At 65.3% G+C, this 55,992-nt stretch carries 57 protein-coding genes and 1 pseudogene (2 of these 58 cut by a window edge); 45 read left to right on the top strand and 13 right to left on the bottom strand.

What is annotated here, in order from left to right; all coding sequences use genetic code 11:
- The 6 genes from CO669_RS07505 to CO669_RS07480 all read right to left on the bottom strand — a co-directional run.
- Positions 1–1,007: the 5' portion of a MotA/TolQ/ExbB proton channel family protein gene (locus CO669_RS07505; protein WP_143278633.1), read on the bottom strand. It extends 160 nt beyond the left edge of the window; the window shows 1,007 of its 1,167 coding nt (coding positions 1–1,007); its start codon is at positions 1,005–1,007; its stop codon lies beyond the left edge, outside the window.
- On the bottom strand, positions 1,004–3,130 hold the full coding sequence (sctV, locus tag CO669_RS07500; RefSeq protein WP_097659145.1) for a type III secretion system export apparatus subunit SctV: 2,127 nt from the start codon (positions 3,128–3,130) through the stop codon (positions 1,004–1,006). The genes CO669_RS07505 and sctV overlap by 4 nt, the downstream gene beginning before the upstream one ends.
- Positions 3,131–3,188: 58 nt before the next feature.
- Positions 3,189–4,631, bottom strand: a complete 1,443-nt coding sequence (locus tag CO669_RS07495) for a coiled-coil domain-containing protein (protein ID WP_097659144.1) — start codon at positions 4,629–4,631, stop codon at positions 3,189–3,191.
- 68 nt (positions 4,632–4,699) lie between these two features.
- The gene (locus CO669_RS07490) at positions 4,700–5,710 is read right to left on the bottom strand and encodes a hypothetical protein (protein WP_097659143.1); all 1,011 of its coding nucleotides are present in this window, start codon (positions 5,708–5,710) and stop codon (positions 4,700–4,702) included.
- A complete protein-coding gene (locus CO669_RS07485) occupies positions 5,707–6,315 on the bottom strand; it encodes a hypothetical protein (protein WP_097659142.1) in 609 nt (202 codons plus the stop codon). Before CO669_RS07485 ends, CO669_RS07490 begins: the two co-directional genes overlap by 4 nt.
- 5 nt (positions 6,316–6,320) lie before the next feature.
- Positions 6,321–6,827: a pathogenicity island protein gene (locus CO669_RS07480; RefSeq protein ID WP_097659141.1), complete on the bottom strand. Its 507-nt coding sequence runs from the start codon at positions 6,825–6,827 to the stop codon at positions 6,321–6,323.
- A 340-nt stretch (positions 6,828–7,167) separates the two neighbouring features.
- On the opposite strand from CO669_RS07480, the gene CO669_RS07475 reads away from it, so the two are divergent.
- From CO669_RS07475 to CO669_RS07465, 3 genes are all read left to right on the top strand, one after another.
- The gene (locus tag CO669_RS07475) at positions 7,168–7,554 is read left to right on the top strand and encodes a tetratricopeptide repeat protein (RefSeq protein WP_143278632.1); all 387 of its coding nucleotides are present in this window, start codon (positions 7,168–7,170) and stop codon (positions 7,552–7,554) included.
- A gap of 125 nt (positions 7,555–7,679) precedes the next feature.
- A complete protein-coding gene (locus CO669_RS07470; RefSeq protein ID WP_143278631.1) occupies positions 7,680–8,420 on the top strand; it encodes a hypothetical protein in 741 nt (246 codons plus the stop codon).
- A 161-nt stretch (positions 8,421–8,581) separates the two neighbouring features.
- Positions 8,582–9,373: a hypothetical protein gene (locus tag CO669_RS07465; protein ID WP_097659138.1), complete on the top strand. Its 792-nt coding sequence runs from the start codon at positions 8,582–8,584 to the stop codon at positions 9,371–9,373.
- 27 nt (positions 9,374–9,400) lie between these two features.
- Here CO669_RS07465 and CO669_RS07460 read toward each other — a convergent pair whose 3' ends face one another.
- The 3 genes from CO669_RS07460 to CO669_RS07450 all read right to left on the bottom strand — a co-directional run bounded on the left by CO669_RS07460 (position 9,401) and on the right by CO669_RS07450 (position 11,314).
- Complete coding sequence (locus tag CO669_RS07460; protein WP_097659137.1) at positions 9,401–10,480, bottom strand: YeeE/YedE family protein; 1,080 nt, start codon at positions 10,478–10,480, stop codon at positions 9,401–9,403.
- 75 nt (positions 10,481–10,555) lie between these two features.
- Complete coding sequence (locus CO669_RS07455; RefSeq protein ID WP_028137430.1) at positions 10,556–10,906, bottom strand: ArsR/SmtB family transcription factor; 351 nt, start codon at positions 10,904–10,906, stop codon at positions 10,556–10,558.
- Between the two features lie 36 nt (positions 10,907–10,942).
- Positions 10,943–11,314, bottom strand: coding sequence for a thioredoxin domain-containing protein (locus CO669_RS07450; protein WP_097659136.1), 372 nt, complete (start codon positions 11,312–11,314; stop codon positions 10,943–10,945).
- 105 nt (positions 11,315–11,419) lie between these two features.
- Between CO669_RS07450 and CO669_RS07445 the strand changes: the two genes are divergently transcribed.
- Entirely contained in the window at positions 11,420–12,151 is a 732-nt protein-coding gene (locus CO669_RS07445; protein WP_097659135.1) for a cytochrome c biogenesis CcdA family protein, read from the top strand.
- A 2-nt stretch (positions 12,152–12,153) separates the two neighbouring features.
- On the opposite strand, the gene CO669_RS07440 is transcribed toward CO669_RS07445, so the two are convergent.
- Positions 12,154–12,870 carry a hypothetical protein gene (locus CO669_RS07440; protein ID WP_198963888.1) on the bottom strand — a complete coding sequence of 239 codons (717 nt, stop codon included), beginning with the start codon at positions 12,868–12,870 and terminating at the stop codon, positions 12,154–12,156.
- 47 nt (positions 12,871–12,917) lie between these two features.
- On the opposite strand from CO669_RS07440, the gene CO669_RS07435 reads away from it, so the two are divergent.
- The 12 genes from CO669_RS07435 to CO669_RS07380 all read left to right on the top strand — a co-directional run bounded on the left by CO669_RS07435 (position 12,918) and on the right by CO669_RS07380 (position 22,478).
- Positions 12,918–13,535 carry a SoxW family protein gene (locus tag CO669_RS07435; protein ID WP_245444218.1) on the top strand — a complete coding sequence of 206 codons (618 nt, stop codon included), beginning with the start codon at positions 12,918–12,920 and terminating at the stop codon, positions 13,533–13,535.
- 128 nt (positions 13,536–13,663) lie between these two features.
- Complete coding sequence (soxX, locus tag CO669_RS07430; protein WP_198963886.1) at positions 13,664–14,119, top strand: sulfur oxidation c-type cytochrome SoxX; 456 nt, start codon at positions 13,664–13,666, stop codon at positions 14,117–14,119.
- An 18-nt stretch (positions 14,120–14,137) separates the two neighbouring features.
- Positions 14,138–14,590, top strand: coding sequence for a thiosulfate oxidation carrier protein SoxY (gene soxY / locus CO669_RS07425; RefSeq protein ID WP_097659133.1), 453 nt, complete (start codon positions 14,138–14,140; stop codon positions 14,588–14,590).
- Between the two features lie 19 nt (positions 14,591–14,609).
- Complete coding sequence (gene soxZ / locus CO669_RS07420; protein WP_097659132.1) at positions 14,610–14,936, top strand: thiosulfate oxidation carrier complex protein SoxZ; 327 nt, start codon at positions 14,610–14,612, stop codon at positions 14,934–14,936.
- A 28-nt stretch (positions 14,937–14,964) separates the two neighbouring features.
- Positions 14,965–15,786, top strand: coding sequence for a sulfur oxidation c-type cytochrome SoxA (gene soxA, locus CO669_RS07415; RefSeq protein WP_097659388.1), 822 nt, complete (start codon positions 14,965–14,967; stop codon positions 15,784–15,786).
- 27 nt (positions 15,787–15,813) lie between these two features.
- On the top strand, positions 15,814–17,505 hold the full coding sequence (gene soxB / locus CO669_RS07410; RefSeq protein ID WP_097659131.1) for a thiosulfohydrolase SoxB: 1,692 nt from the start codon (positions 15,814–15,816) through the stop codon (positions 17,503–17,505).
- A 6-nt stretch (positions 17,506–17,511) separates the two neighbouring features.
- Positions 17,512–18,774: a sulfite dehydrogenase gene (gene soxC / locus CO669_RS07405; RefSeq protein ID WP_097659130.1), complete on the top strand. Its 1,263-nt coding sequence runs from the start codon at positions 17,512–17,514 to the stop codon at positions 18,772–18,774.
- Positions 18,713–19,450 carry a c-type cytochrome gene (locus CO669_RS07400; RefSeq protein ID WP_198963885.1) on the top strand — a complete coding sequence of 246 codons (738 nt, stop codon included), beginning with the start codon at positions 18,713–18,715 and terminating at the stop codon, positions 19,448–19,450. Before soxC ends, CO669_RS07400 begins: the two co-directional genes overlap by 62 nt.
- On the top strand, positions 19,447–19,911 hold the full coding sequence (locus CO669_RS07395; RefSeq protein ID WP_097659128.1) for a DsrE family protein: 465 nt from the start codon (positions 19,447–19,449) through the stop codon (positions 19,909–19,911). The genes CO669_RS07400 and CO669_RS07395 overlap by 4 nt, the downstream gene beginning before the upstream one ends.
- Positions 19,912–19,926: 15 nt before the next feature.
- Entirely contained in the window at positions 19,927–20,832 is a 906-nt protein-coding gene (locus tag CO669_RS07390) for an alpha/beta hydrolase (RefSeq protein WP_097659127.1), read from the top strand.
- Between the two features lie 10 nt (positions 20,833–20,842).
- Positions 20,843–21,286, top strand: a complete 444-nt coding sequence (locus CO669_RS07385) for a DsrE family protein (RefSeq protein WP_097659126.1) — start codon at positions 20,843–20,845, stop codon at positions 21,284–21,286.
- A gap of 106 nt (positions 21,287–21,392) precedes the next feature.
- Positions 21,393–22,478, top strand: coding sequence for a YeeE/YedE family protein (locus tag CO669_RS07380; protein WP_097659387.1), 1,086 nt, complete (start codon positions 21,393–21,395; stop codon positions 22,476–22,478).
- Positions 22,479–22,521: 43 nt separating this feature from the next.
- Here CO669_RS07380 and CO669_RS07375 read toward each other — a convergent pair whose 3' ends face one another.
- Together CO669_RS07375 and CO669_RS07360 are read right to left on the bottom strand one after the other, a co-directional pair.
- Complete coding sequence (locus tag CO669_RS07375; RefSeq protein WP_097659386.1) at positions 22,522–22,701, bottom strand: hypothetical protein; 180 nt, start codon at positions 22,699–22,701, stop codon at positions 22,522–22,524.
- A 1,147-nt stretch (positions 22,702–23,848) separates the two neighbouring features.
- Entirely contained in the window at positions 23,849–24,745 is an 897-nt protein-coding gene (locus CO669_RS07360; RefSeq protein ID WP_097659125.1) for a LysR substrate-binding domain-containing protein, read from the bottom strand.
- Between the two features lie 217 nt (positions 24,746–24,962).
- Between CO669_RS07360 and dctA the strand changes: the two genes are divergently transcribed.
- From dctA to CO669_RS07215, 29 genes and pseudogenes are all read left to right on the top strand, one after another.
- The gene (gene dctA, locus CO669_RS07355; RefSeq protein WP_097659124.1) at positions 24,963–26,297 is read left to right on the top strand and encodes a C4-dicarboxylate transporter DctA; all 1,335 of its coding nucleotides are present in this window, start codon (positions 24,963–24,965) and stop codon (positions 26,295–26,297) included.
- Between the two features lie 25 nt (positions 26,298–26,322).
- Positions 26,323–26,826 (top strand): ureidoglycolate lyase, encoded by a 504-nt coding sequence (locus CO669_RS07350; protein ID WP_502694459.1) that lies wholly within the window; start codon positions 26,323–26,325, stop codon positions 26,824–26,826.
- Positions 26,827–26,860: 34 nt separating this feature from the next.
- Positions 26,861–27,700: a bifunctional allantoicase/(S)-ureidoglycine aminohydrolase gene (locus tag CO669_RS07345; RefSeq protein ID WP_097659384.1), complete on the top strand. Its 840-nt coding sequence runs from the start codon at positions 26,861–26,863 to the stop codon at positions 27,698–27,700.
- 186 nt (positions 27,701–27,886) lie between these two features.
- Entirely contained in the window at positions 27,887–28,771 is an 885-nt protein-coding gene (locus CO669_RS07340) for an AraC family transcriptional regulator (protein WP_097659123.1), read from the top strand.
- Between the two features lie 199 nt (positions 28,772–28,970).
- Positions 28,971–30,044, top strand: a complete 1,074-nt coding sequence (locus tag CO669_RS07335; protein ID WP_097659122.1) for an ABC transporter substrate-binding protein — start codon at positions 28,971–28,973, stop codon at positions 30,042–30,044.
- Between the two features lie 61 nt (positions 30,045–30,105).
- Positions 30,106–30,930 (top strand): ATP-binding cassette domain-containing protein, encoded by an 825-nt coding sequence (locus tag CO669_RS07330; RefSeq protein ID WP_097659383.1) that lies wholly within the window; start codon positions 30,106–30,108, stop codon positions 30,928–30,930.
- Positions 30,927–32,183, top strand: a complete 1,257-nt coding sequence (locus CO669_RS07325) for a sugar ABC transporter permease (RefSeq protein ID WP_097659121.1) — start codon at positions 30,927–30,929, stop codon at positions 32,181–32,183. The genes CO669_RS07330 and CO669_RS07325 overlap by 4 nt, the downstream gene beginning before the upstream one ends.
- 28 nt (positions 32,184–32,211) lie before the next feature.
- Positions 32,212–32,940 (top strand): SDR family oxidoreductase, encoded by a 729-nt coding sequence (locus CO669_RS07320; RefSeq protein ID WP_097659109.1) that lies wholly within the window; start codon positions 32,212–32,214, stop codon positions 32,938–32,940.
- Positions 32,941–32,962: 22 nt separating this feature from the next.
- Positions 32,963–34,582, top strand: a complete 1,620-nt coding sequence (locus CO669_RS07315) for an FGGY-family carbohydrate kinase (RefSeq protein ID WP_097659104.1) — start codon at positions 32,963–32,965, stop codon at positions 34,580–34,582.
- Positions 34,583–34,678: 96 nt separating this feature from the next.
- Positions 34,679–36,010: an extracellular solute-binding protein gene (locus CO669_RS07310; RefSeq protein ID WP_097659101.1), complete on the top strand. Its 1,332-nt coding sequence runs from the start codon at positions 34,679–34,681 to the stop codon at positions 36,008–36,010.
- An 80-nt stretch (positions 36,011–36,090) separates the two neighbouring features.
- Positions 36,091–37,047, top strand: a complete 957-nt coding sequence (locus CO669_RS07305; protein WP_245444214.1) for an ABC transporter permease subunit — start codon at positions 36,091–36,093, stop codon at positions 37,045–37,047.
- A 4-nt stretch (positions 37,048–37,051) separates the two neighbouring features.
- Positions 37,052–37,972 (top strand): ABC transporter permease subunit, encoded by a 921-nt coding sequence (locus CO669_RS07300; protein WP_097659099.1) that lies wholly within the window; start codon positions 37,052–37,054, stop codon positions 37,970–37,972.
- 9 nt (positions 37,973–37,981) lie between these two features.
- Entirely contained in the window at positions 37,982–38,743 is a 762-nt protein-coding gene (locus tag CO669_RS07295) for a glycerophosphodiester phosphodiesterase family protein (RefSeq protein ID WP_097659098.1), read from the top strand.
- The gene (locus tag CO669_RS07290; RefSeq protein ID WP_097659097.1) at positions 38,740–40,269 is read left to right on the top strand and encodes an alkaline phosphatase D family protein; all 1,530 of its coding nucleotides are present in this window, start codon (positions 38,740–38,742) and stop codon (positions 40,267–40,269) included. Before CO669_RS07295 ends, CO669_RS07290 begins: the two co-directional genes overlap by 4 nt.
- A 97-nt stretch (positions 40,270–40,366) precedes the next feature.
- A complete protein-coding gene (locus CO669_RS07285; protein WP_198963884.1) occupies positions 40,367–41,314 on the top strand; it encodes a sugar-binding transcriptional regulator in 948 nt (315 codons plus the stop codon).
- A gap of 152 nt (positions 41,315–41,466) precedes the next feature.
- Positions 41,467–42,486, top strand: a complete 1,020-nt coding sequence (locus CO669_RS07280) for a zinc-dependent alcohol dehydrogenase (protein ID WP_097659096.1) — start codon at positions 41,467–41,469, stop codon at positions 42,484–42,486.
- A 104-nt stretch (positions 42,487–42,590) separates the two neighbouring features.
- Positions 42,591–42,695 (top strand): annotated as a pseudogene (locus tag CO669_RS36630) (NUDIX hydrolase); the annotation flags it as partial.
- 705 nt (positions 42,696–43,400) lie between these two features.
- Positions 43,401–45,692 (top strand): Sec-dependent nitrous-oxide reductase, encoded by a 2,292-nt coding sequence (gene nosZ / locus CO669_RS07270; protein WP_097659381.1) that lies wholly within the window; start codon positions 43,401–43,403, stop codon positions 45,690–45,692.
- Between the two features lie 155 nt (positions 45,693–45,847).
- Positions 45,848–46,534: a c-type cytochrome gene (locus tag CO669_RS07265; protein WP_158228750.1), complete on the top strand. Its 687-nt coding sequence runs from the start codon at positions 45,848–45,850 to the stop codon at positions 46,532–46,534.
- A gap of 32 nt (positions 46,535–46,566) precedes the next feature.
- Positions 46,567–47,313, top strand: a complete 747-nt coding sequence (locus CO669_RS07260; RefSeq protein ID WP_097659094.1) for a c-type cytochrome — start codon at positions 46,567–46,569, stop codon at positions 47,311–47,313.
- 86 nt (positions 47,314–47,399) lie between these two features.
- Positions 47,400–48,620 carry a hypothetical protein gene (locus tag CO669_RS07255; protein WP_097659093.1) on the top strand — a complete coding sequence of 407 codons (1,221 nt, stop codon included), beginning with the start codon at positions 47,400–47,402 and terminating at the stop codon, positions 48,618–48,620.
- A 3-nt stretch (positions 48,621–48,623) separates the two neighbouring features.
- Entirely contained in the window at positions 48,624–50,045 is a 1,422-nt protein-coding gene (gene nosD, locus CO669_RS07250; protein WP_097659092.1) for a nitrous oxide reductase family maturation protein NosD, read from the top strand.
- The gene (locus tag CO669_RS07245) at positions 50,042–50,830 is read left to right on the top strand and encodes a 4Fe-4S dicluster domain-containing protein (RefSeq protein ID WP_097659091.1); all 789 of its coding nucleotides are present in this window, start codon (positions 50,042–50,044) and stop codon (positions 50,828–50,830) included. The genes nosD and CO669_RS07245 overlap by 4 nt, the downstream gene beginning before the upstream one ends.
- Positions 50,827–51,849: a NapH/MauN family ferredoxin-type protein gene (locus CO669_RS07240; RefSeq protein ID WP_097659090.1), complete on the top strand. Its 1,023-nt coding sequence runs from the start codon at positions 50,827–50,829 to the stop codon at positions 51,847–51,849. The genes CO669_RS07245 and CO669_RS07240 overlap by 4 nt, the downstream gene beginning before the upstream one ends.
- Positions 51,846–52,730 carry an ABC transporter ATP-binding protein gene (locus tag CO669_RS07235; RefSeq protein ID WP_097659089.1) on the top strand — a complete coding sequence of 295 codons (885 nt, stop codon included), beginning with the start codon at positions 51,846–51,848 and terminating at the stop codon, positions 52,728–52,730. Before CO669_RS07240 ends, CO669_RS07235 begins: the two co-directional genes overlap by 4 nt.
- Positions 52,708–53,196 carry a protein NosL gene (locus CO669_RS07230; RefSeq protein WP_143278630.1) on the top strand — a complete coding sequence of 163 codons (489 nt, stop codon included), beginning with the start codon at positions 52,708–52,710 and terminating at the stop codon, positions 53,194–53,196. Before CO669_RS07235 ends, CO669_RS07230 begins: the two co-directional genes overlap by 23 nt.
- Positions 53,197–53,203: 7 nt before the next feature.
- Complete coding sequence (locus CO669_RS07225) at positions 53,204–54,082, top strand: ABC transporter permease (RefSeq protein ID WP_097659087.1); 879 nt, start codon at positions 53,204–53,206, stop codon at positions 54,080–54,082.
- Positions 54,079–54,984 carry a 1,4-dihydroxy-2-naphthoate octaprenyltransferase gene (menA, locus tag CO669_RS07220; RefSeq protein ID WP_283806773.1) on the top strand — a complete coding sequence of 302 codons (906 nt, stop codon included), beginning with the start codon at positions 54,079–54,081 and terminating at the stop codon, positions 54,982–54,984. The genes CO669_RS07225 and menA overlap by 4 nt, the downstream gene beginning before the upstream one ends.
- Positions 54,981–55,481, top strand: a complete 501-nt coding sequence (locus tag CO669_RS07215; protein ID WP_097659085.1) for a TlpA family protein disulfide reductase — start codon at positions 54,981–54,983, stop codon at positions 55,479–55,481. Before menA ends, CO669_RS07215 begins: the two co-directional genes overlap by 4 nt.
- A 3-nt stretch (positions 55,482–55,484) precedes the next feature.
- Here the strand turns inward: CO669_RS07215 and CO669_RS07210 are convergent, their stop codons facing one another.
- Positions 55,485–55,992, bottom strand: partial view of a class I SAM-dependent methyltransferase gene (locus CO669_RS07210; RefSeq protein WP_097659084.1) — the 3' portion only. The gene runs 230 nt beyond the window's last position; only the last 508 of its 738 coding nucleotides appear in the window; its start codon lies off the right edge, out of view; the stop codon is at positions 55,485–55,487.

Genomic DNA, 55,992 nt, shown 5'->3' with positions numbered 1-55,992 from the left:
GAGATGTCGACGTTGTGCCCCGACGACGCGTTCAGATCGTGAGGAAGGTCCGAGATCGCGCTCGCAAGGCCGATCACCGTGCCGAGGAAGCCGAGCAACGGCAACAGCGGCAGCAGCGACCGCACGAATTGGCGCGATGCCGACTGGAAGCGATCGAACGACAGCGCCGCGAGACGCAACGGAGTGGCAGCATCCGGATCGGCGCCGTCGATCGCGGCGCTCAGCAGCCGGACCGCGCGGGTGTGAGCGGCCGGTGCGAATTGCCGCGTCAGGATGGCAGACAGATCGGGGCGGCGGCCATCGTCGCGCTCGGCTGCGATCATGCGGCCGAAGCCGGCGATGACCATTCGATCCGCGACATGCAGCAGCGCGGCGTCGAAGATCGAGGCCATCACGACGAAGAACAGGAAGATGATGGCGCTGTGCACCACGGTCCGTCCGAGCACCGCCGAGACGACGATGGACTGCACCGGTCCGGAGCCGGGAACCATGAGGTGTGGTGTCACCAGATAGAACAAGAGAACGAGGAAGCAGGCGAGCGCGGCCGGCGCTGCGGCGGACTGCATCTGGACCGGCCCGCTGCAGTCGAGCGGTCTCAGCCAGAAACGGGCGAAGGCGAGGTGGCTTTCGCTCGCCAGGGCGCGGCTTGCGATCAGCGTCACGAGAAGCTGGGGCCAGACCGGAAAGCGGGCGACGAGGGCGACGATCGGCTCGCCAGACGACAGGGCCTGCACGATGAAGGGAAACAGCAGCGCGTGGATCGTCCCGGCGATGATGCCGCCGCGCAACCATCCGTGGTGGAGTCTCCAGGCGCCGAAGCACGTCACGAGGAGCACTGTGGCGGCGAGCACCGGCCAGTGTTCGAAGCCGCCGGCACCGAGATAAAGCAGGTAGGAAATGATGAAGCCGATGCTGTAAATGCGCACCCGCCAATAGTCGATGCGAAGCCGCGAATCGGCCTGATCGGGAGATTCCCGGTGCTCTGCGGTCGCGGCGATCAAGGTCACGCGGCGGAGAGCTGGTTGACGAGCTTGATCCTCTCCAGCGGCTGCACGTTCGAGCTCGGCTCGAGCTCCTGATAGGACAGCACGGCGAGATCGGGGAAGTCGCGTTCGATGACCTTGCGCATGAAACGCCTGATGTCCATCGGCGCCAGCAGCACGGGCGACAGGCTGTGCTGGCCGGTGCTGCGGATCACGTTCTTCATCGAGGCGATGAGCTGGCGGTGGATGTCGGGTGCGAGCGCCAGATAGGAGGCGCCGCTGGTCTGCCGGACGGCGCCGCGCACCGCGTCCTCGATCTCCTTGGAGAGCAAATAGGCGGGGATGATGTTCTGGCCGCCCGAGAACTTGTGGGTGATGTAGCGGGACATGGCGCCGCGCATGTGCTCGACGAGGATGATGGGGTCCTTTTCCCGCTGCCCCCATTCGACCAGCCCTTCGAGGATGGTGCGCATGTCGCGGATCGAGATCTGCTCCATGACCAGCCGCTGCAACACGTCGGTGATGGTGATGACCGGAAGCACGCGCGTGGCCTCGCGCACCAGCTCGGCGAAATTGTCCTCCATCTGGTTCATCAGGTACATGGTCTCCTGGATGCCGATGAATTCGGACGCGTGGCTCTTCAGCACGTGCGCGAGATGATAGGTCAGCATGCTGGACGGCGTCATGATCTGCATGCCGGCGCGCTCGACCAGCGGCAGATGCTTCATCTGGACCCAGTAGCTCGGCGTGTTCGGCAGAAAGTCCTCACCGCGCTCGAACGGAATGTCGAACATGTTGAGGTTCTCTTCCGTCTCGCGAACGATGAACCAGTTCGGCTGCAGCATTCCCGCGGCGACCGGAATCTCGTTCACCAGGATGCGGTACTGGCCTTCGCGCAGATTGTCGTTGAGGCGCAGATGGACGCCGGGGAACGGCACGCCGAGATCGAAATAGAGAGCCCGCCGCACCCGCGCCACCTCGCGGTCGAGCTTGTTCGGACGGATCGAGTTGCGGACGGCGGAGGAGAGGTCGACGATCAGGGGAACGACGAGGGTGAACTTGACGTTCTCGATCGGCTCATTGTCCTCGGGGTCGTCCTTCGGAAACGAGGGGACGTCGCCGCCGGACAAGGCGCCGGCGAGCGCCGGCATCTCCTGCGTGCGCTGGTCGGACAGATTGCGCTTGCGGGCGCGTGCGGTCAGAATGCCGGCGCCGGCGCAGGCCATCGACAGGGCGATGAAGACGATCGGCGGGAAGCCGGGAACGATGGCGAAGATGCCGAGGATGCCGGCCGTGATCATCAGCGCCTTGGGCTCGTTCATGAGCTGGGAGGCGATGTCGGTGCCGAGGTCCTTGTTCTCCTCGGAGGAGACGCGGGTGACGATGAAGCCGGCGGTGATCGAGATGAACAGCGCGGGAATCTGCGACACCAGGCCGTCGCCGATGGTGAGCAGCGAATAGCGCTCCAGCGCCTCGGCGGCCGTCATGCCGTGTTGCAGCGTCCCGATGGCGATGCCGCCGATCAGGTTGATGGCGATGATGATGAGGCCCGCAATGGCATCGCCCTTGACGAACTTCATGGCGCCGTCCATGGCGCCATAGAGCTGGCTTTCCTTTTCGAGCTTGTTGCGGCGGCGCTTGGCCTCGCCGAGCTCGATCTGGCCGCCGCGCATGTCGGAGTCGATCGACATCTGCTTGCCGGGCATCGAATCCAGCGAGAATCGCGCGGACACTTCCGCGACGCGTTCGGAGCCCTTGGTGATGACCATGAAATTGACGATGGTCAGGATCAGGAACACGACGAGGCCGACGACGAGATTGCCGGCGACCACGAACTGGCCGAACGTTTCGACGATATGACCGGCGTCCGCCTGGATCAGGATGAGACGGGTCGTCGAGATCGCGAGCGCCAACCGAAACAGCGTGGTGAGCAGCAGGATCGAGGGAAACGAGGACAGCTCGACCACGTTCTGGAGATAGACCGACGCCATCAGCAGGATCGCCGCCAGCGTCAGGTTGATGCCGATCAGAAGGTCGATCACCTGTGTCGGCAGCGGCAGGATCATCATGAAGACGATGCAGACCAGCATGAACGCCAGCATCAGGTCGTTTCGCTTGGAGATCGTTCGTAGGAAACCGGTCAGCATGTTGAAATCCTGTTGTCGTCTTGCGGCGAGCCCCGCGTCTCGGCTTGCCCGAACGGAGCTAGATTGGGATCCGCAGCCGTCCCGAGCCGTCCTGCAGGCTGGCGGAGGTGAGACCAAGTCCTGACGGGTCGGGGGAGGCCGCTGGCGGATTGAGGAGATGGTTCAACGTCGCCACGAGCCGGTCGGCGCGGCTGACCAGTTGATCGATCGCGTCTGGACCGATCGCATCGTGCCGCTGAGTTCGGCCGGCGATCTCGCGGGCGTCCGCGGCCTGCTCGGCGAGCGCGGCGGCATTTGAATTCGCGCCGAGCTGCTGGCGCAGGACCGCGGCCTTGGCATCGTCACGCAGGTCATCCGCGGGGGCAAAGCTTCGCGATCGGTCCGCACCACCTGCGATCCCGCGGTCAGCTCGACGGTCGGCCCGCACGAGATCGTCTTCGGGCGCATCTGCAATGCCGGCGGTTACCGGGCGCGCGGCCAGCGCGGCGGCGATAGGCTCCGCTTCAGTCCGCCCGGCTTCGCCGGACCGCGCCGACGGCTCGTTGGAGGGCCCGGCCAGCCCATTCGCGCGCGCCGGATCGGGGCGGGCGGTTTCCTGCGATGGCCGATCGGCTTGCGCGATGGCGTCTTCCTTCCTGTCTTGAGCCGTCGCCTCCCGCGCCTCAACCTGACTGTTGTCAGCGATCTCGGCCGCGCCTTGCAGCGCTGCCGCCGTCCCGACGTTTTGCTGCGTCGAGATCTCGATCTGCTGCGTCGTGATCTCCTTCTCATCGGCCGCCCGGCCCTGCAGCTGCCGCTGCTCCTTGACGGCTTGAGCCTCGTTCAGGAACTGCTGCACGTCGGCATAGATGCTCTCGATCAGGCTGATCGAGCTGTCATTGCCCGCGTCAATGCTGCGCTGCTGGCTGGCGAGGTTGCGGCTGATTGCGGCTGCGATCGAGACGAAGCCGCCGAGGAAGCCCGATTGCAGGCCGGCGATGCGGGCGGCGTTTGCATCCGATTGGGTCTGGAGGTTGCTGATCGATTGCGTCAACGCGGCGATCGAGGCCTGGAGGGCCGCGATCGCATCCATGTCGGCCTTGACGAGATCCGGATCGGGTGGGTCGAGCTTCTGGTCGTGCTGCAGCTTGTCCTGCGCGGCGGCGAGATCGGACGTGGCACTGTCCTTCTGCTGCTGCAGCTTGGCGATCTCGACTGCGTTGGCGGCGTTCTGCTCGACCAGCCGTTGTCGCTGGACGGCATTGGCGCCGATCGCGCCGATCACGCCGGCAAAGCCGCTCAGGAGGGAGCGAATCCGGTTCGCCGCGGCCTTGTTGCCGTCGCTCTGCAGGATCGAGGCCAGGAGTTGCAGGCTGGCGTCGTCGCTCGAGGGCCCGATGGGCGGCAGGCCGGTGGCAAAGGCTCCCGATGTTCCGTCCGGCCGCGGGCCGCCGGTCGGCTCGGCCGGCAAGTCGAGCCAGAGGGAGGACGCATAGGGCGAGATGCCTGAGACGGAGGACATCGTATCTTCCTTTGCTTGATGGACGGCACGAGCCTAGACGGGGCGCACGGCCATCGTTGTGCAGAAAATCACTCGATGTAGAGCCGGTGCCGCGCCCCGGTCCGCCCATGAGCATTCGCAGCCGCCCGATCTTGCGCGAGCGCCGTCTCGTCCCCGGCCAGCAAGGCGAGCTCGCTGGCGATCGCGTCGACGACGGTCTCGATCGCGGTCAGCATGGCCGCAAGGCACATCAGCAGCCGCTTGCCGGCGGGCGGCCGCGACTTCCGCAGCTTCTCCACCAATTGGCCCTGCGCGCCCATATTGGCGAGATAAGCGAGAAGCTCTTCGTCGCTGATCTTCGGGGCGCCGGCCGCGAACGGCGTCTGGTAGGGCCATCCCGGAATCATCGCGGCGTTCAATGCGAACGAAGCGATGATGCCTCGCATCTCGCCGAGGGGCGAGCTGGCCGCCGTCTGGATGCCGGCATTGTGCGCCTTGTCCGCCGCGCGCGGTTGCTGTTCGGAGGATGTCGCGGCGTCCGCACTGGCCCGATCGGCTGCCGGCTGCGTACCGGAATCGATCACTGCGCCGCGCTGCGGCTGCGCGTTCGATCCGGACGTCGAGCCTTCCCATAGATCAGTGCGGGAACCGCTCGCGACGACCTGCTGATGCAGGGGCATCGCGAGGCGAGGGGCCGAAGACGGCCTGGCGAGTAGTTGAGCTGCGTCTTCCCAGGCGAAGCCCTGCTGCTCCGCGGCGCTGCCGGGCTGCGCGGAAAGGGCCTGCCGGATTGCGGCCGATAGTGCAGTGGACGGCGCCTCCTGCGCACCGGGGCTGGCGCTTCCGATGAGACTCATCAAGAGCGTGCGGACGATCTCGGTCTCGAGCCGGTCGGAAAAAGCCATGGGCAACCGCAGGCCGGCAAAGCCAGGCGTGCCCGTCGGCACCGACGTTGCGCCCGTGCCGTAGCTGCCCGCCGCGGGAATCTCACGCGATGTCTCATCATCGGATCCCGGGGCGAGCGCTTTCGCAATCTCGGCCGTCAGGCTGGTGCGCAGCAGATCATCGAGCGTGTGAAGGAGACCGTCGATCGGCGTCATGGCCCTGGTTCCTCTGCGCGGTCCGCGCCTGCCTGTCCGGACAGGCGCAGTTCGATGGCGACGCGGTAACGGCCGGCCTCCGCGATCAGGGCGGCTGGTGTCTGGGCTGTCGTCTTCTGTTCGAAGGCGGCAAGCTCTGCTGCTGCCCTGGTCCAGTCGCGATGGCGGGCGCACAGTTCCAGCAGGTGCAAATGCGGGACGTCCCAGTCTGGCCGCAGCGCGGTCGCGCGCTCGAAGGCGGCCACCGCGTCAGGCCAGAGTGAACGCGCCCTCAGGCAGATCCCGAGGCCGACCCAATGATCGGCGCAGCCGGTGTCGATGACGCAGAGCGCGGCGAACAGCCGCTCGGCTCGCGCGTGCTCGCCGATCGTTCCCCAGCGATGGGCCCGGGCATAGAGAAGCTCGATCGCCTCGCGCTTGATTCCGAGCGCCTGGCCGAGCAGGCCGCCATCTTTCAGCCGTGCGACAATCTTGCGGCCCGGCAGGCCCCTTGCGGTCGCGGCGGCGACGAAGAGCTCTTCCAGCAGGAGGAATTCGCTCGCGCCCGGATCGGCGTCAGCACCGGTGGTCAGAACGTCTCCATGAACTGCGGGCTCGGCCGACATCGCGGTTATTTCTTGAGCAGGGCAATCCGGTCCAGCAGCTTCCTGGATTCGTCGAGAATGGCAGCGGCATCGCCCTGCGGTCCTCTGGCCAGCCGCATCGCTTCCGTCAGATCCTCGTTCGCCTCGGTGAGCTGGCCCATGGCGAGGCAGGCACGTCCGGAAAGGAAATATCCGCGAGGATCCGACGGCGCGAGCGCGACGATCGCGGATGCCGCGTGCAGAGCGAGACTGTTCTCGCCGAGCAGCAGGGCGCAATTGGCAAGTCCGGCCTGGAGCTCGGGATCGCTGGGATCGCACACGACGAGCGCGGCATAGGTCTGGAAGGCCTCGATCGGCGCGCCCTTCTGCAGCTGGTTGCGGGCAATGTCGAGGCCGAGGCGAAGGTCGACCGGCTCCAGCCCGAGCGCCTTGCGAACGGCCCCCTGGGCGATGAGACGCTGCGCTTCGCCGAGCTCGGTGACGCGTTCGCCCGTATCGGGCTTGAGAGGCCTTCGTGGAATCGCAACGGACATCTTGACGCTCGCGTTGTTTCAAGGCGTGGGTGCCGCAGGGCGGCTCCGATTATAGCGGGGCACGATGGGGCAATAGTCCCCCGATCGTCGGAGGCGCGGCGCCGGCGGTTTGGTCAATGACGACAAGGCATGTGCTGTAAACGAACTGCTCCTGTCATTCCTCGGGTGCGGAAGCGATGCGACGCTCGTGATAGATCATGAAGGAAGCGAGCGCCGTGTGCCGCATGTGACAAGCATAGTGCAGTTGTTCCCTCGCGGTGGGAGTTGGCATCGCGAAGATCGACGCGCTATATCCATCGCGATTGATGCCTCGTAGAGCACCGCTTCTGGATTGGACCGCATGATCGAGCTCACGGCCGACGACGTCCGTACACTCGCCGAGTTGGGCTTCATGGCGCTGTCGCGCGGACAGGGCGACAAGGCTGCCGCGATCTTCGCCGGCGTCCGGGCCGCGCGACCGGCGGGAGAGGCGGGCTTCATCGGCGCTGCCCTGGTCGAGATGGCTGCCGGCAACTACGCCGGTGCAGTCAAGACGATGCGCGCATTGCCGCCGACCGATACGCAGCAGGCGTTCCTCGCCTTGGCGCTCTATCGCAGTGGCGATCGCACCGCCGCGCGCGAGATTTTGCGTGAGGTCATGCAGACCGCAGGCGAGCGGCCGGATGCCGCGTTGGCGCGCGAGTTGCTCGTCGAGCTGGATGGTGCAACCGAGCCGATGCTCAGATGAGCGACCGCTAGATCTTCCTGGCCCCGACCCATCCTGCGTTCGCATGACGCGACGCCGGGCGTGATGTGCATGATGGTCACCTCGCTCGCTGGGAGCGGATATCCCCGTCATGGAGAACAGGATAAATGAGTGGCGCGACGATAGATCCGGCAACGGCACGCACGGTCCATCAGCCATCCGCGCAGCAGCGGACTGCGCAAGCCGAAGCCGCCCCCGCAAAGAAGAGCGCAGGCATCTCCGGCCTGCAATCGCCTCCACCGGCGGTGAAGCCAGAGCCTGTCTCGACATCGGCAGAAGCCTCCGAGGTGGAGACGGCGGTCACGTCGTTTCTCGATCATCACTATGGTCTCGCCAAGGAACTCGCCGACGTCGACAAACACAACGCGACAAAGCAGGGCAAGAGCGACCGATCCGCACCGCTCAAGGAGAAGGCGCTGGCAACGGACGCCGTGCTCAAGGCCAAGGCCCTCGAGTTGGCAAGAGGTCAAGTCGCGCTCGAAAAGGAGGAATACCAAAGGCTCTACAATGATCCCGGCGCCACCGATGCGCAGCGGACCAATGCGCTTCATCGCGTCATGCGGGCAGAAGAACTCGCCAACAAGCTGACCCCGGCGGGCATCGCGGCGGATGCGGATCTGCGGCTGACCGCGGCGATCAAGGCGGCCTCGAGAGCCGAGCAAAACCTTATCGACTGGCTGAAGTCTGACCACGATCCGAAGACCCCGAACACGAACAGGACAACCGAACTTAGACGTCGGCTGGCCATCGAAGCCGCCGAAGCGGAAAGGCAATACGCGACGAACTACCGAGACCGGGAACGGGCAGCCGCTGCCGCCGCCAAGGCCGCCGGCGCCACCAAGCCTTGAGCTGCGGGTGAAGACTTGACGAGCCACAGCGGGCGGCGCGGTCTGGTCGAAAACCGGCGACGGCAGTCATATCAGGTACAAGTCATCGCGCACTTGCGTGTTAGCTCGATCGCCACGCGGCTCGTGCCGAAACGACGGCGCGTCAACAGTGAAGGATTGAAATGGGAATCGTTGCGGATATCGCCAACAGGCTGAACAGCCAGATCGTGTCGGCGCAGGACCAGAGCCAGGACGCCAAGCCGAAAGCGAACAAGCCTCCGACGTCGTCCGGAGTTCTGGCGGACGGATTTGGCGTGGTGGCAAAGGGAAGCGAGAAGGCGGCGGTCAGTGCCGTCGAGAATTTCGTATCCTACGATCGCATCACCGACAGGGATTGGGAAATCAATTCCCAATACCAGCAACACGCCGTCGATGTCGCCAAGGCGAACTACGAGACGCAGTTGTTTGCAAAGAAGGTCGGCGAAGCCCTTGGCGACCCTGACGACCAGACGATTCATGTCGACTACGCCAAATATTTGCTCGATCAGGCGAAAGACCCCAAGGCGCGGTTGGCAGGCTCGGCCGAGCGACAGGCCGAAGCGACCCATGCGACCGAACAGAAGTTCGACGATGCCTATGCGCGCAACGAGAAGGTGAAGAGGGACTTCGAGAACAGTCAGGCAGGTCTGCTCGGCCGGAAGGTCACCCGGGCGGATCTGGGCGAGGCCGGCAAGGCGCTGCTGGCGGCGAAGAACGAGTTCAACTTGCGTGCGGAACAGGAGAAGGAGTCGTGGGCACATGCGTTGGAGCTTGCCAAGCTCGACTCGCGGCTCCGCCCGAACGATGGCGACGTGATTCAGGATCTCGCGGCATGTCAGCAGGGCCTCAAGAAAGCTTCGCAGCAGGTCGAGAAGGTCATCGAGGTGACCTCGAACCTGACCTGGTATGCCGACGGCAACCCATCGCGGCCATGAGCGCCGATCCCGGCGGCTGCGCGTTCGTCAGGTCGAGGCTCCGAACAGTCTGCGCACGGCCGGCAGCCACTCGCCGGTCATCGTGAACTCGAGCCCGAGGCGCGCGCCGCAGGCGATGGCCACCATCGTGACGGGTGCCGAAACCGCGAGCGTCGAAAATGCGCTCAGGCCCTGGCCGATGGTGCAGCCCATCGACATGATGCCGCCGATGCCCATCAGCAACGCGCCGGTCATGTGACGCTTCAATTCGCGCGCGTCGTCGCAGGCCTCCCAGCGGAAGCCGCGCGCGAGTATCGCGGCGGCAAACGAGCCTGCGACGACGCCGGCAACCGAGCCGATGCCGAAATTGAGCCGCGCGCCGGAGAAGGTGGCGATGTAGAGAATGGCGTCGCCAAGCGGCGCCACGAAGCTGAGCGAGGAGACCCGCACGGGATCGAACTCGTCGTCGGTGAGCCATCCGGTTGCAAACCAGCCGAACGCGATTGCGCCGCCGACGGCAAGGCCGGAGGCCAGCAGCCGCGGCGACCGGATCAGCCGGCCGTCGGCAAGGGCCCAAAAAGCGAGCGCGGCGGAAATCATAACCACGATGATCGCGCGCGTCGCGTCGCCTGCGCCGAGCAGCGATGTCAGGGTCTGGGTGCTTCCCTCGGGCAGCCGCACCGAAAGCGGCTCGATCAGCATCAGCCGCAGCATGCCGGTGATGCCGCGCATGGTGGCGAGTGCCGACAGGCCGAGCACGAGAAAGACAACGATGGCACGCAGATCGCCGCCGCCGACGCGCACCAGCGTGCCGAAGCCGCAGGTGCCGACCAGCGCCATGCCGACGCCGAACATCAGCCCACCGAGGATCGCGCCGCCAAGGCCGATCGACGCGGTGAGGTAGATCGAGCGCGACAGATCGACGATGCCGAACGCGGCGAGCGCCTGGGTCGCGAGCAGGGCGACCGCAGCGGCCAGCGCAAAGGATTTCAGCCGGCGATAATCCGATCCGAAGAATGCGTCCTCGAGCATCGCCAGCGTGCAGAAACGTCCCGCGCGGCCGGCAACGCCGAGCACGGCGCCGGCGGCAAGCCCGCATGCGAAGGCTATGATCGAAGGGCTCAGCATTCCTCCCGCTTCTTTTCTTGGTTAGCCCGCGGGTAGTCTGCGCCGGTGGCGCGCGAAAAGCCAGCGCGCAAGCAACTACCGCCGGCGCCGGCGCACCGGCTCGCAGAACACGTCGTAAACGGCGGTGAGAATCTTGCGGACGTCTTCGCTCGCGAGACTGTAGTAGATCGTCTTGCCGTCGCGGCGGGTCGTCACCAGCCGGTCGAGCCTCAGCCGCGCCAGCTGCTGCGAGACGGTCGATTGCCGCTCGCCCAGGAACTGCTCGAGCTCGGTCACGGACTTTTCGCCCTCGGCGAGGATGCAGAGCAGCAGCAATCGGGACTCGTGGGACAGCGCCTTGAGCATGTCGCTGGCCTCGCGCGCCTTCTCGATCATCTGCTCGAGTTCGGCGGAGCCTTCGATCTCCTTCAGCTTCGGCAACGGCATCGCGTCAAGTTCCTCTCAGCACATCGGCAACAACGGTCACGACTTCTCGGGTTCCGATCCCGCCTTTGACAGGATTCGGTCCAAGAGGCCGAAGAAGAAGGCATCCCCCGGATAGCCGCGAATGCGCCCGATCTCACGGCCCTGTTGTAGCACGACGAAGGTCGGCGTGAAGGGACCCGGGTCTATTCCGGCGAGATCGGCGGGCAGGGGTCCGTTCAGGTCGACCCGGCGCAGCGGCGCGGTCCGGCTCTCCTCGGTCCTGCCGTAGATCGGCGCGATCTCGGCGTTGAAGCGCGCGCACCAGGCGCAGCCGGGCCGCTCGAACATGACGAGCTCGGCGGCGCGCGATACGGTCGCGGGCAGCGCGAGCCCGACGGCGAGGGCAAGCAAACCGACGATTCTGTTCATGCTGCGTGACCGGGCCTTTTCGGACTTGCCTGGCGGACTTGCTTTCCAGACGTTCTCGGCGCTTTATATCATTAAATTCGTATATGTGCTAGGGATGGGGCGGAAATGACCTTGGACGTCACGCTGGGCGCGGCCTTTGTCGCAGGCCTGTTGTCGTTTCTGTCGCCCTGCATCCTGCCATTGGTCCCGCCTTTCCTGTGCTACATGGCCGGCGTTTCGGTCACGGATCTGTCGGGCGACAGGCCGGATTTGCGGCCGCGAGTCCTGCTCTCGGCGCTCTCCTTCGTGGCGGGCTTTTCGCTGGTCTTCATCGCGCTCGGCTCGACCGCCTCGATCGCGGGACGCTTCGTCTCTGCGCATCTGTCGACGCTCGGCATCGTCGCGGGCGGGCTGATCATCGTCATGGGCCTGCATTTCCTGGGGCTGCTCAGGATCCCGCTGCTCTATCGCAGTGCGACCGTGCAGCTCGACAACCGCCCGGCCGGCATGGCGGGGGCCTTCGTCATGGGCCTCGCCTTTGCGTTCGGCTGGACGCCCTGCGCGGGCCCGATCCTCGCCGCCGTGCTGCTGATGGCCGGCTCGGAGGACACCACCGGGCGAGGGGCGCTGCTGCTGCTCGCCTATTCGGTCGGGACCGGCATTCCCTTCCTGATCGCGGCGGCCTTCACCGGCCGCTTCATCGCCGCGCTTGGCCGCCTGCGCCGGCATCTCGGCCTGATCGAGAAGGCGATGGGCGTCTTCCTGGTCGCAACGGGCCTCATGTTCCTGACCGGATTGATGCCCGCGGTCTCGGAATGGCTGCTCGAGTATTTTCCTGCGCTGACCAGCATCGGCTGAGGCTAGCCGTAGCGGAAGTCGAGCAACTGGGCGAACGACTGCAGCTCGATGAGGTAGCGATGCACGAGGGGGCCGTCGCCCGCCATCGCGGCATGCGCGATCTCGCCGCTGCTGGCGATGGCGCCATCGATCAGGCGGCGGAACTCGCCTTGAGCGGCGATCTCGCCATTGGCCCATTCGTTACAGCGTTGCAGCCGATCGCGGAATGCGCTTGCGGCGGCGATGGTCTCTTCGGCATTCGCCGATGCCGGCCGGTCGCCGTATCGGATCGCGGCAAGTCGCAAGGTTTCCATCGCGGGCGCGATCTCGAAGATGCAATCGCCGAGATCGTAGAGGCCCGCCTGACGCCTGAGCGCGTGAAACGCCTGCCGGATCGCAAGCAGCTCGCGGCCGGCGGCGGCATTGTCGCCGCGGTCCAGCGCGCCCGTGATCGCCGTGAGTCGGTCGCGCCCCCGGTCGAGAAATCCCGACAGATCTGCCGGCGCGAGAGCGGGCAGGGGATTCGTGCTTGAGGCGAGCTGCTTCCACCGGGCGACGGCCTCGTCGGTCTCGATCTGCGCCAATGCGACGTTTCCGGTGCGCGCATAGCTCGCGGCCGTGCGCAGATTGGCCATGATCGGCGGCATCGCCGTCATGAAATCCGCCGGTTTGTCGGCGTCCGCGCCGAACGCGAGTGCGTTCGAGGCGAGCCATGCCAGCAGCACGATGGTGCAGCGCAAGATCGGAACTCCTTGTCACATTCGTGTATTCGAATATCATAATGAAAATGAGCAACGCGCAAGATCTTCCGACGTACGATTTCCCGATGTCGCTGCGCACGCCGACGCGACGCAAACTGCTGCTATCCGCTGCGGCCGCGGCCTTGGCCGGCCGCGGCGCGGCGGCGGCCGAGCCCGCGGTGAGCGAAGACGGGCTCTATCACGAGCCCTGGTTCCTGCAGAGCTTCCTCGATCTGCGCGAGGACCTGGAGAGCGCTGCGGCCGGCGGCAAGCGCCTCGCCATCATGTGGGAGCTGCGCGGCTGTCCCTATTGCCGCGAGACGCATCTGGTGAATTTCGCCGATGCCGGTATTGCCAGCTATATCCGCGACAATTTCGAGGTGCTGCAGCTCAACCTCGTCGGCTCGCGCAAGGTGACCGACTTCGACCGCGAGGAATTGAGCGAGAAGGACCTCGCCCGGAAATACGGCATCCGCTTCACCCCGACCTTTCAGTTCTTTCCGCCATCCGCCGACGGCCTCGACGCGAAGGAGGCGATGGCGCGCGAGGTGGCGCGGGCCCCCGGTTATCTCAAGCCGCCGCACTTCCTGGCGATGTTCCGCTTCGTGCGGGAGCGCGCCTATGAGCGCGGCTCGTTCCGGGATTTCCTGGCCGCGAACGGCTGACGGAACGCATTCAGCGAATTCCGCTTGACGGCGCCAAACATATGAACATATCATAATAACTGAATTTGATGGACCGTGAGTCCGTCGCTGTCGAAAGCGGGCGTCACCCCGCGATAAGGGTAGGAAACATGCGGCGCTCGCTTGCGGCTGCGGTTGCACTTTGTCTGTCGGCCAGTGCCGGCCTCGCGCAAGAGGCCGTCAAGGAGCCGATCAAGCTCGACATCGTCGACGACTCCCTGCCGAAATCCCTGACCGGCGCGCCCGGCGATGCCGCCGCCGGCAAGAAGGTGTTCCTGACGCGCACGCTCGGCAACTGCCTGGCCTGCCACCAGGTCACCAGCCTGAAGTCCGAGGAATTCCACGGCGAGTTCGGTCCGTCGCTCGACGGCGTCGCCGGCCGCTACAGCGAGGCGCAATTGCGCCTCATCGTCGCCGATCCCAAGCGCATCTTCACCAACACGGTCATGCCGGCGTTCTTCAGGAACGACGGCCTCAGCCGGGTGCGGCCGGAGTTCGTCGGCAAGTCCATTCTGACGGCCGCGCAGGTCGAGGACGTCATCGCTTTTCTCAAGACGCTGAACTGACGGCGAGGAGGATCAGGAATGAAAGCCATCAATCGACGGCAGGCATTTGCGCTCGGAGGCGGCTTCGTCATGCTGACGCTGATGCCCATGGCGGCGGATGCCGAAGTGACGGGCGACGCGGCGAAGTGGATCGAGAAGTTCACCGGCGGCAAGCAGCCGGTCAAGGGCAAGATTTCGCTCGACCTGCCGGAGATCGCGGAGAACGGCAACACCGTTCCGCTGTCGATCAACGTCGAGAGCCCGATGACCGCGGACTCCTACGTCAAGGACGTCATGATCATCGCCGACGGCAACCCGAACGCGGGTGTGGCGACGCTGTCGTTCACGCCGCTGTCGGGCAAGGCGGAAGCTGCGATCCGGATCCGGCTCGCGACCACGCAGAACGTGATTGCGGTCGCGAAGATGAGCGACGGGTCGCTGTTCACGGAGCAGAAGACCGTCAAGGTCACCATCGGCGGCTGCGGCGGCTAAGGGCGTCAGGAGAACAGCAATGGCAGACAAACCGCGCATCAAGCTCCCCAAGGAAGCGGCCAAGGGCGAGGTGATCCAGATCAAGACCCTGGTCTCGCATGTCATGGAATCCGGCCAGCGCAAGGACGCGCAGGGCAAGACCATTCCGCGCAAGATCATCAACAAGTTCGCCTGCGAGTTCAACGGCAAGCCGGTGTTCTCCTGCGCGCTGGAGCCGGCGATCTCCGCCAATCCCTACATCCAGTTCGACGCCCGGATCGACGAGGCCGGAACCTTCAAGTTCGCCTGGACCGACGATGACGGCTCGGTGATCACGGCCGAAGAGAAGATTGCGCTCAAGGCATGATGCGCACCGCGCATTGAAGGAGGCACGGATGGCGCGACGATATCCTGGGTTGGCGGCTCTGGTCGTGGCTGCCGCGTCGGTTGCGACCCTCGCGGTCGCAGACGACGCCGAGCGCAAGGGCATCGCGGCGCCGCCCGGCCACGTCTTCAAGACCATCATCTCCGGCTACGAATTTCGCAGCAAGGAGACCCGCGCGTTGCAGGACGACGATCTCGAAAACCCGGGTTTCCTCGCGGTGGAGCGCGCCGCGGACGTCTGGAAGAAAGCCGAGGGCAGCGAGGGCAAGTCCTGCATGAGCTGCCACGGCGAAGCCGAGACCAGCATGAAGGGCGTCGGCGCCGCCATGCCGAAATGGGACGACAAGCTGAAGAAGCCGGTCAATCTCGAGCAGCGCATCAACATCTGCCGCAAAGAGCACATGAAGGCCGAGCCCTGGAAGTTCAAGTCGAGCGAGCTCACCGACATGACCACCTTCGTGCGCTACCAGTCGCACGGCATGAAGGTTTCGGTGAAGACCGACGGGCCGATGTCGCCCTGGTTCGAGCGCGGCAAGCAGATCTACTACACCCGCTACGGCCAGCTCGATCTCGCCTGCGAATCCTGCCACGAGCGCAACAACGGCAAGTTCATGCGCGCCGATTTCCTCAGCCAGGGCCAGACCAACGGCTTTCCGACCTACCGGCTGCGCGACCAGCGCCTGGTGCCGCTGCATGAGCGCTTCGAAGGCTGCATGTTCGACGTGCGCGCCGAGCCGTTCAAGCCGCTCTCGGACGAATTCCTCGCGCTCGAGCTCTATGTCGCCTGGCGCGGCATCGGCCTGCCGGTCGAGACGCCGTCGGTGCGTAACTGAAACGATGAGCTTGCAGGAGCATTGCGCATGATCTCTCGCCGCGAGTTCATTCAGGTTGCCGCGGCCACGGCGGCGCTCTCGACCGGTGTCGGCACGGGCCTGACCCAGGCGGTCGCGCAGCAGCGCCTGACCGAAAAGGAGCTGCTGGCCTTCGAGCCGCTCGGCAACGTCACGCTGGTGCACGTGACCGACATCCACGGCCAGCTGATGCCGCTCTATTTCCGCGAGCCCTCGACCAATCTGGGGGTGGGCGAGGCCAAGGGCCAGCCTCCGCACGTCACTGGCCAGGAATTTCTCGCCCGCTTCGGCATCGCGCCGGGCTCGTCGGCGGCCTATGCGCTGACCTCGGAGGATTTCGAGGCGCTCGCCAAGAGCTACGGCCGGATCGGCGGCCTCGATCGCGCCGCGACCGTGATCAAGGCGATCCGCGCCGAGCGCGGCGACAAGGTCGCGCTGCTCGACGGCGGCGACACCTGGCAGGGCTCGTGGTCGTCGCTGAAGACGCGCGGCCAGGACATGATCGACTGCATGGCGCTGCTCAAGCCCGACGCCATGACCGGACATTGGGAGTTCACTTACGGCTCCGAGCGGGTGAAGCAGGCCATCGACGGCCTCGGCTTCCCGTTCCTCGGCCTCAACATCCGCGACACCGAATGGAACGAGGCGGCGTTCGAGGCCTCGACCCTGATCGAGCGCGGCGGCGTCAAGATCGCGGTGCTCGGCCAGGCCTTCCCCTATACGCCGGTCGCCAATCCGCGCTGGATGATTCCGAACTGGTCGTTCGGCGTGCGCGAGGAGGACGTCCAGGCCCAGGTCGACAAGGCCCGCAAGGGCGGCGCGCAGCTCGTTGTGCTGCTCTCGCACAACGGCTTCGACGTCGACCGCAAGCTCGCGAGCCGCGTCAAGGGCCTCGACGTCATCCTGACCGGGCATACCCATGACGCGCTGCCGGAGGCGGTGAAAGTCGGCAAGACCCTGCTGATCGCATCGGGCTCGTCCGGCAAGTTCGTTTCGCGGCTCGATCTCGACGTCCGTGACGGCGAGGTCAAGGCCTACAGGTACAAGCTCATCCCGCTGTTCTCCGACGTGATCCGCGCGGACGCCGAGATGGCCGCCAAGATCGCCGAGGTCCGCAAGCCCTTCGCGCCCGATCTCGCCAAAGTGCTCGGCAAGACCGACTCGCTGCTTTACCGGCGCGGCAATTTCAACGGCACGTTCGACGATCTGATCTGCCAGGCGCTGCTGCAGGAGCGCGACGCCGAGATCGCGCTGTCGCCCGGCTTCCGCTGGGGCACCAGCGTGCTGCCGGGGCAAGATATCACCTTCGAGGACGTCACCAACGCCACCGCGATCACCTATCCCGCGGTCTACCGCATGGGTATGACCGGTGCGCGGCTGAAGGAGATCATCGAGGACGTCGCCGACAATCTCTTCAACGTCGATCCCTATTACCAGCAGGGCGGCGACATGGTGCGGATCGGCGGACTGTCCTACGCGATCGACGTCGCCAAGCCGCAAGGCCAGCGCATCTCGGACATGCAGATGGTCAAGACCGGCGCGCCGATCGATCCCGCGAGGGAATACCAGGTCGCGGGCTGGGCCAGCGTCAACGAAGGCACCGAGGGGCCGCCGATCTGGGATGTCGTCGCGAACTACCTGGCGCGGCAGAAGACCGTTCGGCTCGAGCCCAACCGGGCCGTCAAAGTCACCGGAGCGTAACAAGCGATGTCGAAGACAGACAGCCAATCCCGTCGCAGCTTCCTGGCCGCCGGCGCCGGCGTGGCGGCCTCGATGCTGGCAAGGCCGGCCGCCGCCGGCGGCAATCCCGCCAACCAGCCGCCCAACGTGCCGGAATGGACCAGGTCGCTCGGCGAGGGCGTTGCCGTGCGTCCCTACGGCAAGCCGTCGAAGTTCGAGAAGGACGTGGTCCGGCGCGACGTCGAGTGGCTGACCGCCTCGCGCGAATCCTCGGTGAGCTTCACGCCGCTGCACGAGCTCGAAGGCATCATCACCCCGAACGGGCTCTGTTTCGAACGCCATCACGGCGGCATCGCCGAGGTCGATCCGGCCGACCATCGCCTGATGATCCATGGCCTGGTCGAGCGTCCGCTCATTCTCACGCTGGAGGAGCTGAAGCGTTATCCGCGCGTCAACCGCATCCACTTCATGGAATGCGCGGCGAATTCGGGCATGGAATGGCGCGGCGCCCAGCTCAATGGCTGCCAGTTCACCCACGGCATGATTCACTGCGTGCAGTACACCGGCGTGTCGCTACGCACGCTGCTGGAAGAAGCCGGCGTCAAGACCAATGGCAAGTGGCTGCTGGTCGAGGGCGCCGATGCGGCCGCGATGGACCGCAGCCTGCCGATCGAGAAGGCGCTCGACGACTGCATCATCGCCTACAAGATGAACGGCGAGGCGCTCTATCCCGAGCAGGGCTATCCGATGCGGCTCGTGGTGCCGGGCTGGCAGGGCAATCTCTGGGTCAAGTGGCTGCGCCGCATCAAGGTCGGCGACCAGCCCTGGCACACCCGCGAGGAGACATCGAAGTACACGGACCTCATGCCGAACGGCAAGGCGCGCCGCTTCACCTGGTCGATGGACGCCAAGTCCGTAATCACGAGCCCGAGCCCGCAGGCGCCGATCAGGCATGGCAAAGGCTTCACCATCGTCTCGGGTCTGGCCTGGAGCGGCAACGGCAAGGTCAAGCGCGTCGACGTGTCGCTCGACGGCGGCCGCAACTGGTGGCCGGCGCGGCTCGACGGGCCCGTGCTCGACAAGGCGCTGACGCGCTTCTACTACGAGTTCGACTGGAACGGCGAACCGCTGCTGCTGCAATCGCGCGTGCAGGACGAGACCGGCTACGTGCAGCCGAGCAAGGCCGAGCTGCGCAAGATCCGCGGCGTCAATTCCATCTATCACAACAATGGCATCCAGACCTGGCATGTGCAGGCCAATGGTGAGGTCGAGAATGTCGAAGTCGCTTAAGCTCACTGCAGCCGCGCTGCTCGCTTTCGCGTTCAGCGCACCGGCGCTCGCGCCGCAGAAGGCGGACGCCAAGGGCGGTCCGCGCTATCACATCGGCCGCGCGCCGACCGCGGACGAGATCCGCGGCTGGGACATCGACGTGCGGCCCGATGGCCAGGGCCTGCCGGAAGGCAAGGGCACCGTCGCGCAGGGCGAAAAACTGTTCATGGACAATTGCGCGACCTGCCACGGCGAGTTCGGCGAAGGCAACGGCCGCTGGCCGGTGCTGGCCGGCGGCAAGGGCTCGCTGACATCGGACAATCCGGTCAAGACGGTGGGCTCCTACTGGCCCTACGCGTCGACCGTGTTCGACTATGTCCGTCACGCCATGCCTTACGGCAATACGGGCTCGTTGTCGGTCGACGAATATTATGCGCTGGTCGCCTACGTCCTTTACCTGAACGACGTCGTCACCGATCAGAACTTCGAGCTGAGCAGGAAGACCCTCGCCGCGATCAAGATGCCGAACGAGCAGGGTTTCGTGATGGACGATCGCGCCACCAGCGAGAAGTCGTTCTGGCAGAAGGACCCCTGCATGAAGGATTGCATCGCCCCGGTGAAGATCACCGGGCGCGCGGCCGCCATCGACGTCACGCCCGAGGACGGCAAGGAGAAGAAGTCGCGGGGCGTGGAGTGAGATCCGGCCGGGCGAGCCGCCGCACGCTGCTGCATGCGGCTGTCGCGGCCGGCCTGCTCGCCACGATCCATCCGGCCGTGACCCGGGCGGCCGAGCCTCACCGGCTCGCGCTGCAGATCAGCGACGACGACCCGGTCAAGATGCGGGCCGTGCTCGATGTCGCCGCCAACGTCTCGCGGCATTATTCCGGGCAGGGCGAGGATGTCGAGATCGTGATCGTCGCCTTCAACGGCGGCCTCGACATGCTGCTCGCGGATCGCTCGCCGGTGAAGGAGCGGCTGGTCAACTTCCTGAAATCGATGCCCAATGTCAGCTTCGTCGCCTGCGGCAACACGCTGGAGACGCTGGCGGCGAAGGAAGACCGGCGGCCGCAGCTGATCGAAGGCGTCAGCGTCACCCAGGTCGGGGTTGCCGCGCTGATGGATTTGGCGGAGAAGAACTGGACGATTGTCCGGCCGTAGGGGAGATAGCCGACGATGCGATGGTTGCTGGGACTGACTGTCGTGCTCGCGTTCGCAGGGTCCGCAGATGCGGCCGAGCAGGAGCTCGAACTGTCGGTCGCTGGCCGCACGACGCTTGCGACGCTGCGCACACCCGCCGCGATGACACCGGACACGCCGCTGGTCGTGATGACCCACGGCACGCTCGCGCACAAGGACATGGAGGTCATTCAGGGCATCGCCAAGGCGCTGGAGCAGCGCGGCATCGCCTCGCTTGCGCACACGCTGTCGCTCGGGCTCGATCGCCGCAAGGGCATGTATGACTGCGCCGTGCGGCACGACTATGCCGCCGAGGATGCGGTGACCGAGATCGGCGCCTGGGTCGGCCGGGCGAAGGACGCGTCCCGGCTCGTCTTCGCGTTCGGCCATTCGCGCGGCGGCAACCAGGTCGCGCGCTATCTCGCAGCCGGCCGCACCCCGCAGGTCGCGGGGGCCGTGTTGCTGGCGCCGGTGACCGCAAAGGCCGAGGCCGATCTGCGCGCCGCCTACGCCAAGACCTATGGCAAGCCGCTCGAACCGTTCCTGGAACTGGCCACGAAGGCGGTTGCGGACGGCCGCGACGGGGAGTGGATGGACGTCCCGGGCTTCGTCTATTGCCGCAACGCCGTGGTGACCGCGCGAGCCTTTGCCTCGTTCTATGCGGTCGATGCCAGCCAGGACACCGCCGCTCTCGTGGCACGCGTGAAGCTGCCGGTGCTGGTGCTCGCCGCGACCAAGGATACCGTCGTGCCGGATGTGGCCGCGGCCTTCGCGCCGCTGGCCGCTTCGAGCGGGGGCCGGGTGCAGCTCGACAAGATCGAGGATGCCGATCATTTCTTCCGCGACCTGTTCGCGGAAGACGTTGCCGACCGCATCGCCGAGTTCATCAAGCAGACACGATAGGAGGGGGACCATGCAGCGTCGATCCATGCTTCGCGCGAGCCTTGCGGGACTATTTGGCGCCTTCACGGTGGGCCAGGCGTCCGCGGCGACGGAAGCGCCCGCGCGTCAGCGCGTCGTCTATCACCTCGCCGATGCCGATCGCGTCGTCTTCGTGCTGGGCAATCTGCAGAACCACGTCGACGGCGTCGGTGGACCGGGCAAGGCCGACATCAGGCTGGTCGTGCATGGGCCGGCGCTGCGGGCCTTCCACGCGCTCGCGGCCCAGGACCACACCATTGCGATGATGACGAAGCTGGTGGATGCCGGCGTCGGCTTCGACGCCTGCGCCAACACGATGAAGGCACAGGGCGTCAAGCTCGACGACCTCACGCCCGGTTTCGTGGTGGCCGAGAAGGGCGGCGTGGTGCGGCTCGCCGAGCTGCAGCAGCAGGGATTCGCCTATCTGCGCCCCTGAGGCCGCTGTGGTCCGGCATGATGCAGTGCCGGAGCTTGATCTGGCTCATGGGAGGCGACGCGGAGATCGCTAGACTCGCATGCGCACAGGAACAGCCGAGGCGGACGTGCTGACGTCGATCATCGATCTCTTGGGTGAAGACCGGCTGTCGTGGCTCGGCGGCCTCGTGGTGGGCGGCCTGTTCGGGTTCTTCGCGCAGCGCAGCCGCTTTTGCCTGCGCGCCGCAGCCGTCGAATTCTCCCGCGGCGAGGGCGGTCCGCGCCTTGCGGTCTGGCTGCTGACCTTTGCCGCGGCGCTGGTCGGCACGCAAGGTCTGGTCGCGCTCGGCTGGCTCGACGTCTCCGAGGCGCGCCAGCTCGCACAGCAGGGCAGCATTTCCGGCGCGCTGCTCGGCGGCGTGATGTTCGGTTGCGGGATGATTCTGGCGCGGGGCTGCGCCAGCCGGCTGCTGGTGCTCTCGGCGAATGGCAATCTCCGGGCCTTGCTGTCGGGCCTGGTGTTCGCGGTGACCGCGCAGGCCTCCTATCGCGGCCTGCTGTCGCCCGCGCGCGAATGGGTGACCAATCTCTGGCTGGTCGATGGCGGCCCGTCGCGCGACATCATGGCGATGTTCGGCGCCGGCACGCCGGAGAAGCTCGCGTTCGGCTGCGTATGGCTGATTGCGGGGCTGTCCTTCGCCTTTCGCAGCCGGCTGCCGCGCCGGCTGATCCTTGCCGCGCTTGCAACCGGCGTGGCCGTCGTCGCCGGCTGGCTCTTCACCTACCAGCTGTCGCAGGCCTCCTTCGCGCCGGTGACGCTGAAGAGCCTCACCTTCAGCGGGCCCTCGGCCGAGCTCTTGATGCTGGTGCTCAACAGCGCGCAACTCCGGCTCGGCTTCGATCTCGGCATTGTCCCCGGCGTGTTTCTCGGCTCGTTTCTGGCCGCCGCACGTGCGCATGAATTGAAGCTCGAGGGGTTCTCCGACGGGCTCGGCATGCGGCGCTATCTGCTCGGCGCGGTCTTGATGGGTTTCGGTGCGATGCTCGCCGGCGGTTGCGCGGTCGGCGCCGGCGTGACCGGCGCCTCCGTGTTCGCGCTCACCGCCTGGCTCGTGCTGGGCGGCATGTGGCTGGGGGCGGGGTTGACCGATCTGCTCGTCGACCGTGCCGGCATGCCAAGGCCGATGGCGCGCTCGGCCGCGACGGGCCTCTGACGCCGCGATCCCGGGCTGTCGGCAGGCAAGTCAAACCGGGCTTTCAGGAAAACATCGCGGCGATCGTCTGGACGTGATCGGTCGCAGCAGTGACGAGATCGGCATAGTTGGTATGTCCCTGCGCGGCTGCCTTGAGAAGGCATTCGGCGAGAAACGCCTTCGTCGATATCGTCACCAGGTCGGAAGGCACCTTGGTCATGGCCTCCTCGAGGGCCGTCCTCATGGTGAATTCGAACTCGGGCCGGCCTGTAGCCCGGATGGAGCGAAGCGCAATCCGGGGCCGCTCGTCCGGCATCTTCGACTGTCCCGGATTACGCTTCGCTCCATCCGGGCTACGGCACCGGCCCTGTGGTCGGCCCCGTGTCAATCCATTCGCGCAAAAATATTCCACTTTACCGAAATTCGGAATTGTCGTAGATGTTGCCCATCCCGGCTCACCAAGAGGGGCGATCTCGTCGTCGTCTTGATCGCGAGCCGGGCTTGCGGTGGACGCGGCAGCGTCGGCACGAGATGGGACGGGCAGGGCGGGTAGTCCCTGTGAGCCTGGGACCTGCGTGCAGACGAGCGACGCTGAACGCGTACGGCAAAACCGTGTGGTCCTGGCCGTCGTTGCTACGGTCAAGCCTGTCGCGAAGATGTGCGCGAGCCCAACCGGGCAGACGGCATCAACTCAATTCGCGAGGCGAGGGAGGCCAGAAGGAAAGTTCGGCTCCCGGGAGAGCACGGCATAAGCCGTCCGACCACCGCGCAGGGAAGGCCGCGTGATCGGCACCACCTGTATGCTGCTGTGCGGTTCTTCCTGCGTGTGCATTTCGCGCAGCGGACCGCGGGTGCGAGCCGGCACCCGGTCTTCCCTGCGCCCTCTTGGATCAAGAGGGTTGCGACACCAAGCAAAGCTCGGGCGAAACAAGCCGCGAGAAGGCGAAGGCATGTCTACCACCACATACGCGGTGTCATCGCCCGCGAAGGCGGGCGATCCAGTATTCCAGAGGCAGTAGTGATCGAACCGAGAAGCCGCGGCGTACTGGATTCCCCGCCTTCGCGGGGAATGACAGCGTCGGTCTTAGGGTGGCAAAGCGCAGCGTGCCCACGTTCTGTTGCTCATGGGGGAAGATCGTGGGCACGGCGCTATGCGCCTTTGCCCACCCTACGGCACTGCCACCACATACGCGGTGTCATCGCCCGGCTCGACCGGGCGATCCAGTATTCCAGAGACTCTTGTGATCGAACCGAGACGCCGCGGCGTACTGGATTCCCCGCCTACGCGGGGAATGACGGCGTCGCCTAGAGAAGCAGGCTGCCCCTTCAATGACGTGGAGAGTGAGTGCACCACATGCCGCTCGCGTGCCGCAGTGCACCTCGCGCTTCCCCTAACCCACGCCCTTCCGCTGACTGAGATAGCGAACAGCCAGCTTGATGAAATTATGCACCACCATCGACGTCTCGTCCGCTCTGAAGACCAGAAACACGTCGGCCGTGGGCGGCGAGGGCCTGATGGGACGGAACACGATGTCGGCGGTGGTGAAGCGCGCAATCGACTGCGGCACGAGCGCCACGCCGAACCCGGCGGCGATCAGGCTCGGGATCGACTGGGCGTCGACGACCTGCTGCGACACTTTTGGCAGGAAGCCGGCATCGACGCAGCAGGTCTGCACGTAGCGTGCGAAATCGGAGCTTTCAGGGTCCAGCACGACGTGGTCCTCGGAGGCGAGGTCGCCGAGGGCGATGCGCTTGCGGCGTGCCAGACGATGGGTGCCGGACATTGCGAGCACGACCTCTTCCCGCCATGCGAGCTTGCTGGTCAATTCGCGCTCGGAAGGAATGCCGCGAATGAGACAGATGTTGGTGGTGCGGCTGAGCAGCGCTGCGATCTGCAGCGCCGGTGCCTGTTCGTGCACCGTCATCTTGACCCGGGGGGCGACCTGCCGGTAGGCCGCCAGCAACTCGGCGAGACGGCCGCGCAGGATGGAGCCGGTCGCTCCGACATCCAGCGTGCCGATCAGGCCGGCCCCGATCGACCGCGCCTCGTCCTCCGCGGCCTTGACCTGATGCAGGATCGCGCGCCCGCGCAGCAGCATGGCTTCGCCCGCCTGCGTCAGCTCGACCTTGCGGCTGGTCCGGTAGAGCAACTGGGTCCCGAGCTCCGCCTCGAGCGCCTGGATATGCTGGCTGAGCGGCGGTTGCGAGAGGTTCAGCCGCCGGGCGGCGAGGGTGAAGCTGCGCTCTTCGGCAACCGCGATGAAGTAACGGAGCTGTCGGAGATCCATAGCGAAAACCTATCAATCGTGTCGCTCTATATATTGGACTTGATGTCGCACCTGGTCAACGAATGACCGACGGAGCCTTCCTTGCGCCTTGCCGCGACGAACGGCTCCGTACGCGACGACCTCACGTCGAGCGCCAACGACAAGAATGGCAAGAGGCTCCGGCCGACCAAGCCAGACGGACGTCCAGCGAGCGAGGAAAGCCATGTCCAGTTTCGTCATGCCGAAAATCTTCAAGTCACTCTTCTTCCAGGTCGTCGTTGCCCTCGCCGTCGGCATCGCGTTCGGCGTCGGCTATCCCGACACCGCAGTGCAGATGAAGCCGCTCGGCGACGGCTTCATCAAGCTGATCAAGATGCTGGTGCCCGTGATCGTGTTCTGCGTCGTCGTGCAGGGCATTTCGGCGGCCGGCGACCTCTCGAAGGTTGGCAGGGTCGGCATCCGGTCGCTGCTCTATTTCGAGATCGTCACCACCATCGCTTTGGTGTTCGGCATCGCGCTTGCCTATTACTTCCAGCCCGGCGCCGGAATGAACATCGACCCGAAGACGCTGGACGCCAAGGTGCTCAGCGGCTTCAGCCAGACGGCCGCGCAAGTTGCCGGCGGCGGCGTCTCCGAATTCCTGATGAAGCTCATTCCCTCGACGCTGGTCGGCGCCTTCAGCTCCGGCGACGTCCTGCAGGTCCTGATCGTCTCGATCATGTTCGGCTGTGCCGTGTCCCTGTGCGGCGAGCGCGCCAAGCCGGTGGTCGAATTCGTCGAGCGCGTCAATGAAATCATCTTCAAGATGATGAACTTCGTGGTCCGGCTCGCGCCCATCGGCGTGTTCGGTGCGATCGCCTTCACCGTCGGGAAATACGGCATCGGCTCGCTCAAGCAGCTCGGCGGCCTCGTTGCCCTGTTCTATCTGGCGGTGGTGCTGTTCGTGGTCGTCATTCTCGGGACGATCATGCGGATCTCCGGCTTCAGCCTGTTCAAGCTGCTGGCCTATTTGCGCGAAGAGCTGATGATCGTGCTCGGAACGGCCGCGGGCGACAGCGTGCTCCCCCAGACGATGCGGAAGCTCGAGTTGCTTGGAATCAAGCGATCCACCGTTGGCCTCGTGATCCCGACCGGCTATTCCTTCAATCTGGATGCGTTCTCGATCTATCTGACCCTGGCGGCCGTCTTCATCGCGCAGGCGACCAATACGCCGCTCGCAACGGGCGATCTGCTGGCGATCCTCGGCGTCGCGCTGCTGACCTCCAAGGGGGCTCATGGCGTTCCGGGCTCGGCGATCGTCGTCCTCGCCGCGACGCTGGCCGCCATTCCGGCCATTCCGGCGATCGGCCTCGTGCTGATCCTGTCGGTGGACTGGTTCATCGGCATCGCTCGCGCGCTCGGCAATTATGTCGGAAACTGCGTCGCGGCGGTCGTCGTCGCCTCCTGGGAGGGGGACCTTGATCATGCCAAGGCACGGCGTATCCTGAACGGCGAGATCGATCCGTCGGTTGAGAATCTGCGGGCCGAGCCGGTCGAGGCGGATACGCCCGTCGCGGGTCTGCAGACGCTCTGAACGCGGCAAGCTCTTGAGGTTGGAGATGGTGACGACGCTTTCGATCGAGCCTTTGACAAAAGAGGCCTTCGCTCCGTTCGGAGACGTCGTCGAGACCGCGGGGATGACGCCCATCTCGATCAACCAGGGCTATGCCGAGCGCTTCAACGGGCTCGCCCATATCGACGTCGCCGCGGAAGGCGGAGAGGTCAATATCAGCTGGTTCTCTGCCTCCGTCCGGCCCGCGCCGATCGCGATCCGCCTGATGGAGCGTCATCCGCTCGGAAGTCAGATGTTCATGCCCTTGAACGGCGTGGACTGGCTTGTCGTCGTCTGCGCCGATCCGGCCATCGCCGCGAGCTATCGCGCCTTCGCGGCAAAGGGCCATCAGGGCGTCAACTATGCCCGCAATTGCTGGCACCATCCGCTCCTCGTTCTCGCGGAGAGGAGCCCGTTCCTCGTCGTCGACCGCAAGGGGAGCGGCGACAATCTCGAAGAATATTGGCTGAGCGAGCAGATGCAGCTAGGCTTTCCGTCAGCCGCGCGCTGATACGTTCGGTCGGTAACTTTCACGAGGCTTGATGATGACGTCGCGCACCTATCACGTACCCCAGGGCGGCCTTCCGCCGCAGACGGACCTGCTGAGCGGCCGCGCGGTCTTTACCAACGCATATGCCGTCATCCCCAGCGGCGTTCAAAGCGATATCGTCACCAGCCATCTGCCGCACTGGGATGGAACGCGCGTCTGGGTGCTGGCGCGACCGCTGTCCGGCTTCGCCGAGACTTTCTCCCACTACCTCATGGATATCGCGCCGGCCGGGGGAAGCGACAGTCCTGAGCCGGACAAGGACGCGCAGGGGGCGCTGTTCGTTGCGGGCGGCAAGCTCGTTCTCAAGCTGGCAGATGGAGAGCGTGAGCTGAGAGCCGGCAGCTTCGCCTATCTGCCGCCTGGCTGCGCCTGGAGCCTTCGCAACCGCGATTCCAGTCCGGCGCAGGTTCACTGGATCCGCAAGCTGTACCAGCGCGTGCCCGGATTGGCCGTGCCGGACGCGATCGTCATCAATGAAGACTCCCTCGCGCCCGTCGCGATGCCGGGCACCGAGGGGAGATGGGCGACGACACGCTTCATCGATCCCGCCGACATGCGTCATGACATGCACGTCAACATCGTGACGTTCGAGCCGGGCGCGACGATCCCCTTTATGGAGACGCACGTCATGGAGCACGGGCTGTACGTGCTCGAAGGCAAGGCGGTCTACCGTCTCAACCGGGACTGGGTCGAGGTCGAGGCTGGCGACTACATGTGGCTGCGCGCCTTCTGCCCGCAGGCCTGCTACGCCGGAGGCCCCGGCCGGTTTCGCTATCTTCTCTACAAGGACGTCAACCGGCACATGAACCTGCGGCAGGGTGCTCCGCTGTTCTAGCCCTGACGGCGCGTTTGCGGCCTGAGCGGGTGTCAAAAAAGTATCAGTTGCACATTGAAATCGTGGTGGCGGGCCCGGATACCGGTCGTTACGATCCCTGGAAAGAGAGGAAGCGCTGAGCAAATTCAGCCGATAAGGGAACAGGGGCGGATCATCACAAACCGCACCGGCCCGAAGGGAGCGGATATGGAACCGGACCTGGAAGTCGTCCAGATACGGCGCGGCGAATCGTTCAAGGCGTGGTCGCACGGCTACCCCTTCCACACGGTCCGTTGGCATTTCCACCCCGAATACGAGCTGCACCAGGTCGTGGCGACCAGCGGTCGCTATTTCGTCGGCGACTTCATCGGCGAGTTCGAGCCCGGCAATCTCGTGCTGACCGGTCCCAATCTGCCGCATAATTGGGTGAGCGATCTGCCGGCGGGGAGCACCGTCCCGCTGCGCGGACGGGTCCTGCAGTTCAGCGAAGAGTTCATCGGCGACCTCATGAAGGTCATGCCCGAGCTTTCGGGCCTTGCTGCACTGCTGGAATTCTCCCGGCGCGGCGCGCTGTTCACCCGCAGCACCAGCGACAAGATCGCTCCGCTCATGGAGGAGATCGCGACGGCGAACGGCGTGCGCCGGATCGAGCTGTTCCTGATGATCCTGGGAACACTCTGCCGCGCCCGAAACGCGCGTCCGCTCTCCAGCCCGAACTATCTGCCCGACCCATCCGGCTACATGTCCGCAGGCATGAACAAGGCGCTCGCCTTCATCCGCCAGAACCTGACGCAGCCGTTCGGCGAAGCCGAGCTCGCGGCGATCGCCGGCCAGTCGCAGAGCGCATTCTCGCGCTCCTTCCGCCGGCACACCGGCATGTCGCTGGTGCAATACGTCAAGCGGCTGCGCATCAATCTCGCCTGCCAGATCCTGATGAGCGACGAGCAGGCGTCCATCACCGACATCTGCTTCGAGGTCGGTTTCAACAACCTCTCCAATTTCAACCGGCAGTTCTTGGCCGAGAAAGGCATGCCGCCTTCGCGCTTCAGGCGATTGCTCGCGCAAAACAGCAATACGGCCCGCGCTGCCTAGCGGCGAATTAGCAAAGGAGGACGACCACACCGGGAAGAATGACGTGGGCATGCCGATGGCAGCCCGCGGCAGGAATCGCTTGTCCAGGAATTCGCGCGGCTTCGGAAGCTCCGGCATGCGTCACCGCCGACGACCGAAGCAGCGAAGGCTCATCTTCAGAGATCAACCACAGCACTCCAGGTCTGGAAAGGAAATCCGAATGAAAAGCTTCTCCCCGAAACATGCCGGCACGCTTGCCTTGGCCCTGTCGCTGCTCGGCACGACCGCGACGCTCTCGCTAGCCGCTGAAGTGAAGGATGCGACCGTCGCCTTCCTGATGCCGGACCAAGCCTCCACCCGATACGAACAACACGATTATCCGGGCTTTGCCGCGGAGATGAAGAAGCTCTGCGCGAGCTGCAAGGTGATCTACCAGAACGCCGGCGCAGATGCCGCGCGGCAGCAACAGCAGTTCAACGCGGCGATCTCGCAGGGCGCCAAGGTGATCGTGCTCGACCCTGTCGACTCCACCGCCGCCGCCTCGCTGGTCAAGATGGCCCAGTCGCAGGGCATCAAGGTCATCGCCTACGACCGGCCGGTCCCCGACGCCAAGGTCGACTTCTACGTGTCCTTCGACAACGAAGCCATCGGCAAGGCCATCTCCGAATCGCTCGTCAAGCATCTCAAGGCCGCCAACGTCACGGCGAAGGAGGGCGAAGGCGTGCTCGAGATCAACGGGTCGCCGACCGATGCGGCGGCGGGACTCATCAAGAAGGGCATCCACGCCGGTCTCGACAAGAGTGGCTATCCCATTCTCGCCGAATACGACACGCCGGACTGGGCGCCGCCGAAGGCGCAGCAATGGGCGAGCGGCCAGGTCACCCGCTTCGGCAAGAAGATCCTCGGCGTCGTCGCCGCCAATGACGGCACCGGCGGTGCTGCCATTGCCGCCTTCAAGGCCGCCGGCGTCGATCCGGTGCCGCCGGTGACCGGCAACGACGCGACGATCGCCGCGCTTCAGCTCGTCATCGCCGGCGATCAGTACAACACGATCTCCAAGCCCAGCGAGATCGTCGCCGCTGCCGCTGCGCAGGTCGCGGTCAAGATCCTCTCCGGCGAGACCCCCAAGGCGGAAGCGACGCTCTTCAATGCGCCATCGAAGCTGTTCGTGCCGGCGGTCGTCACCCAGGAGAACCTGAAGGCGGAGATCATCGACAAGAAGATCCAAACGGCCGATCAACTCTGCACCGGCCGATATGCCGCCGGCTGCAAGAAGCTTGGCATCACGCAGTAGACTGCGTCTGGCCCGGCCGCCATCGGCGGCCGGGTCAGCCGGCGAGAGGATGGACTGGCACATGACCACGGTCTCGGATGTCGATCCCACCCAAGGCGGACTGCGCAAGCCGGTCTTGAGCCTTCGCGGGATCTCCAAGCATTTCGGCGCGGTGTCCGCCCTGACCAACGTCGATCTCGACGTGCATGCCGGCGAGGTCGTGGCGCTCGTGGGCGACAATGGTGCTGGAAAATCCACGCTCGTGAAGATCCTTGCCGGCGTGCATCAACCGAGCTCCGGAACGATCGCGTTCGGTGGCGAGCATGTCGTCCTGTCCGATCCGGCCACCGCGCTCGGTCTCGGCATCGCCACGGTCTTCCAGGATCTGGCGCTCTGCGAGAATCTCGATGTGGTCGCAAACATCTTCCTCGGCCGCGAGCTCGATCCGATGCGGCTCGACGAGGTCTCCATGGAGCTTCGCGCCTGGACCTTGCTCAACGAATTGTCGGCGCGGATCCCGAGCGTGCGCGAGCCCGTGGCGTCGCTGTCCGGCGGACAGCGCCAGACCGTCGCGATCGCGCGTTCACTGCTGACCGAACCGAAGCTCATCCTGCTCGACGAGCCGACCGCCGCGCTTGGTGTCGCCCAGACCGCCGAGGTGCTCGACCTCGTCGAGCGCGTTCGCGCCCGCGGCCTCGGCGTCATCATGATCAGCCACAACATGGAGGACGTGCGCGCGGTCGCCGACCGGATCGTCGTGCTGCGCCTCGGCCGCAACAACGGCGAATTCGAGCCCGACGCGTCGAACCAGGATCTCGTCACCGCGATTACCGGTGCGGATGAAAACGCGGTCTCCCGCCGCGCCAGCCGGCGCCGCGTCCAGCAGTCGCCGGAGCTTGGGCGATGACCGACGACACGCACCAGGCGTCCGCGAAACGGCTGCTCGACCGCAGTGACGAGCGGGTCAGGCACGCGGACACGCTGGGAAGCGTCGTCGGCGCCTTCGTCGACCGCGTGCGGTCGGGCGACCTCGGCTCGCTGCCGGTGGTCGTCGGGCTCGTCGTCATCTGCACCGTATTCGAGAGCCTCAATCCCGTTTTTCTCGCACCGGACAATCTGGTCAATCTGCTGTTCGATTGCTCGACGGTGGGCGTGATCGCGCTCGGCATCGTCTGCATCCTGATGGTCGGCGAGATCGACCTCTCGGTCGGGTCTGTGAGCGGGTTTTCCTCTGCACTCGTCGGCGTGCTCTGGGTCGGTCAGGATTGGCCGGTTGCCGTGGCCATCGTCACGGCGTTGCTGCTGGGCGCTGCAATCGGTGCGCTCTATGCGTTCCTGTTCAATCGCCTGGGGATGCCGAGCTTCGTCTCGACGCTGGCCGGTCTGCTGGCGTGGCTCGGCCTGCAGCTGTATCTGCTCGGCTCTTCCGGTTCGATCAATCTTCCGTACGGATCACCGCTGGTCAATTTCGGACAGATGCTCGTCATGCCGGCGATCGTGTCCTACGCGCTGGCGGCTGGGGCGAGCTTGATCGTGTTCGCAACCGACTACCGGACAGCCGCGCGCCGGCGGGCGGCGGGGCTATCGGCCAGTTCGCTGGGCCGCATGGTGCTGAAGGCGCTGCTGGTCACCGTCGTCCTCGAATTCGTTGCCTATTATCTCAATCTCGGCCGCGGCATTCCCTGGATGTTCGGTCTGTTCGTCGGTCTGTGCGTGGTCATGAACTACGCGTTGACCCGAACCAAATGGGGTCGCTCGATGTCCGCCGTCGGCGGCAACCGCGAGGCGGCCCGCCGCGCCGGCATCAACGTGCGCAGGGTCTATGCGTCGGCATTCATGCTGTGCGCCACGCTCGCAGCCGCGGGCGGCATTCTCTCCGCGGCGCGGCTGGCATCGTCCAGCCAGCAGGCCGGGACGGGGGATGTGAACCTCAACGCGATTGCGGCTGCGGTCATCGGCGGCACGAGCCTGTTCGGCGGCCGCGGCAGTGCCTATTCCGCGCTGCTCGGCGTCATCGTCATCCAGTCCATCGCGAGCGGTCTCACGCTGCTCGATCTCTCATCCTCGCTACGGTACATGATCACGGGCGCGGTCCTTGCCATCGCGGTCATCGTCGATTCGCTGGCAAGGCGCTCACGCCTCTCCCATGGCCGAGCTTGAATAGGTTTCACAGGAAGAAGGACAAGCCGTGGCCCAGGAACTTGCAGGAAAAGTCGCCGCGATCACCGGCGCCGCATCGGGCATCGGTCTCGAATGCGCCAGGACGTTGATCGGGGCGGGCGCGCAGGTGGTGCTGATCGACCGGGCCGAGGAGGCCCTGAGCCTCGCTTGCGCCGAACTGGGCGCGAAGGCGATTCCGCTGCGCATCGACCTCACCGATCCCGCGAGCGCGGCAACCATGATGCCGCAGGTGCTGGAGAAGGCGGGCCGACTGGACATCTTCCATGCCAACGCCGGCGCCTATGTCGGCGGCGAGGTGCTTGGCGGCGATCCCGACGCCTGGGATCGCATGCTCAATCTGAACGTCAATGCGGCGTTCCGGTCGATCCATGCGGTGCTGCCGCATATGGTCGAACGCAGGAGCGGCGACATCATTGTCACCAGCTCGATCGCAGGTCTCGTCCCCGTCGTCTGGGAGCCGATCTACACCGCGTCCAAGCATGCGGTGCAGGCCTTCGTGCACACTCTGCGCAGGCAGGTCGCCAAACACGGCTTGCGCGTCGGCGCCGTTGCGCCCGGTCCGGTCGTGACGGCGCTGCTCAAGGACTGGCCCAAAGCGAAGATCGAGGAAGAGATGGCGGCCGGCGGCTTGATGCAGCCGGTGGACGTCGCAGAAGCCGTGCTCTTCATGTTGACGCGCCCGAGGAACGTCACCATCCGCGACCTCGTCATTCTGCCGCAGAGCAACGACCTGTAGCAGCTTCCGATCGGCGATCCAGATGACCAAGCAATCCGATCACCGCCATTTTCTCGGCATCGACGTCGGCACCGGCAGTGCGCGGGCCGGCGTGTTCGACCGCTCCGGCAGGCTCCTGGCAAGTGACAGCGCGCCTGTTGCGCTTTGGCGCGAGGCCGGCGACGTCGTCGAGCAGTCGAGCGAGGACATCTGGCGCGCCGTGTGCCGCAGCGTGCGCGGCGCGGTGGCGCAGGCCGGCATTGCGCCGGGTAGCATCGCCGGCATCGGCTTTGACGCGACCTGCTCGCTGGTGGTGCTCGGCGAGGGCGGCGCGCCGCTGCCTGTCGGCCCATCGGGAGATCCTGCGCGCAACGTCATCGTATGGATGGATCATCGTGCTGCCGATCAGGCGCGCAGGATCAACCAGACCGGTGAGAGAGTTCTCGACTATGTCGGCGGGACGATCTCGCCCGAGATGGAGACGCCGAAGCTGTTGTGGCTGGCCGAGAACATGCCCGACACGTTTTCCCGTGCATGGCAGTTCATGGACTTGACCGACTTTCTCACCTGGCGCGCGACGGGAAGCTTGTCCAGATCGATTTGCACCGTGACTTGCAAGTGGACCTATCTGGGTCACGAAAACCGCTGGGACGATCAATTCTTCCGCAAGGTCGGTCTCGGTGTGCTCGCGGACGAGCGGTTTCGCCGGATCGGCACCGAGATCGTGCCCGGCGGAACCAGGTTGGTGTCCGGCCTGACCGCGGAGGCGGCGGCCGATCTCGGGCTCGCGACGGCGACGCCGGTTGCCGCAGGCCTCATCGATGCACATGCCGGCGGCGTCGGGACGGTGGGCGCGCGCGGCACGGCGGGCACGGTGCTGACGCGCATGGCCTATGTGTTCGGAACCTCCGCCTGCACCATGACGACCACGCCGGACCCGTCCTTCGTCCCCGGCGTGTGGGGACCCTATTACTCCGCCATGGTGCCGGGGCTTTGGCTCAATGAAGGCGGGCAGTCGGCGGCCGGCGCTGCGATCGAGCAGCTGTTGCAGATGCATCCGCATTCCGCGCATGCGATGCGGGCTGCCAGCCAGACGCAGCAGACGCTTGCCGATTGGCTGGCCGCGGAAACCGAAGCCCGTGGCGGTGCGGCCATGATTCCGCAATTGATCGGCGAGCTGCATGTCGTCCCGGAATTCCTCGGCAATCGCGCGCCATTCGCGGATCCCGACGCGCGCGCGCTGATTGCCGGGCTTGATATGCGCTCGGACCTTGAGAGTCTGCTGGCGCTTTATCTTGCCGGACTGTGCGGGCTCGGCTGCGGGGCCCGTCAGATCGTTCGCGCCCAGCGAGACAAGGGCATCGCAGTCGATACGATCGTGGTCAGCGGCGGTGCCGCAAAGAGCCGCCTGGTGCGACAGGTGCTCGCCGATATGACGGGGTTGACGGTTGCAGCGTCCGCGTCGCCGGAGGCCGTGCTGCTCGGCTCCGCCATGCTCGGATCGGTTGCCTCGGGCGACCATGCCGATCTCGGCGACGCCATGCAGGCGATGTCGGTGCTGGGAGACGTCCGTCGGCCGCAGGCCGCTCTGGCGGGTTGGGCCGATCGGCGCTTCGCAGCCTTCGAGGCCTTGCAGAAGGTCGGTCGAGCCATCAGAGGCTAGCTCTTCCTGCCCCCCTTTCATCATCTCGACACATATGTCATTATAGAAATACAAATGTATAGTCCGGGCCTCTTGCCCGGTGAGGGAGGGCTGCCCATGGGTAGGAAAGTCGCATTCATTGCGGCCTTGTTCGGCGCTTTGGCATTGGTTGGTCCGGCCCAGGCGCGGGTCGAGGTCCAATGGTGGCACGCCATGAGTGGCGTTCTCGGCGACCGGCTCAATGAACTCGTCGAGAAATTCAACGCCTCGCAGGACAAGTACACCGTCGTCGCGGTCGCCAAGGGGAATTATGATGAGGTGACCAACGGGGTGATCGCCGCCTATCGGGCCAAGCGGCCGCCGGAGATGGTGCAGATCGCCGAGCGCGGCTACATGACGATGCTGCTGTCGGGGGCCATCGTTCCCGTGCAGGACCTCGTGGAGCAGAAGGGTTACAAGATCGACTTCTCCGACTTCATCAAGCCGGTGGCGAGCTTCTGGAGTTACAAGGGACGGATGTCGGCGATGCCCTTCAACTCGTCGACGCCGATCTTCTGGTACAACAAGGACCACTTCCAGAAGGCGGGCTTCGACAAGCCGGCCGACACCTGGCAGGAGCTGGAGAAGCAGCTCTACGTCATCAAGTCCAAGGGGATCAGCGAGTGCGGCACGGTGCTGCCCGGCGATTTCTACTGGAGCCTGCTCGAGAACTACAGCGCCATCAACAACCAGCCCTATGGCACGTTGGCCAACGGATTCGACGGGCTCGGCACCGAGTTCGTCTACAACAAGACGAAGGTGGTCTCGCAGGTCGCGCGGCTCAAGAAGTGGCTCGATGACGGCGTGATGCAGATCGCAGGCCAGGGCTTCAGTCCCGAGCAGTTGTTCACCTCGGGCCGGTGCTCGACTTTCGCCAATTCGACCGCCTCGCATGGCAACATCGAGCGCAATGCGACCGTCAACTGGAGCGCCACCTTCCTGCCGCACGAGAGCGATATCAATCCGCCGCTCAACAGCACCATCGGGGGCGGCGCCATCTGGGTCATGAAGGGCCACACGCCGGAGCGATACGAGGCCGTCGCGGCCTTCCTGGACTTCGTCGCGCAGCCGGAGACCCAGGTCTGGTGGCACGGCGCAACCGGCTATGTCCCCGCCACCAACCGTGCCTATGCGCTCGCGCGCGAGCGCGGCTATTACAAGGATCATCCGACCCGGGAGATCGCGGTATTGCAGCTCTCGCGCGGCACGCCGAACGAGAGCTCGCGTGGCTTCCGCTTCGGCAATTTCGTGCAGACCATGCTGGCCCAACGGCAGGAGGTCGAGGCGGTGTTCTCCGGTCAGAAGCAGCCGCAGCAGGCGATGGATGACGCCGTCAAGCGGGGCAACGAGATCCTGCGGCAGTTCGAAAAGCTCAATGCCGGGAAGACTCCGGAAAACGAGCGTCCATGACGCTGCGCCTGTCCATCCCATGGCGTGATGCACGCGCGCCCGTGCTTCAGCGAAAGCACGGGAGTGCTGGGTCCAAGGCCGTGCCGGCGTCGGCCGCCGGCAGTGCGCGCGCATCGGGCAGGGCGGCGCGGCGCGATCAGGAGGCCGGACTGAAGCGCGCCAATTTCGGCGACGGTCCCGGCCTGCCGACGCTGCTGTTGCTGCCGCAACTGCTGATCCTGCTGTTCTTCTTCTTCATCCCGTCGCTGCGGGCGCTGACGCAATCGGTCCTGCTCAGCGATCCCTTCGGCAACAACGTCCAGTTCGTGTGGTTCGACAATTTCAAGTCGCTGCTTGCGAGCAGCGACTATCGCCAGTCGATCGCGGTGACGTTCTGGTTCACGGTGATGCAGAACGTGCTCACATTGGGAAGCGCGCTCGTGCTGGCGTTTGCGACCGACAGGATCGTACGGGGGCGTCCGGCCTATCGCACCATCATCCTGTTGCCCTATGCCATTGCCCCCGCGATTGCCGGCATCCTGTGGGCGTTCCTGTTCAATCCGGCTGTCGGCCCGCTCGCGCAGGTGCTGCACGGTTTCGGCATCGCATGGGACCCCAACCTCAACCCGACCGATGCGCTGATCCTGGTGACGCTCGCTGCTTCATGGAAGCACATCTGCTACGACTATATCTTCCTCGTCGTAGGCTTGCTCGCGGTGCCGGTGTCGCTGATGGAGGCTGCGGCCGTGGACGGGGCGGGGCCGATCCGCCGCTTCGTCTCGATCGCGCTGCCGATGCTCGGGCCCACGATCTTCTTCCTTACGGTGATGAACTTCATCTATGGCTTCTTCGAAACCTTCGCCATCATCGATGCCGTGACCAAGGGCGGGCCAGCCGGCGCGACCAACATTCTCGTCTACAAGGTCTTCGTTGACGGCTTCGTCAACCTCGATCTCGGCTCGTCCGCCGCCCAATCGGTCCTGCTGATGAGCTTCGCGCTGATCTGCACGCTGCTGCAATTCCGCTACTTCGACCGCAAGGTCAATTACGGGGTCTAGCCAGATGGTGGAACGCTCCCCGATCCTGAACATGGTCTGTCATGCGATCCTGATCGCGGGAGCGCTGACGGTCTGCGTGCCGCTGTATTTCGCTTTCGTGGCGGGGTCGCTGACGGTGGCCGAGGTTCAGAAGGTGCCGCTGCCATGGCTGCCTGGAAGCCAGTTCCTTGACAATCTGCAACTGGCCTGGGCCAAGGGCAATTTCAGCCGCACCTTCCTCAATTCGGTCGTCGTGGCGCTCGGCATCACGGCCGGGAAGATCGCGGTGTCGCTGCTTTCGGCGTTCGCGATCACCTACTTTCGGTTCCGCTATCGGATGCTCGCGTTCTGGCTCATCTTCATGTCGCTGATGCTGCCGATCGAGGTGCGGATCGTCCCGACCTTCGAAGCCGTGGCAAATGCGGCGCTGCCGCTGCAGTGGTTGTTGGAGACCCTGCATGTCGCCGATCTCTGGGCCTGGATCAGCGGACACGAGGTTGCGATCGCGCTCGAATGGAACATGGTCAACACCTATCCCGGCTTGATCCTGCCGCTGATCGCCTCGGCCACCGCCACGTTCCTGTTTCGCCAGTTCTTCTTGACGATCCCGGATGAGCTCTGCGAGGCAGCGCGGCTGGATGGCGCTTCACCGCTGCATTTCTTCTGGAGCATCCTGCTGCCGCTGTCGGTGCCGAACATGGTGGCGCTCGCCATCATCCTGTTCCTGTTCGGCTGGAATCAGTATCTTTGGCCGTTGCTGTTCACGACCGACAAGGACATGGCGACGGCGGTCATCGCGCTGAAGGGCCTCATTCCCCGCTCCGACAGCGAGCCGGCCTGGAATATCGCCATGAGCGGAGCGCTCCTCACCATGCTGCCGCCGGTGCTGGTCGTCCTGCTGTTGCAGCGCTGGTTCATCAAGGGTCTCGTCGACAGCAGCAAATAGGAATCGATCATGGTTTTCATCGCCGGGCATCGCGGCGGACGCAATCTTTGGCCGGAGAACAGCCTGACGGGCTTCCGCAATTTGTGCAGGGAGGACGTCGATGCGGTCGAGTTCGACGTCCATCAGAGCACGGATGGCGGTCTCGTCGTGATTCATGATCCGCTGCTCGACCGTACCACTTTCGAGACCGGGCCGGTCGGCGAGCGCAGCCTGCGGCAATTGACGGCGACGCGTCTTCGCGATGCCGGCGACGACTGCATTCCGACCTTGGGCGAGGTGCTGGATGTGTTCAGCGACACCACGCACGAGCTGCATATCGAGATCAAGACGGACGCGCTCGGCCATGCCTATCCCGGACTGGAGGGGCGGCTGATCGACGATGTCAGGCGCCGGGGCCTTGAGCGGCGCGCCGTGATCACCTGCTTCGTGCCGGGGGTGATTGAGACCGTGCGGAGATTGTTGCCGGAGGCGCGCGTGCTGATCTCGCTCGACCGTCGCTCGGCGGAGATGATGGGCGGAATTGAGCGCGCGCTGACGCAACTGGCCGCCATTCCCGGCTGCATCGTCGCAGTGGAGAAATCGCTGCTGGGGTTCGCATTGCCGCTCGCGCTCAAAATGCTGGGATCCGATCGTCTCGGCGTGTGGGTGACCAATGAGCCGGAGGACATCGCCTTTTGGCTCGCCCAGCCGGTGCGGCAGATCACGACCGATCGGCCGGATCTTGCTGCGAGCATCCGCCGCAGGCTGAAAACGGCGTCGGCCCGTCCGTGATTCCCCGCCGCCGCTTTCTCGTGGGAACGCTCGCGAGCGCCGCCTTCGCTGCGCCCGCCGGCTTCGTGCGGGGAGCGCCGGTCTCATTCAGCGCAGATCCCTTCACGCTCGGTGTCGCCTCCGGGTGCCCGCGGCAGGATCGCGTCATCCTGTGGACGCGCCTGGCGCCGCAACCGCTCGAAGGCGGGGGCGTTCAGGCGGCCTCGGTGGAGGTGGAATGGCAGGTGGCCGAGGACGAGGCCTTTGCACGCGTCGTCTCCCGCGGCGTCGTGCGGACGACGGCAGAGCTTGCGCATTCGGTGCATGCCGAGGCGACGGGGCTGCTGCCGGATCGCGTCTATTGGTATCGCTTCCGCGCCGGTCCGGCGCTCAGCCCGGTCGGCCGCACGCGAACCGCCCCGGCGGGCTCCGGGCGGACGTTCCGCTTTGCGTTCGCATCCTGCCAGCAATACGAGCAGGGCTATTTCAGCGCCTATCGCGACATGGCGGCGCGCGATCTCGACCTCGTCGTGCATCTCGGCGACTACATCTACGAGAAGTCCTGGGGATCGCACCACGTCCGCCAGCACGGCGTCGGAATTCCGACGACGCTCGAGGAATTCCGCAACCGCTACGCGCTCTACAAGGGAGATTCCGACCTGCAAGCGGCCCACGCGGCCTCTCCCTGGCTCTCGGTCTGGGACGACCACGAGGTGATGGACGATTATGCCAATGATCGTTCCTACACCGTGCGGGACGCCGCTCAGTTCCTGAAGATCCGTGCGGCCGCGTATCAGGCCTATTACGAGCACATGCCGCTGCCGCCTTCGGCGCGCCCGCGCGGGGCCGACGCCACGATATATGAGCACTATCGCTTCGGCGAGACGCTCGACGTGCTGTTGCTCGACGACCGGCAATATCGCTCGGCATCGGCCTGCGTCGGAAGCGGGCGGCCGACCTGGGTGAAGGACTGCGCGGACCGGACGGACGAAACGCGGACGATGTTGGGCCGCGCGCAGGAACAATGGCTCGATGCGCGCCTGCGCGACTGTCGCGGCCGCTGGACGATCGTCGCCCAGCAGACCTTGATGGCGCAGGACAAGCGGGAAGGGGACGACGGCGCGCGCTTCTGGATGGACGGCTGGGACGGCTATCCCAATGCCCGCCGCCGGCTGCTTGATTCGCTCGTGGCGCAACGGCGGCGCAATCCGATCGTGATCGGCGGCGACCGCCACGCCTTCTTCACCGCCGATCTGAAGGAAGATTTCGCCCGCCCGGATGGACCGACCATTGCGACCGAATTCGTCGGCACATCGATCACCTCCGACGGGCCGAGCGAAGCCAGCGTGCGCAAGGCGCTGGCGGAGAATCCGCACCTGGTCTATGCGCGTGGCGACAGGCGCGGCTATGTGACCATGGAGCTCGACGCGCGGCACTGCCGTGTGGGATTCGAGGTGCTCGACGACGTCAAGGACGTCCGAAGCGCCGTGCGCCGGCTGACGAGCTTTGTGGTCGAGGATGGCGTGCCGGGCGCGAAGTCCGCATGACGAGCTCGGCATGGCACCGATTTGACGACCGGGGAAAGATTGCCTCAAATGCTCCGACGTCTGGCCGTATTTCGAGGCCGCTGCTGGGGGCTGCGCCGTGACTGATCAAACCATCCTGCGGGTCGCCTGGCTCTATTACATGGAGAATCTGACGCAGGCCGAGATCGGTGAGCGGCTGGGGCTGACCCGCGCTCGCGTCAATCGCATGCTGTCGGATGCCCGGCAGACCGGGATCGTCAATATTCGGCTCAACTCCGCCTTTGCGAGCTGCACCGAGCTGGAGCACCGCCTGCGCCGGGAATGCGGCCTCGAGGACGCCGTCGTGATTCCGAGCCCGGAAAATCCCGAGCAAACCGGCAGCTTGATCGGGATGGCGGCGGGAGCCTATTTGTCGAAGTTCCTCGAGCAGAAGCGCCCGCGCATCATCGGGATCGGCTGGGGCGCGACCTTGCGCGAGACGATTCGTTACGTCACGCCCGCCGACTATCCCGATCTGTCCATCGTCTCGATGATGGGCGGCCTGTCGCGCGGGCTCGAGCTCAACACGTTCGAGATCGCGGGCGAGCTCGCGCACCGGCTGCACGCCCAATGCAGCTATCTGGCGGCGCCGATTTTCGTCAGCAGCCGGCGCTCGCGCGACACCTTCCTGGCGCAGGAGGTCTATCAGGAGGTGCTGAACAGCGTCGACAAGATCGATCTGGCGCTTCTGAGCATGGGAGACCTGACGCCGCGCTCGCTGTTGATGCGGCATGGGCTGCCGCCGGACGTGCGCGCGGAGCATCTGCGGGCAGCGGGCGCCGTCGGCGACGTTCTGGCGCAATTTCTCGACAAGTCCGGCCGGCCCATCGATCACAACATCAACAGCCGCGCCATTGCGATGCCGCTGGAAAAGCTGGCGCGCGTGCCGACGTCGATGCTGATCGCCGGGGGGCTCAACAAGGCGCCGATCATCGCAGCCGTGCTGCGCGGCCGGATCGGCAAGGTGCTGGTGACGGACGAGAGCACCGCCGTCGCCGCGCTGAAACTGCTCGACAAGCAGAAATAGCCGCATTCTCGCAAGCGACAGGGGAGCCGCGCCTCGGGCATCGAAGGCGCGACGGCCCGCGCACGCGCGCCAAGAGGCGCGCGAAATCATTTGTCACACGCGTATTACATATGTAATGTGAGGGCACAATTGCTCGGAAGGATGGCGACAACATGCGCGCTGCGGTGCTCCAGGACATTCGTGATATCCGCGTCCTCGATATTCCCGAGCCGAGGCCGCTCGCGGAGGACGAGCTCATCATCCGCGTCAAGGCCGTCGGTGTCTGCGGCAGCGACCTGCACTCCTATCTCGAGGGCGGAACGACGGGCCCGACGCAAGTGAGGCCGTTCGTCCTGGGGCACGAATTCTCGGGTGTCCTCACGCCGGACTCCGCGCGCAAGGCGGGGCTCTCGGCCGATGCGCTGGTGGCGGTCGATCCGTCCATTCCCTGCGGCCATTGCGAGTGGTGTCATCGCGGGCACACCAACCTCTGCCCGAACGTGAAGTTTCTCGGTTACGCTCCCCACAACGGCGCCATGGCCGAATTCGTCTGCGTGCCGAAGTCCGCCGTGCATCTGGTGCCCGACAGCATCGACCCCGCCGGCGCGGCGATCCTGGAGACGCTCGGTGTCGCGATCCATGCCATGGACCTGGCGCGTCCGCGGCTTCAGGAGACCGTGGCGGTGCTTGGCTGCGGCCCCGTGGGACTGCTGCTCGTGCAACTGGCGCGGCTCGCAGGCAGCGGAAAGATCATCGCGATCGACCCGGTCGAGCAGCGCACGGCGTTGGCGTGCGACCTCGGTGCGGATGTGGCGTGCCGCAGCTATGCCGAGGTCGCCGACGCCACCGAAGGCCGCGGCGTCGATCTGGTGATCGAGGCGACCGACTCCTCGCACGGTTTCGAGCACGCCGCGCGCTGTGCCCGCATCGGCGGCCGGGTCGTTCTCGTCGGCATTCCCGAGAACAACCAGTACATCCTCAGCGGCGCGGAGTCGCGCCGGAAGGGGCTGTCGATCAAGTTCTCACGCCGCATGCCGGAGGTTTATCCGCGCGCCATCGCGCTTGCGCAAGACGGGCAGGTCAAGCTGGCGCCGCTGGCTACCCACAGCTTCTCGCTCGACCAGACGCCTGCGGCGTTCGAGCAGCAGGTCGCGCGGCGCGACGGCATCATCAAGGCGATCATCTGCCCCTAAAGCGCGATGAGGATTAGATGAATTGTCATCGCGCTTTAGGTTATTGTTTGCGCATGATCTTGCCGGAAAACCGCTTCGCACTTTTCCGGATCATGCGTTAGGCCATGGCGAAATCGTCGAAGCTGGTCGTCGCGAGAAGAGGGCGCGTCCTGATGGTGAGGCGCCGGCGCGACGGGCTCTGGATGTTTCCAGGAGCACATAAGCGGGCAGGCGCGGCGGGCCGCTCGTAGACGTCGGGACGTGTCACCGAAGGCCTTCTGGATGCCGCGCGACGTGAGGCCGGCCGTCGCAGGTCAAGCGCTGGCTTCGCGCGACGGGTAGACTTGGTGCACGACCTCTTTGACGCCCTGCCGAGTCACGTTCGATCCGCAGCGGGTCCCGGAGGGCACCGATCCATTAGGATCGCCCGGCATTCCGATGCGCTCATCGGCAATAAAGTGCGCGAGTCGGAATCCGAATGCCGACGGGTCCGGTACCGCCACCCGAAACGACGGGACATTTGTGTCTCGACAAAGAACACGATCCGAAAATGAAGTCCGAAGTTGCTCGCGCCGAAAGCTATGCGCTCGAGCGAGGAGCCGTGCATCGGCCGCATGATTGAACGGCTCTCTTTGGGAGCAATTCATCAGCGGCGCGCAAGCGTCGATGATGTTGCGAGCAAGTCGCTGATGTTCGTCGTTAGAGGTCCGCGTGGGATGGAGAGACGATCGTCAATTGACCGTGGTCAAGTCGTGTTTTGCGCCCGATCAATGCGACTGAGAGCTGCGATTCATTATCTATCCGGCCAGCGGTGAGTGGTGCTCTCACCACTGAGATTGGCAGATTGGCACCGAGAGGCCGAATTGGCGGCGATGCCGTCGCGCTACGTCTTTGGGGTATGCGAGCGCAAGCGGTGGACGCTACAGGAGCACGAAATGAAGGCATTATTTAAGGTATCTGTGGCCGCGGGGGCCTTGCTCTGCTTCGCCGGAGCTAACGTGTTTGCGGCTGAAAGCCTCGAAGACGTGATGAAGCGTCGCAATCTCAGTCAGAAGGACGTGTTGGCTGCAGCAAAGACTTACGTACCGACGGGCGGACGCGACGAGTTTCTCGTCTTCTCGTCCGGTGGCCAGTCTGGACAGGTCATCGTCTACAGCGTGCCTTCGATGCGTCTTCTCAAATACATCGCCGTGTTCACGCCGGAGCCGTGGCAAGGCTATGGCTACGATGACGAATCGAAGAAGATTCTGGCGCAAGGCCAGATTGATGGTCGCAATCCCAATTGGGGCGACACCCATCATCCCGGACTGTCCGAGACCGGCGGCAAGCCCGATGGCGAGTTCCTCTTCATCAACGACAAGGCGAATCCGCGCATCGCGGTCATCTCGCTCAAGGACTTCGAGACCCGGCAGATCGTGACCAATCCGATCATGCAGTCGGAGCACGGTGGCACCTTTGTGACGCCGAATTCCGAATACGTCATCGAAGCGGCGCAATATCCGGGCGTTCTCGGCCGCGGCTACGCGCCGCTCTCCGAGTTCAACGAGAAATTCCGCGGCGCGATCACCTATTGGAAGTTCGATCGCGAGAAGGGGCAGATCGACACCGGCAAGTCGTTCTCGATCGAACTGCCGCCCTACACGCAGGATCTGTCGGATGCGGGCAAGGGTCCGTCGGACGGCTGGTCTTTCACCAATTCGTTCTGCGCCGAGCGCTACGTCGGCGGTATCGAACAGGGCAAGCCGCCCTTCGAGGCCGGCTGCTCGGCCAACGACGCCGATTTCCTGCACGTGATCAACTGGAAGAAGGCAGCGGAAGTCGCCGCCGCCGGCAAGACGACGAAGATCAACGGGCACGACGTCATCTCGATGCAGACCGCCATCGCGGAAGGGCTGGTCTATCTGATCGCGGAGCCGAAATCGCCGCATGGCGCCGACGTCACGCCTGACGGCAAGTACATCATCGTCGGCGGCAAGCTCGACACCAATGTGTCGGTCTATTCGTGGGAGAAGATCAAGGCGGCCGTCGACGCGAAGCAGTTCGCTTCCAAGGACGCCTACGGGATTCCGATCCTCGACATGAAGCAGGTGCTGCACAAGCAGGTTCAGCTCGGCCTCGGACCGCTGCACACGCAGTTCGATTCCAAGCCGTGCATCGCCTATACCTCGCTGTACGTGGATAGCCAGGTCGCGAAATACGACTATTGCGAGGGCAAGGTACTCGACAAGCTGTCGGTCCACTACAACATCGGGCATCTCACGGCGATGGAAGGCGAGAGCGCCGCGCCGGCCGGAAAGTACCTGATCGCCCTCAACAAGCTCGCGATCGACCGCTTCAACCCGGTCGGTCCCCTGCATCCGCAGAACCACCAGCTGATCGACATCTCCGGCGACAAGATGGAGCTGCTGTACGATATGCCGCTGCCGCTCGGCGAGCCGCACTACGCGGCTGCCATCGCCGCGGACAAGCTGAAGCCGCTCGTGCGCTACAAGTATGGCACGGATAGCCGCACGGAGAAGGACAGTGCCTTTGCGGTGCGGCCGGGATCCGAGAAGATCGTGCGCGAGCCCGGCAAGGTCACCGTGTTCGGCACCGTCATCCGCTCGCACTTCACGCCGGAGATCGTCGACGTCAACGAAGGCGACGAGGTCACGTTCCACTGGACCAACGCCGAGCGCGCCGAGGACGAGACGCATGGTTTCGCCGTGTCGACCTATATCGGCAATCTCAGCCTCGAGCCCGGCAAGACGGCATCCGTGACGTTCAAGGCCGAGCGACCCGGTGCCTTCTCGTACTACTGCACCGAATTCTGTTCGGCGCTGCATCTCGAGATGGAAGGCTACCTGATGGTCAAGCCGAAAGGACTTGTCGAGCAGGTTGCTGCGAAGGCTACGGCAGGCGCGGTCTACGCCAAGGCCGACTACGACAAGCAGTACAAGACCAACGTCGAGACGCAGGGCGTCATCGACAGCGTCGTCAAGTACATCCTCTCCACGAACTACAAGGACTTCCCGACCGTCGTCGCGCTCGTCGACGACGCGACGGACCAGCTCAACTTCCTGAAGGATGCGAAGGCGAAGGCCGAAGACGCCGCCAAGAAGGAAGACTGGCAGCAGGCGACCCTCTGGGCGAACCAGTGGTGGCAGTACCAGGTCAAGGCCGCCGACATCGGTCTGCGCGTCAAGACCTACCTGGAGGAGCACGGCGCCAAGACCGTCACGAAGTGAGCTGGCGGATCGAGGAGCAGTCCTGCCGCCGCCGGTCTCCGGCGACGGCAAGAGCTCTCCGGATCGTCCGCTCAATGCCGAAGCCAGGCGCAAATTGCGCCTGGCCGGCTCCAAGTCCGAGCCCAACTCGATCCCAAGTTCGAGGTCGAAGACAAATGAAGACAATCGGTATTCTGGCCACGCTAGCGTTCCTGGTCACCGCGCCCGCAGCGCTTGCGCAGACCTCCGCCGCCCCGAGCGAAGGGCAGGCGGCGACGGCATCGCCGGGCTCGCTCGACGGCAAGTCGCTGTTTCGTGCCAAGACCTGCGTGGCCTGCCATGGCCGCGATGGTGCGAAAGCCATTCAAAACTATCCTGATCTCGCCGGCCAGGACGCGAAATACATGCTGGCGCAGATGGCGGGGATCGCGGACGGCAGCCGCGTATCGGGCCCCGATGCGCGAGGCTATCCGCGCACGCAGGGCATGAAGGACGTCATGCACCTGACGAGCACCGAGGAGCGGGCCGCGATCGCGGAATTCCTGGCCAGCCAGCCGGCTGCGAAGCCGCGGCCCCTCGATCCGGCTCCGGACAGCGCGCGGCTCGCGGCTGGAAAGGACGCCTATCTGAAGAGCGGATGCGGGACATGCCACGGTCCCGACGGATCGAAGCCGCTCGCGAGCTATCCGCAGATAGCCGGCCAGAAACGCGACTATGTCGCGCTGCAGATGACGGAGATCCGCGACGGAGTCCGCAAGGGAGGCAAGGTCGCGACGATGTTGCCGTTCGCCAAGAAGCTTGACGACGCGAAGATCGCGCTGATTGCCGACTACCTGTCGCAGGTTGAGCGTGGCCCGAAATAGGCGATGAGCCGAAGCAAGATTGGAGACATGCGATGAAAAGAGCACTTTCGGCGGCCATGCTGGCCGCGGCCCTGGTCGGAACGAGCCTGGTCTACGCCGCCGGGCCTGCCGTCGATCAGCAGAAGTTCGAAGAGAACAAGCAGAAGAAGGAATGGATGAGCCAGGGGGGTGAGCGCGATGAGGCGCTGAACCTCAAGCCGAACAAGGACAATGGCCGCGACGTCTACGAGGTCTGCTCGGCCTGCCACCAGCCGGAAGGCTGGGGCCTGGTCGACGGAACGTTCCCGCAGCTCGCGGGTCAGCATCGCTCGGTCATCATCAAGCAACTCGCCGACATTCGTGACGGTCACCGCGACAATCCGACGATGTATCCGTTCGCGCTGCCGTCGGAGATCGGCGGCACCCAGGCAATCGCCGATGTGTCGGAATACATCGCCATCCTGCGGATGAACCCGGAGAACGGCGTGGGCAAGGGCGATGATCTTGTGCTGGGCGCGAAGCTCTATGCCGACAATTGCGTGCGCTGCCACGGCCCGGACGGCGCCGGCAATGCCGAAAAATTCTATCCGCGGATTCAGGGCCAGCATTACGAATATCTCGTGCGGCAATATCGCTGGATCAAGGAAGGCAAGCGCCGCAACTCGAACCCCGAGATGGTCGAGCAGATCAAGAACTTCTCGGACAAGGACACGCTGGCCGTGCTCGATTACGTCTCGCGCCTGAAGCCGCCGGCCGATCTGGTGGCGCCGAAGGGATGGAAGAACCCGGACTTCAAGTAAGTCCTGCGGTTTTGCGGAGAATTGCGGCCCACCGCCTCGGCTTCACGGCCGAGGGCCGAGGTGGCCGCAATGCAGGAGATCGACACATGAACAAGATCGCGAGCGTCACGGCGGGGAGGCCCACGAGCAGCCCGGCGGGGTCGGCTTTGCGCCGGACCTGGGCGATGCCGCTGATGCGCGTGGCGTCGCTGGTCGCGCTGGTGGCTCTCGCGGCGTCGTTCTTCCTGCCCGTATGGTGGGTCTCGCTCACCGCGCCGAACTATCCGCCGCAGACCTTCCCGCAGGGCGTTCGCATCAACTTCCACGTCAATCGCATCTCGAACGGCTGCGTGATGCGGGAGTCGAAGGAGGTGCTCGAGAAGGAGGCGCTCGATTGCGTCCACGAGATGGACACGATCAACCACTTCGTCGGCATGTATCCGATCGCATCCGGCGGCCCGGTCGAAAAGCTGCTGTCGCCGTTCCTGTTCTCCTTTCTCGGTGTCCTGATCGTCGGTTTCGCGGTGCCGGGCGTGGGGGTGCGGACCGCCGTCATGGCGCTCGGCTTCGCCGGGATTGCCGTCTGGATGTCGCTGGCCCTGTTCGCGCCGAACGGCATTCGCTATCTCGACCGCGGTTGGGTGGTCGGCCTCATCGACAGTCTCGGGCGGGCGGAGGACGAGGCGAGCAGCGATACGCTGCACCCGGTCGTGCGGCAGCTCAAGGAATCCCTGGCCAAGAGCCATATCGGGGAGACGGCAGCGCCGAAGGTGGAGCGCAACGCCGACAAGGATCAGCTCATTCGGGTCCTGAAGAGCGTCTATGAGCAAAAGGCGCCGGTCAGCCTGACCGATCCGACGCCGCCATGGACCGGCCGCGGGATCGACGTGATGGCGTGGCACTATGACGAAAGCCTCGGACGCTGGTTCAACGAGCCGACCAAGAATGCGCGTCTCGTGGCCATCATGACGACGTCGCTCTACGTCGTTTATGGTGCCGTGCTGGCCGCGATGCTGGCTTTCCTGTGGGTCGCCCGCAAGCCGCGCTCGGTACTGTTCTATGCGCTCGGCGTCGCTCCCATGATCCTGCCCGTGGCGTTCATCATGGAGTACGCGGCGTGGCTGTGGTGGTACGGTCACAGCCTCAATGCCATGGGTGCATTCACGCTGAAGCCGTTCATGCCGACGGTGTTCGGTGACGGCAAGGTCGCGCAATTCTCCACGCACTCCTATCCTTACACCGGCTTCGCCCTGATGTCCGTCGTCGGAGCGGCGATGGCGGTCGCCGTGCTGCTGCGTCGTGCCGCGCCGAAGGCGGCAAAGGACTGAACGATGTCGGCGCGGCTACGACTGCAGGGCTGGCTGCGGGGCGGGGCGCTCGCGCTCTCCGGGCTCGCGGTCCTGGTGCTCGTGGCTTTCGCCTTCGGCAGGATCGCCACGACGTTCGGGGTCTATGACCTCACGCGCGACGCAGGCTTTGCCGACCATCACCCTCCGCCGCCGGATCCGCGCTCCGAGGAGGAGCTGGAGAGCCTGCGTCGATTCCCGCGCGACGCGGCGGCGCTTCAACCGCTGATCGACGCGACGCCGACGGGCAGCGTGCTGCACCTTGCGCGCGGCATCTACGCTGCGCCGGGTGTGGTGAACCGCCCGATGCGGATCGAGGGCGAGCCGGGAACGGTGATCGACGGTGGCGGCGTCGGCTCGATCATGACGGTGACAGCCGACGACGTGCAGGTCATCGGCCTCACGTTTCGCAATTCCGGCGAAAGGCACGAATCGACCGATTCCGCCGTCCGGCTACGGGGCAAGCACGGCGTCTTCCGCGACAACGTGATCGAGGATTGCCTGTTCGGATTCGAGCTCAAGCAGTCCGACATGAACATCATCCGGCGCAATCGCATTTCCTCGAAGGACCTGCCCGAGGCGCTCCGTGGCGATGCGATTCGCGTCTGGTACTCCAACGGCAACCGGATCGAGGACAACGAGATATTTCGCACGCGCGATACGGTCGTCTGGTATTCGAAGGAGAACATCCTCGACGGCAATCGGATTCGGGACAGCCGGTACGGCGTGCATCTGATGTATGCGCATCAGAACAGCATGCGGCACAACGTCCTCGTCGCAAACACGGTGGGCGTATTCCTGATGTACGCCAACGACAACGTCCTCGCCGACAACGTGATCCAGTACAGTCAGGGGCCGTCGGGCATCGGTATCGGCTTCAAGGAATCCTCGGGAGCGCGCATCGAGCACAATGACGTGTTCGCCAATGCGCGTGGACTGTTCATGGATGCATCGCCCTACGATCCTGAGTCACACAACGCCTTCAGGGGCAATCGCTTCGCCTACAACGGCGTCGCTGTCGCCTTCCACTCCGGCTGGGAAGGAAATGCGTTCGAGGACAACTCCTTTTTCGGCAATCATGCCCAGGCCATGGTCGCCGGTGGCGGGTCTGCCCAGCGCAATATCTGGTCGGGGAATTTCTGGGATTCTTACGACGGGTTTGACCGAAATCATGATGGCGCGGGCGATACGCCGTATCGTGTCTGGACGTGGGCCGACCGGCTGTGGATGGACGTGCCCGACGCGCAGTTCTTCCGGGGCGCCCCCTCGCTCGAGATGATCGATCTCGTCGAACGGCTGGGTTCGCTCACGGAGCCGCGCCTGGTGCTGGCTGATCCGGCTCCGCGTATCGATGCAATCGCAGATGCGGGAGCGCGCCGCGCAGGGGTGAAGGAGGTGCTGCGGTGAAGGACGAAGAAGCTGCCGCTCCCGTTGCGCCGGCGAGGTCTTCATCTCGCGTCGACGAGGCGCGCCGGCGTCTGCTGCGGTCGGCGGCGTTGGGCGGCGTGGTGCTCTGCGCGTCACTCCTGACCTTGCTCGATCATCGCGCGGTAGAGGCTGCGCCTCGGCTGCGTCCACCCGGAGCGCTCGACGAGGAGGATTTCCTCGCCGCCTGCATCAAGTGCGGACAATGCGTCCAGGTCTGTCCGGTGGATGCGATCAGGCTCAGCGACCTCGACCAGGGAATCGGCAATGGTGTGCCGTACATCGCGGCCCGCGCGCAGGCGTGTGACTTCTCCTGCGATGCCACGCAGTGCGTGCTGGCTTGCCCGACGGGCGCGCTCAGCCATTTGATCGACGCCAAGGAGCAGTCGCGCATGGGCGTGGCGCGCCTGGCCGCACCGGATGCCTGCCTGGCGCGCAAGGGAGAGGGCTTCAAGGGTCTGGCGCGCGGCGGCGCGTTCAAGGGGCATCTGCGCTATTCCGACATCGATCGATGGAAGCCGCAGCCGGTTGCCTCTCACCCCTACGATCTCGCAACTTGCGATCTCTGCGTGCGGCATTGTCCGATCAAGGATGCGATCGAGCTGGTGCCGGTGTCGAGCGATCCGCAGGATCGGCGACGCACGCCGGTGGTGAAGGATGCCTGCGTCGGCTGCGGCGTCTGCGAGATGATGTGCCCCGCCGAGCCCGCCGCGATCCGCGTCGACGTGCGCGTCAAGGGGCGCGATCCCGGAGGGCCCAAGGCATGAGCAGCCGGTTGATCACGCGTAAGCTGCGGGATCTGGCGCTGATGTTCGGCGTTGCGCCGCAGAAGCCCACGCCCGCGGACATGACCGAGGAAGCGCGCGAGCTGCTCGCTTTCAAGAAGAGCCCGGACGAGCGCAAGCGTCGAAAGGCTGCGATCGAGAGCGAGCGGGCCGAGGCCGTTCAGTCGCACAAATGGCGGATGATCCGCTGGGCGTCGATCTTTGCGGTCAACGGATTGTTCGTGGCTTCGTACTGGATCGACCTGCAGCTCGTTGAAGGGGCACTGACCGCCTCGCGCGTCCTGGGATTCCATTTTGCGGACGTGAACTCCTCGTTGCAGCTCATGCTCGCGCACAAGCACGTGGTCATCAACCTCGTGATCGGGGTGACGACCGTCGTGCTGATCTACGCGGTGATCGGGGGGCGAACGTTCTGCTCCTGGGTCTGCCCGTACCATTTCCTGTCCGAGCTGGCGGAAATGGTGCACCTGAAGCTGGTGGGCAAGAAGCTCGTTCGGGATCATGAGCTCGACCGGCGCCTTCGCATCGTCATGTTCTTCGTTTTCGCGGTGCTTGCCTTCGTCTCCGGATATCCGCTGTTCGAAGCCATCTCGCCGGTCGGCATTCTGTCGCGGGCGCTCACCTATGGCACCATCATCGGCCTCATCTGGGTCGGCTTGCTGCTGCTGGCCGAGATCGTCTGGTCACGCCGGCTGTGGTGTCGCTATGTCTGCCCGGTCGGCCTCGGCTACGGCCTTGCCGGCATCGTGGCTCCGGTGCGGATCAAGTACGACGCCACGAAGTGCCTGCACGAAGGCAAGTGTCGGCAGGTCTGCCTGGTTCCCCATGTGCTCGACATCACCAAGCTCGGCTTCGCCCGTGACGTCGAAACTCCGATCGGGGTCGATTGCACGCGCTGCGCCATGTGCATCGACGCCTGTCCGACCGGTGCTCTTACGTTCGACATCGTCGGTCTTGCCCGCTCGGGCGCTGATGAAAAGCTCGAAGAGGAGGGCACATGATCCTCATCAAGCAGCTGAGCAAGCAGTTCGGCGCGACGCGTGTGCTCGATAACCTGTCGCTTGAAGCGCCTTCGGGACAGCGGATCGCGCTGGTCGGCTCCAACGGCGCCGGCAAGACCAGCCTGTTTCGCAGCCTGCTCGGGGAATACAGCTATCATGGATCGATCTCCGTCGACGGGCTCGATCCGCGTCGCGATCGGGCGCAGCTGCTGCGCATGATCGGCTTTGTGCCTCAGATTGCGCCGCGGCTCGAGACGCCGATCGGCGCCTTCATCCGCTATGTGGCCGAGGTGTCCGGCGCGTCGGTCGAGGAGATCGAGGGCGTTGCCATGGGCCTCGGCCTCGACATCGCTGCGGTCCGCAATCGCGCTTTCGTGCGTCTTTCGGGCGGCATGAAGCAGAAGCTGTTGATCGCGCTGGCCCTCGGCAGGCCGACGCGCCTGCTCATCCTCGACGAGCCGACCGCGAATCTCGATCCGGCCGCCCGCGCCGGCTTTTACGATCTCCTCGCGGCACGCGGCCGGCACACGGCCATGATCATTTCGAGCCACCGTATCGACGAAATCGCGCCGCTCGTGGACCGGGTGGTGGAACTCGATCGCGGGCGCATCGTGCTGGACGATACGGTGACCGACGCCGGCGCGCTCGGATCCACCTTCCTCGTCGAGGTCGAGACCAGCCGCGTGGAGGCAAGCTTCGCTCGTGCGGCGGTTGAGTGGGGATTGACGCAATTCGAAGGACGGCGCTGGCGCGGCGCGATTGCCGGTCCGGACCGACTCCGGTTTCTCGGTTTCGTCGCGCGCCACGCCGGTCTCCTGTCCGGGGTGGAGCTGCGCGAGGCCGATCGGGAGAGCGTGGATGCTGATGCGTTGTCCGCCTGAAGCCGGCGTCGTCGCGACGCGACGTCGATTTGTCTGCATGGCGCTGGGCCTCGCCGCGGCCGGCGGCCTGACGGGGTGCTCGGAGGAGGCCGGCCCCGCGCCACGGGCCATCAAGCTGAAGCGCGAGAGCTGCGATTATTGCGGCATGCCGATCGGGGACCTGCGATACGCGGCCGAGATCTGGAATGCGGACATCGGGCGGGTACGCGTCTACGACGATTTCGGCTGCGCGGTGATCGCTGCGTCCCAGCGCAAGGAGCTCGATCGGACCGAAGTCGGCTTCTGGGTCGCCGACGAAGGCGACCCGGCGAGATGGCTGCCTGCGCGTTCGGCGCGATATCGCGAAGGCGCGGCGACACCGATGGGACACGGCTACGCGGCGGGGACGGAGGCGCGCCACCCGGCGGACTTCGCGACGGCGTCCGCGGCAATTTGCGAGAAGGCGCTCTGCGCCCATCCGACGTGAGGACGACATGCTGTTTGCTCCGCCCGACCTCGCATCCGTTCCGTCCGAGCCTAGCCCCGCGTCCGGGCTCGCCGCCACGTTCCGGCTCGAGATCGCCCAGGCGCTGCGCGCCAGATGGTTTTGGGCCTACGCCGCCGTGTTCTTCGCCCTGGTGGGGCTGCTGCTGGTCTTTGGCCTGACCGAGAGTCGCGTGCTCGGCTTCACCGGTCTGTCGCGCACGCTCGTTGCCTATATTCAGCTCGCGATGGCGATCCTGCCGATCTTCGTCCTGGTCACCACGGTGCGCTCGCTGGCGGGTGACCGCGAAGCCGGCGTGTACGAATACGTGCTCGGGCTCCCGGTCGGACTGGGCGCCTGGTACGCCGGCCGCTTCTTCGCCCGATACATCCTCGCGGCCGCGCCGGTGGTCGGCGCGCTCGCCTTGGCGGTCGCCTATGGCGCGGTGCGCGCCGTCGCGATTCCCTGGGTGGAGCTGGGTTTCGACATCGGCATTCTGCTCGCGATGATCCTGGCTTTCGTCGGGCTCGGCTTCTTCATCGCTTCGGTGGCGAGATCGGTCGATCTGGCTCAGACCGTGGCGTTTCTGTTGTGGCTCGTGCTTATCCTCGGCCTCGATCTCATCCTGCTCGGCGTGCTGATCCGCGATCGCATGCCGGTCGAAGGGGTGGTCGCGATCGCGCTGCTCAATCCGCTGCAGGTGTTCCGGATCGGATCGATGATCCTGTTCGATCCGCAGCTCGTGCTCCTGGGTTCGACGGCATATGCCGTTTTCGACGTCTTCGGCCGCGCGGGCTTCCTGATCTGGTCGGTGGCTTACCCGTTGGCACTCGGAGCCGGGTCGGCCTATGCTGGCTTCCGGTCGTTTCGGCGCGGAGATCTGTTGTGACGACACTGGCATCAACAGGACCAATCGGATCCTGGATTCTGGGCGCGCGGCCGAGGACATTGGCGCTCTCCGTGACGCCGATCGCCGTCGCACTGGTCTATGCGGCGGTCACCTATGGCAGGCTTGCCGCCGTTCCGGTGATTGCCGCCCTTGCATCGGCGCTGTTCATCCAGATCACGACCAATCTGGCCAACGATTCCGCCGACGGTGGCCGTGGCGCGGACACAGCGGAGCGGTTGGGGCCGGTGCGGCTCGTCGGGGCGGGCATCATGTCCGCGGCGCAGGTTCGGCGCGGCGCCATCGTGACCAGTCTCATCGCGGCGGTGTTCGGCATCGTCGCCGTCGTCTATGGCGGCGCGCCGATCCTGGCGATCGGCACGGCCTCGTTGCTGGCGGCCTGGGGATATTCCTACGGACCCTGGCCGATCTCGGCGAGCCGGTTCGGCGAGGTCTTCGTGATTATGTTCTTCGGCGTGGTCGCGACGACCGGGATCGTCTGGCTCGGCGCGCATCGGTTCGACACGACGTCGGCGCTGCTCGGGCTCGCGATCGGCCTGCCGGCCGCGGCGGTCCTGACCGTCAACAACCACCGCGATCGTGCCGAGGACGCCAAGTCGGGGCGGCAAACGCTCGCAATGGCTCTTGGTCCGGCGGGCACGGCATATCTCTACGTTCTCGAGCTGGGCGGCGCCGCCATCGTGGCCGGCATTGCACTCTGGCCGATCAATCGGGCCGCGATCGTCCTTGCGGCGGCGGCGTTGGGGGCTGCGTTCTATCTCGGTCATCGGCTCGCCCGAACGCCGGTTTCGCGTGCACTGAATACGATGCTGGCCGCGACCGTGCACTTCCAGATCGGGCTCGCCGCGGGAATCGTCGCCGTCCTGCTCATGAGCGTGCGATGATCCGCCTCGTTCTGATCCTCTGCGCTTTGGCGACATGGACGCCGGTCCGCGCGGCTGATTTCGTGCCGTCGGCGCCGAAAGAGATCGACTACGTCGTGCGCGACCGAAATGGCGATGGACATGCGGCTGCGGAGTTCGCCGCGCGCCTGACCGTTCTGCATTTCTGGGCGAGCTGGTGCGTTCCATGCCGGGTCGAGCTGCCGGCGCTCTCGGCGCTGCAATCCGATCTCGGCCGGGAAGGCGTGCGTGTCGTCGCGGTGTCGATCGACCGGCTCGGCTGGGATGCGATCGACCGCACCACCTCCAAATTGGGCGTGCGTGATCTCGAACTCTATCACGACCGCGACCGCGAGGCGGCGGTCGCCCTCGACGTCGCCGCGCTGCCGACGACGATCCTCGTCGATGCGCAGGGACGCGAGGTTGCCCGCATGCGAGGGCAGGGCGAGTGGACAGATCCCGGGCTTCGCCGCGAATTGCTCAGCTTCGTGTCGCGCTGAAGGTCATTGGGCAGGCTTGCGCGCGGAGTGAACCGCGGCGATGCCGAACGAGAAGTCGCGCCATCGCACGTCGACCAGGCCGCTGGATGCGATCATCGATGCGAACTCCGCCTGATCGGGGAATCTCCTGATGGATTCGACGAGATAACGATAGGCGTCGCGCCGTCCGGAGACGGCGGCGCCGAGCAGGGGGATCGTGGTGCGGGACCACAGGCCGTAAAGCGGTCTCAGCCATGCGCGCGGAGTCGAGAACTCCAGGCAGAAGAAGCGTCCGCCCGGTCGCAGGACTCGGGCAATCTCGCGCAGTGAATCCCGGACGCTGGTCGCATTGCGGATGCCAAAAGAGATCGTGAGCAGGTCGATCGACGCGTCGGGGAAGGGCAAATGCTCCGCTTCGGCCGCGATCCATTCGATCCGCTCCGCGCTGGCACGCATGCGCCCGACCCGCATCATCGACGCGGAGGGGTCGACCACCAGTACGCGGGCGCCGGCGGCCGCAAGCGCGAGGCCG

Source organism: Bradyrhizobium sp. Y36, from assembly GCF_002531575.1.
In the GTDB taxonomy this organism is placed as follows: Bacteria; Pseudomonadota; Alphaproteobacteria; order Rhizobiales; family Xanthobacteraceae; genus Bradyrhizobium.
This window is presented reverse-complemented; position numbering and strand designations above follow the sequence as displayed.

Excerpts from the sequence above, each read along its gene's own strand:
- sctV (WP_097659145.1), bottom strand. The coding sequence starts at position 3,130 with ATGCTGACCGGTTTCCTACGAACGATCTCCAAGCGAAACGACCTGATG.
- CO669_RS07495 (WP_097659144.1), bottom strand. The coding sequence starts at position 4,631 with ATGTCCTCCGTCTCAGGCATCTCGCCCTATGCGTCCTCCCTCTGGCTC.
- CO669_RS07490 (WP_097659143.1), bottom strand. The coding sequence starts at position 5,710 with ATGACGCCGATCGACGGTCTCCTTCACACGCTCGATGATCTGCTGCGC.
- CO669_RS07485 (WP_097659142.1), bottom strand. The coding sequence starts at position 6,315 with ATGTCGGCCGAGCCCGCAGTTCATGGAGACGTTCTGACCACCGGTGCT.
- CO669_RS07480 (WP_097659141.1), bottom strand. The coding sequence starts at position 6,827 with ATGTCCGTTGCGATTCCACGAAGGCCTCTCAAGCCCGATACGGGCGAA.
- CO669_RS07475 (WP_143278632.1), top strand. The coding sequence starts at position 7,168 with ATGATCGAGCTCACGGCCGACGACGTCCGTACACTCGCCGAGTTGGGC.
- CO669_RS07470 (WP_143278631.1), top strand. The coding sequence starts at position 7,680 with ATGAGTGGCGCGACGATAGATCCGGCAACGGCACGCACGGTCCATCAG.
- CO669_RS07465 (WP_097659138.1), top strand. The coding sequence starts at position 8,582 with ATGGGAATCGTTGCGGATATCGCCAACAGGCTGAACAGCCAGATCGTG.
- CO669_RS07460 (WP_097659137.1), bottom strand. The coding sequence starts at position 10,480 with ATGCTGAGCCCTTCGATCATAGCCTTCGCATGCGGGCTTGCCGCCGGC.
- CO669_RS07455 (WP_028137430.1), bottom strand. The coding sequence starts at position 10,906 with ATGCCGTTGCCGAAGCTGAAGGAGATCGAAGGCTCCGCCGAACTCGAG.
- CO669_RS07450 (WP_097659136.1), bottom strand. The coding sequence starts at position 11,314 with ATGAACAGAATCGTCGGTTTGCTTGCCCTCGCCGTCGGGCTCGCGCTG.
- CO669_RS07445 (WP_097659135.1), top strand. The coding sequence starts at position 11,420 with ATGACCTTGGACGTCACGCTGGGCGCGGCCTTTGTCGCAGGCCTGTTG.
- CO669_RS07435 (WP_245444218.1), top strand. The coding sequence starts at position 12,918 with ATGAGCAACGCGCAAGATCTTCCGACGTACGATTTCCCGATGTCGCTG.
- soxX (WP_198963886.1), top strand. The coding sequence starts at position 13,664 with ATGCGGCGCTCGCTTGCGGCTGCGGTTGCACTTTGTCTGTCGGCCAGT.
- soxY (WP_097659133.1), top strand. The coding sequence starts at position 14,138 with ATGAAAGCCATCAATCGACGGCAGGCATTTGCGCTCGGAGGCGGCTTC.
- soxZ (WP_097659132.1), top strand. The coding sequence starts at position 14,610 with ATGGCAGACAAACCGCGCATCAAGCTCCCCAAGGAAGCGGCCAAGGGC.
- soxA (WP_097659388.1), top strand. The coding sequence starts at position 14,965 with ATGGCGCGACGATATCCTGGGTTGGCGGCTCTGGTCGTGGCTGCCGCG.
- soxB (WP_097659131.1), top strand. The coding sequence starts at position 15,814 with ATGATCTCTCGCCGCGAGTTCATTCAGGTTGCCGCGGCCACGGCGGCG.
- soxC (WP_097659130.1), top strand. The coding sequence starts at position 17,512 with ATGTCGAAGACAGACAGCCAATCCCGTCGCAGCTTCCTGGCCGCCGGC.
- CO669_RS07400 (WP_198963885.1), top strand. The coding sequence starts at position 18,713 with ATGGCATCCAGACCTGGCATGTGCAGGCCAATGGTGAGGTCGAGAATG.
- CO669_RS07390 (WP_097659127.1), top strand. The coding sequence starts at position 19,927 with ATGCGATGGTTGCTGGGACTGACTGTCGTGCTCGCGTTCGCAGGGTCC.
- CO669_RS07385 (WP_097659126.1), top strand. The coding sequence starts at position 20,843 with ATGCAGCGTCGATCCATGCTTCGCGCGAGCCTTGCGGGACTATTTGGC.
- CO669_RS07375 (WP_097659386.1), bottom strand. The coding sequence starts at position 22,701 with ATGAGGACGGCCCTCGAGGAGGCCATGACCAAGGTGCCTTCCGACCTG.
- CO669_RS07360 (WP_097659125.1), bottom strand. The coding sequence starts at position 24,745 with ATGGATCTCCGACAGCTCCGTTACTTCATCGCGGTTGCCGAAGAGCGC.
- dctA (WP_097659124.1), top strand. The coding sequence starts at position 24,963 with ATGCCGAAAATCTTCAAGTCACTCTTCTTCCAGGTCGTCGTTGCCCTC.
- CO669_RS07350 (WP_502694459.1), top strand. The coding sequence starts at position 26,323 with ATGGTGACGACGCTTTCGATCGAGCCTTTGACAAAAGAGGCCTTCGCT.
- CO669_RS07345 (WP_097659384.1), top strand. The coding sequence starts at position 26,861 with ATGACGTCGCGCACCTATCACGTACCCCAGGGCGGCCTTCCGCCGCAG.
- CO669_RS07340 (WP_097659123.1), top strand. The coding sequence starts at position 27,887 with ATGGAACCGGACCTGGAAGTCGTCCAGATACGGCGCGGCGAATCGTTC.
- CO669_RS07335 (WP_097659122.1), top strand. The coding sequence starts at position 28,971 with ATGAAAAGCTTCTCCCCGAAACATGCCGGCACGCTTGCCTTGGCCCTG.
- CO669_RS07330 (WP_097659383.1), top strand. The coding sequence starts at position 30,106 with ATGACCACGGTCTCGGATGTCGATCCCACCCAAGGCGGACTGCGCAAG.
- CO669_RS07325 (WP_097659121.1), top strand. The coding sequence starts at position 30,927 with ATGACCGACGACACGCACCAGGCGTCCGCGAAACGGCTGCTCGACCGC.
- CO669_RS07315 (WP_097659104.1), top strand. The coding sequence starts at position 32,963 with ATGACCAAGCAATCCGATCACCGCCATTTTCTCGGCATCGACGTCGGC.
- CO669_RS07310 (WP_097659101.1), top strand. The coding sequence starts at position 34,679 with ATGGGTAGGAAAGTCGCATTCATTGCGGCCTTGTTCGGCGCTTTGGCA.
- CO669_RS07300 (WP_097659099.1), top strand. The coding sequence starts at position 37,052 with ATGGTGGAACGCTCCCCGATCCTGAACATGGTCTGTCATGCGATCCTG.
- CO669_RS07295 (WP_097659098.1), top strand. The coding sequence starts at position 37,982 with ATGGTTTTCATCGCCGGGCATCGCGGCGGACGCAATCTTTGGCCGGAG.
- CO669_RS07280 (WP_097659096.1), top strand. The coding sequence starts at position 41,467 with ATGCGCGCTGCGGTGCTCCAGGACATTCGTGATATCCGCGTCCTCGAT.
- nosZ (WP_097659381.1), top strand. The coding sequence starts at position 43,401 with ATGAAGGCATTATTTAAGGTATCTGTGGCCGCGGGGGCCTTGCTCTGC.
- CO669_RS07265 (WP_158228750.1), top strand. The coding sequence starts at position 45,848 with ATGAAGACAATCGGTATTCTGGCCACGCTAGCGTTCCTGGTCACCGCG.
- CO669_RS07260 (WP_097659094.1), top strand. The coding sequence starts at position 46,567 with ATGAAAAGAGCACTTTCGGCGGCCATGCTGGCCGCGGCCCTGGTCGGA.
- CO669_RS07255 (WP_097659093.1), top strand. The coding sequence starts at position 47,400 with ATGAACAAGATCGCGAGCGTCACGGCGGGGAGGCCCACGAGCAGCCCG.
- nosD (WP_097659092.1), top strand. The coding sequence starts at position 48,624 with ATGTCGGCGCGGCTACGACTGCAGGGCTGGCTGCGGGGCGGGGCGCTC.
- CO669_RS07240 (WP_097659090.1), top strand. The coding sequence starts at position 50,827 with ATGAGCAGCCGGTTGATCACGCGTAAGCTGCGGGATCTGGCGCTGATG.
- CO669_RS07235 (WP_097659089.1), top strand. The coding sequence starts at position 51,846 with ATGATCCTCATCAAGCAGCTGAGCAAGCAGTTCGGCGCGACGCGTGTG.
- CO669_RS07230 (WP_143278630.1), top strand. The coding sequence starts at position 52,708 with ATGCTGATGCGTTGTCCGCCTGAAGCCGGCGTCGTCGCGACGCGACGT.
- CO669_RS07225 (WP_097659087.1), top strand. The coding sequence starts at position 53,204 with ATGCTGTTTGCTCCGCCCGACCTCGCATCCGTTCCGTCCGAGCCTAGC.
- CO669_RS07215 (WP_097659085.1), top strand. The coding sequence starts at position 54,981 with ATGATCCGCCTCGTTCTGATCCTCTGCGCTTTGGCGACATGGACGCCG.